General features: G+C 36.1%; 50 protein-coding genes and 1 tRNA gene (1 of these 51 running past the window's edge). 26 read left to right on the forward strand and 25 right to left on the reverse strand.

The annotated features are described in order from the left end of the window. On the reverse strand, nt 1-1,028 hold the 5' portion of the coding sequence (ychF, locus tag G530_RS0110365; protein WP_026934471.1) for a redox-regulated ATPase YchF. 67 nt of this gene lie to the left of the window's left edge; the window shows 1,028 of its 1,095 coding nt (coding positions 1-1,028); its start codon is at nt 1,026-1,028; the stop codon falls past the left edge of the window. A gap of 254 nt (nt 1,029-1,282) precedes the next feature. On the opposite strand from ychF, the gene G530_RS0110370 reads away from it, so the two are divergent. Then, nucleotides 1,283-3,952, forward strand: a complete 2,670-nt coding sequence (locus tag G530_RS0110370) for a TonB-dependent receptor (protein WP_026934472.1) — start codon at nt 1,283-1,285, stop codon at nt 3,950-3,952. Nucleotides 3,953-4,029: 77 nt separating this feature from the next. Here the strand turns inward: G530_RS0110370 and G530_RS16790 are convergent, their stop codons facing one another. Further along, nucleotides 4,030-6,189 (reverse strand): prolyl oligopeptidase family serine peptidase, encoded by a 2,160-nt coding sequence (locus G530_RS16790; RefSeq protein ID WP_035716226.1) that lies wholly within the window; start codon nt 6,187-6,189, stop codon nt 4,030-4,032. Nucleotides 6,190-6,445: 256 nt separating this feature from the next. Here G530_RS16790 and treS point away from each other — a divergent pair, with 256 nt between their 5' ends. Then, on the forward strand, nt 6,446-9,760 hold the full coding sequence (treS, locus tag G530_RS0110380; RefSeq protein WP_026934473.1) for a maltose alpha-D-glucosyltransferase: 3,315 nt from the start codon (nt 6,446-6,448) through the stop codon (nt 9,758-9,760). A gap of 2 nt (nt 9,761-9,762) precedes the next feature. Here treS and G530_RS0110385 read toward each other — a convergent pair whose 3' ends face one another. Next, nucleotides 9,763-10,959: a hypothetical protein gene (locus G530_RS0110385; RefSeq protein WP_026934474.1), complete on the reverse strand. Its 1,197-nt coding sequence runs from the start codon at nt 10,957-10,959 to the stop codon at nt 9,763-9,765. 131 nt (nt 10,960-11,090) lie between these two features. Beyond that, nucleotides 11,091-11,822, reverse strand: a complete 732-nt coding sequence (locus G530_RS0110390) for a class I SAM-dependent methyltransferase (RefSeq protein WP_026934475.1) — start codon at nt 11,820-11,822, stop codon at nt 11,091-11,093. A gap of 161 nt (nt 11,823-11,983) precedes the next feature. Here G530_RS0110390 and G530_RS0110395 point away from each other — a divergent pair, with 161 nt between their 5' ends. Continuing rightward, a complete protein-coding gene (locus G530_RS0110395) occupies nt 11,984-13,264 on the forward strand; it encodes a carboxypeptidase-like regulatory domain-containing protein (protein ID WP_026934476.1) in 1,281 nt (426 codons plus the stop codon). Between the two features lie 368 nt (nt 13,265-13,632). Here G530_RS0110395 and G530_RS0110400 read toward each other — a convergent pair whose 3' ends face one another. Then, nucleotides 13,633-13,986 (reverse strand): 4Fe-4S dicluster domain-containing protein, encoded by a 354-nt coding sequence (locus G530_RS0110400; protein ID WP_026934477.1) that lies wholly within the window; start codon nt 13,984-13,986, stop codon nt 13,633-13,635. A 141-nt stretch (nt 13,987-14,127) separates the two neighbouring features. Here G530_RS0110400 and G530_RS0110405 point away from each other — a divergent pair, with 141 nt between their 5' ends. The 7 genes from G530_RS0110405 to G530_RS0110435 all read left to right on the forward strand — a co-directional run bounded on the left by G530_RS0110405 (nt 14,128) and on the right by G530_RS0110435 (nt 20,800). Further along, nucleotides 14,128-15,186, forward strand: coding sequence for an acyl-CoA reductase (locus tag G530_RS0110405; RefSeq protein WP_026934478.1), 1,059 nt, complete (start codon nt 14,128-14,130; stop codon nt 15,184-15,186). Between the two features lie 69 nt (nt 15,187-15,255). After that, on the forward strand, nt 15,256-16,323 hold the full coding sequence (gene serC / locus G530_RS0110410) for a 3-phosphoserine/phosphohydroxythreonine transaminase (RefSeq protein WP_026934479.1): 1,068 nt from the start codon (nt 15,256-15,258) through the stop codon (nt 16,321-16,323). Between the two features lie 20 nt (nt 16,324-16,343). Next, entirely contained in the window at nt 16,344-17,306 is a 963-nt protein-coding gene (locus tag G530_RS0110415) for a D-2-hydroxyacid dehydrogenase (RefSeq protein WP_026934480.1), read from the forward strand. Between the two features lie 108 nt (nt 17,307-17,414). Continuing rightward, complete coding sequence (locus G530_RS0110420; RefSeq protein ID WP_026934481.1) at nt 17,415-17,843, forward strand: DUF6146 family protein; 429 nt, start codon at nt 17,415-17,417, stop codon at nt 17,841-17,843. Between the two features lie 29 nt (nt 17,844-17,872). Then, on the forward strand, nt 17,873-18,178 hold the full coding sequence (locus G530_RS0110425; protein ID WP_026934482.1) for a DUF6787 family protein: 306 nt from the start codon (nt 17,873-17,875) through the stop codon (nt 18,176-18,178). 2 nt (nt 18,179-18,180) lie between these two features. Continuing rightward, complete coding sequence (locus G530_RS0110430) at nt 18,181-18,498, forward strand: hypothetical protein (RefSeq protein ID WP_026934483.1); 318 nt, start codon at nt 18,181-18,183, stop codon at nt 18,496-18,498. 43 nt (nt 18,499-18,541) lie between these two features. Further along, on the forward strand, nt 18,542-20,800 hold the full coding sequence (locus G530_RS0110435; RefSeq protein WP_026934484.1) for a TonB-dependent receptor: 2,259 nt from the start codon (nt 18,542-18,544) through the stop codon (nt 20,798-20,800). 57 nt (nt 20,801-20,857) lie between these two features. Here G530_RS0110435 and G530_RS0110440 read toward each other — a convergent pair whose 3' ends face one another. From G530_RS0110440 to msrA, 3 genes are read right to left on the reverse strand one after another with little or no spacing between them, the layout of a single operon-like run. Further along, nucleotides 20,858-21,160, reverse strand: a complete 303-nt coding sequence (locus G530_RS0110440; protein WP_026934485.1) for a hypothetical protein — start codon at nt 21,158-21,160, stop codon at nt 20,858-20,860. Between the two features lie 45 nt (nt 21,161-21,205). Further along, nucleotides 21,206-21,802: a GTP cyclohydrolase I FolE gene (folE, locus tag G530_RS0110445; RefSeq protein ID WP_026934486.1), complete on the reverse strand. Its 597-nt coding sequence runs from the start codon at nt 21,800-21,802 to the stop codon at nt 21,206-21,208. A gap of 10 nt (nt 21,803-21,812) precedes the next feature. Further along, a complete protein-coding gene (gene msrA / locus G530_RS0110450; RefSeq protein ID WP_026934487.1) occupies nt 21,813-22,355 on the reverse strand; it encodes a peptide-methionine (S)-S-oxide reductase MsrA in 543 nt (180 codons plus the stop codon). A gap of 148 nt (nt 22,356-22,503) precedes the next feature. Here msrA and G530_RS0110455 point away from each other — a divergent pair, with 148 nt between their 5' ends. The 9 genes from G530_RS0110455 to G530_RS0110495 all read left to right on the forward strand — a co-directional run bounded on the left by G530_RS0110455 (nt 22,504) and on the right by G530_RS0110495 (nt 33,187). Beyond that, on the forward strand, nt 22,504-24,942 hold the full coding sequence (locus G530_RS0110455; protein WP_026934488.1) for a DUF5916 domain-containing protein: 2,439 nt from the start codon (nt 22,504-22,506) through the stop codon (nt 24,940-24,942). A gap of 51 nt (nt 24,943-24,993) precedes the next feature. Continuing rightward, nucleotides 24,994-25,653 (forward strand): ABC transporter ATP-binding protein, encoded by a 660-nt coding sequence (locus G530_RS0110460; protein ID WP_026934489.1) that lies wholly within the window; start codon nt 24,994-24,996, stop codon nt 25,651-25,653. A 20-nt stretch (nt 25,654-25,673) separates the two neighbouring features. Next, nucleotides 25,674-26,444: a TIGR02757 family protein gene (locus G530_RS0110465; RefSeq protein ID WP_026934490.1), complete on the forward strand. Its 771-nt coding sequence runs from the start codon at nt 25,674-25,676 to the stop codon at nt 26,442-26,444. 54 nt (nt 26,445-26,498) lie between these two features. After that, the gene (locus tag G530_RS0110470) at nt 26,499-27,716 is read left to right on the forward strand and encodes a sensor histidine kinase (RefSeq protein WP_026934491.1); all 1,218 of its coding nucleotides are present in this window, start codon (nt 26,499-26,501) and stop codon (nt 27,714-27,716) included. Nucleotides 27,717-27,779: 63 nt separating this feature from the next. Further along, nucleotides 27,780-28,982 carry a sensor histidine kinase gene (locus G530_RS0110475; protein ID WP_026934492.1) on the forward strand — a complete coding sequence of 401 codons (1,203 nt, stop codon included), beginning with the start codon at nt 27,780-27,782 and terminating at the stop codon, nt 28,980-28,982. A 48-nt stretch (nt 28,983-29,030) separates the two neighbouring features. Further along, nucleotides 29,031-30,950: a vWA domain-containing protein gene (locus tag G530_RS0110480; protein ID WP_026934493.1), complete on the forward strand. Its 1,920-nt coding sequence runs from the start codon at nt 29,031-29,033 to the stop codon at nt 30,948-30,950. Continuing rightward, the gene (locus G530_RS0110485) at nt 30,947-32,197 is read left to right on the forward strand and encodes a dihydroorotase (protein ID WP_026934494.1); all 1,251 of its coding nucleotides are present in this window, start codon (nt 30,947-30,949) and stop codon (nt 32,195-32,197) included. Before G530_RS0110480 ends, G530_RS0110485 begins: the two co-directional genes overlap by 4 nt. Nucleotides 32,198-32,207: 10 nt before the next feature. After that, on the forward strand, nt 32,208-32,531 hold the full coding sequence (locus G530_RS0110490) for a magnetosome magnetite crystal formation protein family (protein WP_026934495.1): 324 nt from the start codon (nt 32,208-32,210) through the stop codon (nt 32,529-32,531). Beyond that, on the forward strand, nt 32,531-33,187 hold the full coding sequence (locus G530_RS0110495) for an alpha/beta hydrolase (RefSeq protein ID WP_035716228.1): 657 nt from the start codon (nt 32,531-32,533) through the stop codon (nt 33,185-33,187). The genes G530_RS0110490 and G530_RS0110495 overlap by 1 nt, the downstream gene beginning before the upstream one ends. Here the strand turns inward: G530_RS0110495 and G530_RS0110500 are convergent. Next, nucleotides 33,184-33,681 (reverse strand): hypothetical protein, encoded by a 498-nt coding sequence (locus G530_RS0110500; RefSeq protein ID WP_026934497.1) that lies wholly within the window; start codon nt 33,679-33,681, stop codon nt 33,184-33,186. The genes G530_RS0110495 and G530_RS0110500 overlap by 4 nt on opposite strands. Nucleotide 33,682: 1 nt before the next feature. Beyond that, the gene (locus tag G530_RS0110505; RefSeq protein WP_026934498.1) at nt 33,683-34,444 is read right to left on the reverse strand and encodes an MBL fold metallo-hydrolase; all 762 of its coding nucleotides are present in this window, start codon (nt 34,442-34,444) and stop codon (nt 33,683-33,685) included. Nucleotides 34,445-34,547: 103 nt separating this feature from the next. On the opposite strand from G530_RS0110505, the gene G530_RS0110510 reads away from it, so the two are divergent. Beyond that, nucleotides 34,548-36,011, forward strand: coding sequence for a hypothetical protein (locus tag G530_RS0110510; RefSeq protein ID WP_026934499.1), 1,464 nt, complete (start codon nt 34,548-34,550; stop codon nt 36,009-36,011). 74 nt (nt 36,012-36,085) lie between these two features. On the opposite strand, the gene murA is transcribed toward G530_RS0110510, so the two are convergent. From murA to G530_RS0110525, 3 genes are all read right to left on the reverse strand, one after another. After that, a complete protein-coding gene (gene murA, locus G530_RS0110515; protein ID WP_026934500.1) occupies nt 36,086-37,399 on the reverse strand; it encodes a UDP-N-acetylglucosamine 1-carboxyvinyltransferase in 1,314 nt (437 codons plus the stop codon). Between the two features lie 15 nt (nt 37,400-37,414). Further along, nucleotides 37,415-38,056 (reverse strand): DUF4290 domain-containing protein, encoded by a 642-nt coding sequence (locus G530_RS0110520; RefSeq protein WP_026934501.1) that lies wholly within the window; start codon nt 38,054-38,056, stop codon nt 37,415-37,417. Nucleotides 38,057-38,157: 101 nt separating this feature from the next. Next, nucleotides 38,158-38,451 carry a DUF493 family protein gene (locus tag G530_RS0110525; RefSeq protein ID WP_026934502.1) on the reverse strand — a complete coding sequence of 98 codons (294 nt, stop codon included), beginning with the start codon at nt 38,449-38,451 and terminating at the stop codon, nt 38,158-38,160. Nucleotides 38,452-38,532: 81 nt separating this feature from the next. On the opposite strand from G530_RS0110525, the gene G530_RS0110530 reads away from it, so the two are divergent. The 5 genes from G530_RS0110530 to G530_RS0110550 all read left to right on the forward strand — a co-directional run bounded on the left by G530_RS0110530 (nt 38,533) and on the right by G530_RS0110550 (nt 43,056). After that, nucleotides 38,533-39,066, forward strand: coding sequence for an AAA family ATPase (locus G530_RS0110530; protein ID WP_026934503.1), 534 nt, complete (start codon nt 38,533-38,535; stop codon nt 39,064-39,066). Between the two features lie 6 nt (nt 39,067-39,072). Then, nucleotides 39,073-40,974: a RecQ family ATP-dependent DNA helicase gene (locus G530_RS0110535; protein ID WP_026934504.1), complete on the forward strand. Its 1,902-nt coding sequence runs from the start codon at nt 39,073-39,075 to the stop codon at nt 40,972-40,974. Continuing rightward, nucleotides 40,971-41,918: a methionyl-tRNA formyltransferase gene (gene fmt, locus G530_RS0110540; RefSeq protein WP_026934505.1), complete on the forward strand. Its 948-nt coding sequence runs from the start codon at nt 40,971-40,973 to the stop codon at nt 41,916-41,918. Before G530_RS0110535 ends, fmt begins: the two co-directional genes overlap by 4 nt. A gap of 185 nt (nt 41,919-42,103) precedes the next feature. Continuing rightward, the gene (locus tag G530_RS0110545) at nt 42,104-42,376 is read left to right on the forward strand and encodes an HU family DNA-binding protein (RefSeq protein WP_006990442.1); all 273 of its coding nucleotides are present in this window, start codon (nt 42,104-42,106) and stop codon (nt 42,374-42,376) included. Nucleotides 42,377-42,495: 119 nt separating this feature from the next. Next, a complete protein-coding gene (locus G530_RS0110550) occupies nt 42,496-43,056 on the forward strand; it encodes a YqgE/AlgH family protein (protein WP_026934506.1) in 561 nt (186 codons plus the stop codon). Here G530_RS0110550 and G530_RS0110555 read toward each other — a convergent pair. Together G530_RS0110555 and G530_RS0110560 are read right to left on the reverse strand one after the other, a co-directional pair. Beyond that, complete coding sequence (locus tag G530_RS0110555) at nt 43,053-43,898, reverse strand: aminotransferase class IV (RefSeq protein ID WP_026934507.1); 846 nt, start codon at nt 43,896-43,898, stop codon at nt 43,053-43,055. The genes G530_RS0110550 and G530_RS0110555 overlap by 4 nt on opposite strands. Before the next feature lie 51 nt (nt 43,899-43,949). After that, nucleotides 43,950-44,336, reverse strand: coding sequence for an START-like domain-containing protein (locus tag G530_RS0110560; RefSeq protein ID WP_026934508.1), 387 nt, complete (start codon nt 44,334-44,336; stop codon nt 43,950-43,952). Between the two features lie 190 nt (nt 44,337-44,526). Between G530_RS0110560 and G530_RS0110565 the strand changes: the two genes are divergently transcribed. Further along, nucleotides 44,527-44,600, forward strand: a tRNA-Met gene (locus G530_RS0110565). Between the two features lie 632 nt (nt 44,601-45,232). On the opposite strand, the gene G530_RS0110575 is transcribed toward G530_RS0110565, so the two are convergent. The 10 genes from G530_RS0110575 to G530_RS0110620 form a co-directional block, all read right to left on the reverse strand. Further along, on the reverse strand, nt 45,233-48,373 hold the full coding sequence (locus tag G530_RS0110575) for a type I restriction endonuclease subunit R (protein WP_026934509.1): 3,141 nt from the start codon (nt 48,371-48,373) through the stop codon (nt 45,233-45,235). Further along, nucleotides 48,370-49,713: a Fic family protein gene (locus G530_RS0110580; protein ID WP_026934510.1), complete on the reverse strand. Its 1,344-nt coding sequence runs from the start codon at nt 49,711-49,713 to the stop codon at nt 48,370-48,372. The genes G530_RS0110575 and G530_RS0110580 overlap by 4 nt, the downstream gene beginning before the upstream one ends. A 6-nt stretch (nt 49,714-49,719) precedes the next feature. Beyond that, nucleotides 49,720-50,307, reverse strand: a complete 588-nt coding sequence (locus G530_RS0110585; RefSeq protein ID WP_026934511.1) for a TIR domain-containing protein — start codon at nt 50,305-50,307, stop codon at nt 49,720-49,722. Beyond that, on the reverse strand, nt 50,308-50,799 hold the full coding sequence (locus tag G530_RS0110590; protein WP_026934512.1) for a TIR domain-containing protein: 492 nt from the start codon (nt 50,797-50,799) through the stop codon (nt 50,308-50,310). It lies immediately after the preceding gene. A 1-nt stretch (nt 50,800) separates the two neighbouring features. After that, the gene (locus G530_RS0110595) at nt 50,801-51,391 is read right to left on the reverse strand and encodes an SLOG domain-containing protein (RefSeq protein ID WP_026934513.1); all 591 of its coding nucleotides are present in this window, start codon (nt 51,389-51,391) and stop codon (nt 50,801-50,803) included. Further along, nucleotides 51,373-52,539: a toll/interleukin-1 receptor domain-containing protein gene (locus tag G530_RS0110600; protein WP_026934514.1), complete on the reverse strand. Its 1,167-nt coding sequence runs from the start codon at nt 52,537-52,539 to the stop codon at nt 51,373-51,375. The genes G530_RS0110595 and G530_RS0110600 overlap by 19 nt, the downstream gene beginning before the upstream one ends. A gap of 1 nt (nt 52,540) precedes the next feature. Further along, a complete protein-coding gene (locus G530_RS17525; RefSeq protein ID WP_240472149.1) occupies nt 52,541-53,767 on the reverse strand; it encodes a restriction endonuclease subunit S in 1,227 nt (408 codons plus the stop codon). Further along, the gene (locus G530_RS0110610; RefSeq protein ID WP_026934515.1) at nt 53,739-55,304 is read right to left on the reverse strand and encodes a type I restriction-modification system subunit M; all 1,566 of its coding nucleotides are present in this window, start codon (nt 55,302-55,304) and stop codon (nt 53,739-53,741) included. The genes G530_RS17525 and G530_RS0110610 overlap by 29 nt, the downstream gene beginning before the upstream one ends. Nucleotides 55,305-55,562: 258 nt before the next feature. Continuing rightward, nucleotides 55,563-56,501, reverse strand: coding sequence for a hypothetical protein (locus tag G530_RS0110615; protein WP_026934516.1), 939 nt, complete (start codon nt 56,499-56,501; stop codon nt 55,563-55,565). 151 nt (nt 56,502-56,652) lie between these two features. Beyond that, nucleotides 56,653-56,976 carry a hypothetical protein gene (locus G530_RS0110620; protein WP_026934517.1) on the reverse strand — a complete coding sequence of 108 codons (324 nt, stop codon included), beginning with the start codon at nt 56,974-56,976 and terminating at the stop codon, nt 56,653-56,655. Nucleotides 56,977-57,671: the final 695 nt, after the last annotated feature.

Below are 57,671 nucleotides of genomic sequence, written 5' to 3' on the forward strand. Positions count from 1 at the left end.
ATTTTACCGGCATCTTTAACTTTAGCTTCACTACCATAGCCTACGTAATCGTCATAAGCTATTACCTCAGCTCTAATAAAGCCTTTTTCAAAATCTGTATGTATCACGCCTGCTGCCTGAGGTGCAGATGCTCCTACAGGAATAGTCCAGGCTCTAACTTCTTTTACCCCGGCCGTAAAATATGTTTGAAGATCAAGCAGCTCATAGGCTCCCCTAATAAGTTTCGCAGAACCAGGTTCGTCCAGGCCAATATCCTGAAGAAACATTTGTCTTTCTTCAAAATCATCAAGCTCAGTTATATCTGCCTCAGTTCCTACGGCAAGTACTAAAACTTCAGCATTTTCATCCTTAACCGCTTCTTTCACTCTTTCAACATGAGCATTACCATCTACAGCAGCTCCTTCATCTACATTACAAACATACATCACCGGTTTGTCTGTTATAAACTGCAAGGGTACAATAAATTCCTTCCTTTCATCTTCAGAAAGATCAATCGCTCTAACCGATTTTCCTGCCTCAAGACCAGCTTTAACTTTAAGTAATGCAGATTCTTCTTTTTGCGCTTCTTTATTCCCTGTCTTTGCAGCTCTTTTTACTTTCTCCAGCTTTTTCTCTGCAGTCTCAAGATCTTTCAGCTGAAGTTCCATGTCAATAGTTTCCTTATCCCTGATAGGGTCTATAGAACCATCTACATGTACAATATTTTCATTCTCAAAACATCTTAAAACATGAAGTATAGCATCTGTTTCCCTGATATTTCCTAAAAACTGATTTCCAAGACCTTCTCCTTTACTGGCTCCTTTAACCAAACCGGCAATATCCACTATCTCTACAGTAGCTGGCATCACTCTTTCAGGGTTTACCAACTCTTCTAGTTTCAACAACCTAGGATCTGGAACGTTTACAACTCCAATATTCGGCTCTATAGTACAAAATGGGAAGTTTGCACTTTGAGCTTTAGCATTGCTCAAACAATTAAAAAGTGTTGATTTTCCAACATTTGGTAGTCCTACAATTCCAGCTTTCATATAAAGTAATTTAGATGCTTTGTTTTTGCGGCTGCAAAGATAGGTATTATCTAAGAGTATTACACAAATACTTATAGTCTTTACTGCTAACTATCCAATTCATTTTCTCCTCATTGAGATCATAGAACAAATGAGACATCATACAGATGTTAGAAATTGTTTAAAACCCATTAACAACATTAATACATATACCTCAATAAAACATTGCATTTAAGTTATATTGCTTTAAACAATTAACTAATTAATTAAACGATATGAAGAATTTACTATTTTTTATGGTATTATTTTTAACACCTATTCTATTCTTCTCACAAGAAGTTACAGGAGTGGTTACCGATAATACAGGTACTCCCTTACCAGGAGTAAACGTTTTTGAAAAAGGAACTGATAAGGGTACTTCCACAGATTTTGATGGTCGCTATACTATCGAAGTAGACTCTAATGCCTCCCTAGTTTTTAGCTTCGTTGGATTTGAAGAAAAAGAGGTTGCCGTAGACGGCAGAGCTCAAATAGATGTTTCACTTGCCGATGGAGTTTCTTTAGGAGAAGTTCAACTGGTTGGATCAAGGAGTCCTAAACGTACTTCTACAGATACTCCCGTTGCGGTTGACGTTATAGATGTAGGCGAGGTTAACACACAAACCGGTAAAATAGAAGTGAATGAAATGCTGCAATATGCCGCTCCTTCTTTCAATGCAAATAAACAATCTGGGTCTGATGGTGCAGATCATATAGATCCCGCATCTTTAAGAGGTCTTGGTCCAGATCAAACCTTAGTACTGGTAAATGGTAAACGCCGGCATCAGTCTTCTCTTATCAATATCTTCGGAACCAGAGGAAGAGGAAATACAGGTACAGATCTTAATGCGATACCTGCTTCTTCCATAAAGAGAATAGAAATATTAAGAGACGGAGCTTCCGCACAATATGGTTCAGATGCTATCGCAGGTGTTATCAATATTGTATTGAAAGATGCTGTAAATGAATTTACAGGAGGTGTTAATTATGGATTCTATAATACAAATGCCGATGGCGACTTTCCTGATGGCACACCTAATACTGATGGAAATCGACTGGATACAGATAGAGATGGAAACGCCATTAGAGATGACCAGAATTTTGACGGTGGTTCTTTAAAAGTAACAGCAAATTATGGTTTTGCAATTGCCGAAGAAGGTCATGCTAACTTTTCTGTAGAATACCTGAACAAAAATAAAACATTACGTCCGGGATTTGATTTTAGAAGAGGATTTGGTGAGGCTTCTATTGAAGGAGTGAATTTTATGGGGAACCTGGCAATTCCAATTTCAGAGAATTCAGAATTCTATGCTTTTGGAGGAAGAAATTATAGAGATACAGATGCCTTTGCCTTTACCAGAAATAATCCTACCGCAAGAAATGTAGTGAGTATTTATCCTGATGGTTTTACTCCCAGGATAACCTCTATCATTACTGATAATTCAATCGCTGCTGGTTTTAGAACTAAAACTGAAAGTGGATGGAATATTGACCTGAGTAATACATGGGGAAAGAATTTATTCCATTATTATATTAAAGGTACCGTAAATGCTTCTATAGGAGAAAACTCTCCTACTGATTTTGATGCCGGAGGTCATAATTTAAGTCAGAATGTGATCAACCTTGATTTCTCTAAATATTATGAAGATATGCTTGCCGGAGTAAACTTCGCTTTTGGAGCAGAATACAGAACTGAGAACTTTGGAATTTTTGCCGGGGAAGAAGGTTCTTACGCAACTTATGATGAAGACGGCAGACCTATTATAAATCCAGATATCCAGCAGCAGCCTATAGATCCAGTTACGGGAGATCCAAGACCTGGTGGTTCTCAAGGTTTTCCAGGTTACGGACCAGATAATGAGGTTGACCGAAGCAGATCTAACGTTTCTTTATATGCTGATGGTGAATTTGAATTTACAGATTCCTTTCTGCTGGCAGCTGCAGCGAGATTTGAAAACTACAGTGATTTTGGAAGCACTATCAATGGTAAATTAGCTGCAAGATTAAAGGCTACAGATGATATTAATATAAGAGGATCTGTTAGTACCGGCTTTAGAGCTCCTTCTCTAGCTCAGATATATTACAATCTTAAATTCACCAATTTTGTAGGTGGTGATGCCTTAGAGTCTCTTCTATCTCCAAATAACAGTCCGGTAACTGCTTCCTTCGGGATTGGGCAGCTTCAGGAGGAAACAGCCTTTAATGCCTCTTTAGGATTTACAGCTAATTTCGGGAAATTCACCGCTACAGTAGACGGTTACTTTATCAATGTCCAGGATCGTATCGTTCTAACCGGAAATTTTGATGCGCCACAAATAGATAATGTTGAGGCTGCTCAGTTCTTTGCCAATGGAGCAGACACTGAAACTATGGGGCTTGATATTGTTCTTTCACATGAACTTCAGTTAGGAGAAGGAAAACTTAAAACAAGTTTTATTGGGAATTTCAACGATATGGAAATTACCGATGTTAAAAATGGTAATCTGAACGAACAAACCTTCTTCGGAGAAAGAGACAAGTCTTTCTTACTCGCCTCCGCTCCAGACAGTAAACTTACATTGAATGTAATTTATGACCTTGAGTGGTTTGATGCCGCCCTGGGATTAACGAGATTCAGCGATGTGACGTTATTAGATTTCCAGATGTTTGAAGATGTAGCAGATTATGGCAGCCTGGACAATCAGGTAGCGGCAGCTTCAGATGTTTACGAATCTAAAATTGTAACAGATCTAAACCTGGGCTTTAAATTGAATGATGCCTTAAAGCTGAATATTGGAAGTAATAACCTTTTCAATGTCTATCCAGATCAGCAAGACGACTGGACAGAGGCCGGTGGATACTGGGATGCTGTACAGATGGGATTTGGCGGAGCATATTACTACGCTAAACTGAATATAAATTTGTAGGATTTTATAAACAATACAGAATGAAAAAAGCGGGAATGATCTCCCGCTTTTTTATGCACTAATTTTTAGTTTATATTCTAATCGATCAGATCTGCTGGCGGTTGGAATTTAGGATGATCTGCCTGCCAATAGAAAAATGAAAATATATTAGCAAATAATTCAAAGTTTTCAGCTTTTGTATCTCCAATCCCATGCCCACTATCAAAATCTGTAAGTAAAAGAATAGGATCATCTGATGCATTTGCCATTTGAGCCCGGGCTGCGAACTTGGCGGGTTCCCAGGCGATAACTCTAGGATCATTAATACCGGAAGTAACCAGCATTGCAGGATATTCAGTTCCATTTTCTACATGGTGATAAGAATCCATTTCAAGCAAACCTTTAAATTCTTCAGGATCTTTTACTGTTCCAAATTCTGGAGCATTTACAGGTCCGTTTGGTGTTTCCTCCATCCTTACCGTATTCATGGCTCCTACCATAGGGGCGACTGCAGAAAATAGATCGGGCCTTTCTGTAACTGCTCTACCTACAAGAATCCCTCCTGCACTACCTCCAAAAAATGATAGCTTTTCCGGTTTTGTATATCCTTTATCAATTAAATATTCTGCAGTGGCAATTGCGTCCTTCCAGGTATTTGGCTTATTGGTTTTTTGTCCAGCTCTATGCCAGGCATCTCCGAGTTCTCCACCTCCTCTTACGTGCGGTACCACAAAAACACCTCCATATAAAGTATGTACAAGCATTAGCGGACTAAAGAATGGACCACTGGAAATACCATAAGAACCATATCCATACATGGTAGTAGGATTATTCCCATCTAATTTTATATTCTTATTATGTATTATTGAAACTGGAACTTTTACTCCATCATGAGAACTCACCATCACCTCCTTGACCACGAGATCGTTTAGTTCAGGATATTCAGCTTCAGAAGACATTGGCTCATTTGTGAACTCATTAGTTTCAGGGTTATATTTAAACCTTTTACCCGGAGTAGTCCATCCGGTTAGAGAAACCCAAATATCACTAAAATCAGGTCCCTTTGAAGAAACAGATGCTGTACCGGCCGTTAATGGTAAATCTAACTGCTGCGGGACGTCGTCATTATTGGATTTAAAATATATTTTCGTTTCGACTCCATTCTCTTTAACGGTATAATATAGACCATCACCCGTTAAAGCATACCCGTCTAAAGTCCCATTTTTATGCTCAGGAATATATGTTTTACCATCTACAAATTTTGGTGAATCTTTTTTAGACTTCACTATTCTGAAGTTTGGAGCATCTTTAAAAGTCATATAATAAATGGCATCCTCTGTAGTAGAAAAATCACTAACCTCATCCTCTGGCGTAGTGAGTGTTTGCCAATCCCCGGAAAGATCTGCCTCATTCATATATATTTTTAAAGCTTTATTTACCGTCACCACTAAACCAAAATTCATATTCAATTCCTTGTCATTTATTAATATTGGAAACTCTTCTGGTTTAATGTTTAATTCTGAATTGGAACTGGAGAATACTTCTTTATCTTCAGATTGGGACGTACCTAATATATGTTCGTATACTTTCTGATTCATCTGCCGATCCATGTCAGAAATTTCAGAGGAGTTTAATTTCAGGTAATACAAAGAATTCTCATTAGCGGTCCAGTTTGCATATTGAACTAAATTCAATTTCTCCCCAATTCGTTTCCCGGACTGATCGAGAATTACCAACTCTCCATTTTCTGAACCATCTGGAGCTAAAATAACTGCCACTCTATTTCCCATCTTATCTGGAATAACCGAAGAAATGGTATAGATTTTATCAGATTCTGAATTATATTTTTCCGGATCTAAAAGAAGACTTTCCTTCCCATCATAGCCTTTACGAAAAAACAATTTCCCGGTTTGATCCTCAGGTCTCGTTTTTAGATAATAATACATATCATTATCGGTAATAGACAGACTGTTTATCCTGGATGCAGTTCTGCTATCCATTTCTTCGATCTTTCCAATCATTTCCTTTTTGCCTGGTATCGCATTCAGAACAGCTTCAGCATAATTAGTGTTAGATTTCATCCAGTTGATTACCTCGGGATCATCAAGATCTTCCATATAACGATAAGGATCTTCCAGATCTGTACCATGATAATTGTCGGTTACGGGCTTTGGTTTAGCTTTTTCCGGTTTGGCAATCTGCTGAGCTGTAAGAACAAGTGACGTGAACAAAAACAATAAGGACATTAGTTTTCTCATAATTCCAGAGTTTTTAAATGAATATTCTTTGAATAAAAATTGAGCAATTAGTGATTGCTCCGGCTAGGATGGGCAACTAAATATAGGCATTTTTACTGAATTTCAGCACTTTATAATTATAAGGGTGGTTTTTCAGATATAATTATAAAAATATGCACTAAGCTTTGTTTAGTATTTTTTTAACTGAAGAGGCCCTCTATTTTTTTAAATTTAAGGATAGACTAATTCCTGATTTTTAATCCCTTAATATTCTCCTATGGCTAAGAGTTCAGATTTTCAAGAAAATTACTGGTATAAAGACGCTATAATTTACGAACTCCACATAAAGGCATTTTTTGATAGCAATGGTGATGGAATTGGTGATTTTGAAGGCCTAATGCAAAAGCTCGATTATCTGGAAGACCTTGGGGTAACCGCCATTTGGCTCCTTCCTTTCTATCCTTCACCACTTAGGGATGATGGGTATGATATTGCCGATTATTATTCAATTAATCCCTCTTATGGAGATATAGACGATTTTAAATTCTTTCTGAATGAAGCGCATAGCAGAGGATTAAAAGTTATTACTGAATTGGTAATTAATCATACTTCAGATCAACACGAATGGTTTCAAAGAGCCAGGAAGGCTCCGGCAGGTTCAAAAGAGCGTGATTATTATGTTTGGAGCGACGACCCTTCTAAATATAAAGACGCCCGTATAATATTTACAGATACCGAACCTTCTAACTGGAGCTGGGATGCAGAAGCCCAGGCATATTACTGGCACAGATTCTTTTCTCATCAACCAGATCTGAACTTCGATAATCCACAGGTACAACAAGAAGTTTTTGACATCATGGATTTCTGGTGCGAAATGGGAGTGGATGGTTTTAGATTAGATGCTGTTCCTTACCTGTTTGAAAGAGAAGACACAAATTGCGAAAATCTCCCTCCAACCCATGATTTTCTAAAAAAACTACGGGCTCATGTAGACAGGAATTACGACAATAAATTATTGTTAGCTGAAGCAAATATGTGGCCTGAAGATTCAGCCGCTTATTTTGGTGATGGTGATGAGTGTCACATGAACTACCACTTTCCAATAATGCCGAGAATGTTTATGGCTGTAAAAATGGAAGACCGCTACCCTATTATCGATATTATAGATCAAACCCCTGAAATTCCTGAGAATTGTCAATGGGGAATCTTTCTTAGAAACCATGATGAACTAACTCTTGAAATGGTGACCGATGAGGAAAGAGACTATATGTATAAAGTCTACACTAAAGATCCGCAGGCAAAGATCAACGTAGGGATCAGGCATCGGTTGGCTCCCTTGCTAGAAAACAACAGGAGTAAAATTGAACTTATGAATGTGCTGTTATTCTCTTTACCCGGCACACCAATTATTTATTACGGCGATGAAATAGGAATGGGAGATAATTTCTACCTGGGAGATCGCGATGGGGTTAGAACTCCAATGCAATGGACTTCCGATAGAAATGGAGGTTTTTCCATGGCAAATCCTCAGAAGCTCTACTTACCGCTTATCATAGATCCAGAGTATAAATATGAATCTGTAAATGTAGAAACTCAGCAAATGATCTCTTCCTCTCTTTTATGGTGGATGAAAAGGATCATAGGAATGCGTAAGAAATATAAAGCTTTTGGCCGTGGCGATATCGAATTTTTATCACCTGCAAATTCCAAAGTAATAGCCTATACCAGAACGTTTGAAGATGAAAAAATACTGGTCCTGGGCAATCTGTCCCGCTTCTCTCAACCTGCAGAATTAGACCTTGAAGATTATAAAGGCTATACACCTGTGGAGGTTTTTAGTCATAACAGGTTTCCCGAAATTTCTGAAAGACCTTACCTGTTTACCTTATCACCCTATGGATACTATTGGTTCGTACTCGAAAAGGAAAGAGAGAGAGTTGAAGGAGAAAGTGAGATCCCTGTTTTGAAAATTGACAACTGGAATAATCTTTTAAAGAACAGAACCTTACAAAAGCTATCAGGACAAATTCTACCTCCATACCTTGCCCATAGAAGATGGTTTGAAAGTGCCGGGAGGACTCTCCAGGAAATAAAAATAAATGAATCTATAGAGGTAAAGATAAAAGGTCTGCCAACCAGGATTATTATTCTTGAAGTCACCTATAATGAAGGGCTTCCTGAACTTTATCAGTTACCAGTTTCATTCTCTACCGTAGAAAATGAAAATCTATTAAATGAAATTCCAAAACGTGGAATTATCGCTAAATTAAAAATCGGGAACCAGGAGGGTTATTTGTTCGATTCAGTTTACGCCGAAGATTTTAGAGATCACCTATTAGAAAGCTTCAAAGAAGCTAGAAAATCTAAGGCAGGCTCTGGAGAATTAGAATTTTCAGCAGAGACATTTATAGTAGAGAATCTTAGTAATGAAGCGAGATCTGAATTAGTGAACACAGAACATCGTCAAACTATAATAACTTATGACAATGAGATTTTCTTTAAGCTCTACAGAAAACTTGATCAAACTTTTAACCCCGATATCGAGACCATAAAATTCCTATCTAAAAAAACAGATTTCGAAAAGGTCTCCAGGTATGCCGGTGCGATGCAGTTCAACCAGAAATCAGGGAAACCTTATTTCTTTGGTATGTTTCAGCAAATAACCGAAAATCAGGGCGAAGTTTGGGAGCATGTAAAAGATTCTTTAGAACGTTATTATGAAAGGGTTCTAACCACTACCAGGAACATAGAAATAGAGAAGGCAAACCATCATATTACTGAACCTTTAGGCTATGAAGATTTTCCAGCTAATATCCAGGAAATGGCAGGAATTATACTTCCGGAAAGGATCTACCAGTTAGGAGAGTTTACTGCAGAGTTACATGATTCATTATCCCAACATTCAGCAGATAAAGATTTTGATAAGGAAGAGTCCTCCCTGCATTATCAAAGATCACTGTTTTCAGGACTTCAGACCTTAACCAGGACAAGCCTGGAAAAGCTGGAACAGATCATTAAAGATCTCCCGGAAGACACTGCTAAAGAAGCGCGAGAAATTATAGGTCTTAAGAAAGATATTTTGAATTGTTTTAAAGATATCTACGACCATAAGATCCCGGTTATGAAAATAAGGACCCATGGTGATTATCATTTAAGGCAGATCTTATGGACAGGAAGAGAATATGTCATGAACAGTTTTGAGGGTGATCCTTCAAAATCTTTCAGTGAAAGAAGAATAAGAAGATCTGCTATGCGAGATCTTGCCGCAATGATTAGGTCACTACACTATGCCGCTTACAGCAATATTCTTTCTCCGGAATATGACCAGCAACGAAAAGAAGGAAACCTAGAAGAATGGGCAGAAACCTGGCATTATTATATAAGCAGAATTTATATCAAAGGTTATTTTGATAAAGCAGGAAACAAGGACTATGTACCAAAAAAACATGAGGATTTTAAAATCCTCATGCATACTTATTTGCTGGAAAAATCTTTAACCGAACTCAATTACGAGATCGAAAACCGCCCTGAGTGGATCATAATCCCTATTCGCGGCATCAAAGCTGTACTAAATCAATATAATAAAGACTAGTTTTATTCTACAATATACATTTCGTTTGAAGCCTTTATATATTCCTGTGGATTAAAGGTTGATTCAAAACTATTTCTTACCAGATCCAGTTTTAATCTTAAATTCTTCATCTCGTCTTTAAGAAAGGGATCACTCTCATATTTATGAATAAGCTTTTCGTATTTCTCAAGATTTTCCAGTATTCTGAAAGTCAGCATTCCAAAACGGATCTTTAGGTTTTGTACGGCTAGCATCTGGTCATGATACTCTTGTTTCCAGTTTTCAGGATTGGTCTTTCGCTCCTCTACGATCTTATTTTCAGCAATTTTAGAGATATCAAGAATATATTGAGTACGTTTCTTTGCATCGGTCTCATTAGTAAATTTTTCTGTAAAGTCTTTCTTTTTAATATCCAGAATTTCTACCAGATTATCTTCCATTGCCTTGTTTTGCAACTCCTTTAATTCATTCAGGCTTTTTGTAATCGCTTCCCATTCCGTTTCAATAAGATCTTTATCGTGTGTAAATTGAGCAATTGAGGTGGTAAGTTTAAGCATCTTCATACTTTCCTCTTTTAATTCTTTATCTCTTCGGTTCAAGGAACCAATAAAATTGCTAATCCCATCGAAAAGGCTACCGGCAAACATTCCTGTGAACGGTGTTCCTTTGGCTAGGTCTCCGGTTACCTGAAGCATATGGTTAAGCGCCTCAAGACGGGCGTCATCTTCTTTCTCTTCAGCAATATACTTTTTGAATTTCCCAAACCATTCCTGGTAACCCTCATAATTCATAGGATTTCCAACTGCATCTAGAGTTGTATAGAATTCACGGGAAGTATTGAAAAGGTTTAAAGGTTTGATCTCACGCTCCATGGAAGCAAGATTCAATACGGCCGAACTATAATTATACTTATAGACACTCACGGTATTTTTATCGATCTCCTCCTGTCTTTCTTCCAGGTATTTAACTCTTTCCAGAAGTTTTTCTACTTTTTCTGAAGCAGAATTTGAATTCTTAATGCTTTCATCCAGGTTAGTGATCTTGGAATCTATCTCTTTGATCCTGAATTCGAGATTCTGGCTAAGCAAGGATCGTTCCCTGTTCAACTCTTTAAGAACCTGTTCTGTAACAGATGCATTTTGATTTTCTGTATATATCTGTGCATTTGCACTATTAAGACTGAATATTACAGCCGCAACAACGAAGATTATTTTCTTCATAATTATTTTCAATTTTAGTCATCTTGATTAACGCTTTATTATCGAGCATATTTCATGCCACCAAAATTAAATACTGCAGAAGTACAATACTGACCTGCAGCGTATTGCTAATTGTAGAATAATTAATCAGTTTATATTTTTCTCCCCATTCTGAAGATAATTGGGAATACAACCTCATTGCTTTTGCCAAAGGCCTTGCGAAGTCTGGATTCTATGATAGATACAGGATCTGCATTATTCTTGTTCTCATAATGCTTTACGGCAGACCATGTCCTTAAATAACCCAGTAAATGTTCTATACTCCATAGATACTTTTTTTCATACCCAGGTGTTGAGATCTCTTCAAAAGGAAATGGAATGGTTCTATAGTTCTCATCTAGGTGGCCTCTTTCGGGATCCCAGTAAGGACCTATTATATTATTATATAAATCATTAATCACTTCATTAGTTTCCAGGTTACTATGAAAAAGACCATAACCTAAAAGAACAATTAGTCCATTATTCTTTATACACCTATTAACTTCGGCATAAAACTTTTCGAAATCGAACCAGTGCACAGCCTGCGCACTTATGATAAGATCAAATTGAGTGGACTTGAACCCTGTTTTTTCAGCAGATTGCAGGGAATAACTAATATTCTTTTTATTGTACGCATTTTTCAACTGATTCTCGCTAATATCTGTAGCTTCAACTTTAGAGATAAATTCAGCCAGTTCATTTGCAACCTGACCATTACCCGTGCCGCAATCCCAGGCATTTTCGTAGCCGTTTAGATGATCTTTTATAAAATTATATACTTCCAATGGATATTCTGGCCTGTACTTACTGTATTCATACGATCTTGTGGAAAAATTATCCTTCAAAACATAAAAAATTTATTAGTGATTTGAAATATTAATAGAAAATCAACCATATTTATGAAATATCACTATTCATTCACTTCAATTTATAATCAATTCACATCAAATTAGCCCTGAAATTCATTATATTGTATAAGTTTATTCAAACTTAAATTATTCCTGTCATGAAACAAATAGAAAATTATTTAAATGGCAAAACTCATATTCTCGTTTTAATATTCAGCTTATTGATTGTCTCTATGGAAGCAGTTGCCTTTCAGCCATCAGACGTCAAATACGTAGAATATAGAGGAGAGGTAGTTAATGCCCGAAATAGCAGACCGATCTCTTCAGCCTATCTCGCTCTTAACAATAGTAATATTTCTACTATTACAAACGCCGACGGGGAATTTTCCTTAAAAGTTCCTGAAGATCTTACAGAAGCAACAGTGACAGTTTCTGTATTAGGATTCCAAAGCAAAACGCTTCCTCTTAGTTATTTTAAAAGTGCTAATACAACAATAGAACTGGAAGAAACCGTTGAAGAATTAACTGAAATCAGTTTATATAAGGCTACAAACCCAAACTTACTGGTTAAAGAAATGTTGGCTAAAAAAGACGAGAACTACCTTTCAGATCAAAGCATAATGACTTCCTTCTATCGTGAGACCATTAAAAAAGGATGGAGCAATGTAAGTCTTTCTGAGGCTGTTGTCAAAATCTATAAAAGTCCCTACAATTCATCTAAAAAAGATCTTGTATCTCTTTATAAAGCAAGAAAGAGCACAGATTATAACAAATTAGATACCATTGCTTTAAAGTTACGCGGAGGACCTTTTAATACCCTATATCTGGATATGATGAAATATACAGAATATGTATTAAGACCGGAGATGATAGATAGTTATAAATTCGATTTCGATGATCCTGCGAAGATCAATGACCGGTTTACTTATGTGGTAAACTTTACGGAGATTGATAAATCTGATCCCTGGTATTTTGGAAAATTATTCATAGATGCTGAAACTTCAACTCTTGTAAAGGCTGAATATAGTCTTAATGTTGATGATAAAGATGCTGCTGCAGCTATGTTCGTTAAGAAAAAACCTAATGGGTCTAAAGTATATCCTACCGAATTAACTTACCAGGTAGATTACGCACAGAATGATGGTAAGTGGCACTATGCTTATGGTAAAGCGCAAATGGACTATGTAGTTAACTGGAAAAGAAAGATCTTCAATTCAAAATATAAGATCAATAGTGAAATGGTAGTTACAGACTGGCAGGAATATGCCGGTAATGACTGGAAGAAATCTGTAGATCTCATTAATCCAAATATCGTAATGGTAGATGATGTAGCTGGATTCTCTGATTCTGAATTCTGGGGCAGCAATAATATTATTGAACCTGAAAAGTCTATTCAAAATGCAATAGACAAGATAAAACGTAAAATGGACGATAAATAGAAAATAAAAAGCCCTTGCTATTTAGCAGGGGCTTTTAAATTTGAATTAGCCATAATTCAATTAATCCAGCAATAAATGTTTTAGAGAAATTGCTGGTGTACTTTTTATAATTTTTTAAACCTGCTGGAAATCTCTTTATTAACAACATCGATTTCCTCAAGGCCTTCAAATTTATTAAAAAATTCTATTAATCTGCTAATAGATTGAGTCTCTTAGGAGTATTTAGAAAGATTTAAAATTAGATAAGCGACTAATATTCTGATTTACAGTTGATAAAGATCTAATTAGTCAGTAGTAATTCAATTTTTAGTATAAAAAAAAGATCCCGTTCTTTACAAAACGGGATCTTTTTAAAAATAAATTTATTTTTAATCTTCCTGGTGCATAAAACGCTGCTTTGCAAGTAACTCTTCCTCACTTTCCACATGCTCGTCATCTGGAACGCAACAATCTACCGGACAAACTGCCGCACATTGAGGTTCTTCATGAAACCCCTGACATTCGGTACACTTATCTGGGACTATATAATAGATCTCGTCACTAATTGGTTCCTGTGCTTCATTTGCGTCGGCTTCTTTACCATCTGGCAGTACAACATTACCTTCAAGATCGGTTCCGTCTGCATACCTCCAGTCATCTGCACCTTCATAAATTGCGGTATTAGGACATTCAGGCTCGCAAGCCCCGCAGTTTATACATTCATCGGTTATAACAATTGCCATAGCTTTTCTTTTATTTGTAAATTTAAAAACTGAACGAAAAAAGACCGGTAGCTTTTTGGAAATTTTATGGTTTTAAGCTGCGGAAACTTTAATTTCGCTGCACAAATTTAACATAGGCCACATTCATAACCAAATAAGAGGATGACAATCGACGATCATAAATCACATCTTTTAACCTTAGGTAAATTCCTAAATCAATTTAAGTTCACTGAATCAGTTCAGGATAGCGAAATACCGGGAAACGATAAATTCTTTGAAGAATTCAATGAAAAGATAGATTCTGCCATTCATTATAATGGCTGGTTTAACCGTGAGAATATTGTCTACTCCCTGCAACAATGGAGTAAAGCGCTGAGACCGCAAAATTTAAAGTTATGGCTAGGCGAATATAATCTTTCAATGACCGGTGGGAAGACAGTTGGCATCGTAATGGCAGGAAATATTCCTTTAGTTGGGTTCCATGATTTCTTATCTGTGTTGGTTTCTGGCCACAGGGTAGTGATCAAACAATCCAGTAGTGATCAGCAATTATTACCCGTAATCGCTGCATACCTAATGAATCTTGATAGCCGATATGAAGAACGTATTGAATTCACAAAAGAGAAATTAGGGGATTTTGATGCTGTTATAGCAACTGGAAGTGATAACACAGCAAGGTACTTCGAGTATTACTTTAAAGATAAGCCAAGTATTATACGTAAGAATAGAAATTCAATTGCCATTCTAACCGGTAGTGAAACGACAGAGGAGCTGGAAAAATTAAGTGAAGATATTTTTAGATATTACGGGCTGGGTTGCAGAAACGTTTCAAAATTATATGTTCCAGAAAACTATGATTTCGATAGTTTTTTTAAAGCGATATACGAATGGAACCCAATTATAAACCAGAGTAAATATGCCAACAACTATGATTATAATAAGGCAGTTTATTTGATGAGCGAATTCAAATTACTGGATAATGGCTTCCTAATGCTGAAAGAAGATAAAAGCTTTGGTTCTCCGATCGCTTCCATTTTTTATGAAACCTATAAAGATGAGAAGGAACTGGAAATTTTACTGAACGAGAATAAGGATAAGATACAATGCATAGTTCGTAAAAATGCTGAAAATCATGAAGTTAATTTTGGTCAAACTCAGAAACCACAACTTTGGGATTATGCAGATAATATAGACACTATAGAGTTTCTTTCACGACTTTAATCTTATAATTTCCCTAACAGCCATTCCCTTTAAATTTTGGCATCTTTGTTACAATCAACAATATAATTTATGAAAAAGCATAATTTTAGCGCTGGCCCATGTATACTTCCGCAAGAAGTATTTAAAGAAGCTTCACAGGCTATCTTAGATTTTAATAATTCAGGATTATCAATTTTAGAAATATCCCATAGAAGTGCAGATTTCGTTTCAGTAATGGACGAAGCTCAGTCTTTGGCACTTGAACTCTTAGATTTAAAGGATAAAGGCTATAAAGCATTATTCCTTCAGGGTGGCGCTAGCACGCAGTTTTTAATGATTGCCTATAATTTGCTTGAGAAGAAAGCCGCTTACCTGAATACAGGTACCTGGTCATCTAAAGCTATTAAGGAGGCTAAATTGTTTGGAGAGATTGTGGAAGTAGCATCTTCTAAGGATAAGAATTTTAATTATATCCCGAAGTCCTACTCTATTCCAGATGACGTTGATTATTTCCATTGTACAAGTAACAACACCATTTTTGGTACTCAAATAAAAGAATTTCCGGCTACCTCCAAACCCTTGGTTTGTGATATGAGTAGTGATATATTCTCAAGAACTTTAGATTTTTCAAAATTTGATATCATCTATGCCGGAGCTCAAAAGAATATGGGACCTGCCGGTACCACACTGGTAATAGTAAAAGAAGATATTCTAGGAAAGGTATCAAGAGAAATTCCTTCTATGATGAGCTATTCCACGCATATTTCTAAAGATAGTATGTTTAATACCCCTGCAGTTTATGCCGTATATGTTTCTATGCTTACGCTAAGATGGATAAAGGCGAAAGGAGGAATTAAGGCTATGGAAGAATTGAATAATAAAAAAGCTGACCTTTTATATAGTGAAATAGACCGAAATCCTTTATTTAAAGGTTTTGCGGCAAAAGAAGATCGTTCAGCAATGAATGCTACTTTCAACTTAACAGATGAGTCTCATAAAGAAACATTTGACAAAATGTGGAAAGACGCTGGTGTGAATGGTTTAAACGGCCACAGAAGTGTAGGAGGCTACAGAGCCTCTATGTATAATGCTCTTAGCCTTGAAAGTGTCCAGGTTGTAGTTGATTTAATGCAGGACCTGGAAAAGAAAGTTAAATAATAATATAGATCATTTAAAAAATGAAAGTATTAGCAAATGATGGTATTTCACAAAGTGGTGTAGAAACACTTAAGAATGCTGGTTTTGAAGTAATAGTTAAAAAAGTAGCTCAGGAGCAGCTTAAGGAATACCTTAATGCGAATGCCATAAGTGTACTTCTGGTAAGGAGTGCTACTAAAGTTAGAAAGGATATCATAGATAACTGTATTCATCTAAAAGTTATAGGCCGCGGTGGCGTTGGTATGGATAATATTGATGTAGACTATGCCAGGAGCAAGGGAATTTCTGTGATCAACACTCCGGCAGCTTCTTCCAGCTCTGTAGCCGAACTTGTTTTTGCCCATCTATTTGGAGGAGTTAGGAAATTACATGATTCTAATAGAAATATGCCTTTAGAAGGTGACTCCAGATTCAAGGAGCTGAAAAGATCCTATGCTGGCGGAGTTGAACTTCGAGGAAAAACTCTTGGAATTGTGGGCTTCGGAAGAATTGGTCGGGAAGTTGCAAAAATTGCTCTTGGAATTGGGATGAAAGTTATAGCCAGCGATCAGAATGTTGGTGAAGCCGAGATCACTCTGGAGTTCTATAACGACCAAAGTATTAAGATCCCTATAAAAACTGAACCTGTTGAAATGCTTATTAAGGATTCAGATTTTATAACGCTACATGTTCCCGCTCAGGATAAACCAGTAATTGGAGCTAAAGAGTTTGAAAAAATGAGAGATGGTGTGGGGATCATTAATACGGCGCGAGGTGGAGTTCTGGATGAAGAAGCATTACTTGAGGCGATAGAATCTGGAAAAGTTTCGTTTGCGGCACTGGATACTTATGAAAATGAGCCTACACCCGCGATCAAGTTACTTATGAATGAGAGTATTTCGTTGAGTCCGCATATTGGTGCTGCTACTACCGAAGCCCAGGAACGTATAGGAGTTGAACTTGCAGAACAGATCATTACGATATTAAAGAAAGAAAAAGCCTAATCTTAATTTATAGGATAATTAAGCCGGTTAATAATTTTCATCGGTTAGGTTATACTCGCTGAAAATAATCAAGGAATAATTTTTGCATTTAATTTTTAAAAACATCTAATGAAGAATATAATCTACATACTATTACTAGCCTTATTTGTGTATAGCTGCGGCTCTACCGGGGGGAAGAACTTTCCATCAGATAAGATCGCGAATTCTAAAAATGACACGGTAAGAATTGCCAATGACAGTCTGGAATATGAAATAATAGTTATAGAGCCTGGATTTAATCTTTTCATTAATTCTTATGCAAAGCCGAGAGGATATTATTCTCAGAATTACCTTGAAAATAAGAATAGATTGCTGGTTTCTGAATATAACCAACGAGTTAGACAGCCAATGACCTATAACCCTGATCTATATTTGAATGAAATCAATTATGATTCTAATATAGATTATGGATACGAGGTGAACTATTTGCTGTATAATTACTTCGTTTATTTTAGCAGGCATTACAATCAAAGATTTAGTGTACCTACAAGAATTTGATTCTTTAGTCAAATCCTTATATTTGCACCATGAAGAAATTGAAAGATCGCTGGGGCATAGATTCTAATTGGCAACTTTTTATTATTTTTCTTGTTTTTGCCATAACAGGATCAACGGCAGCTAAGCTTGCCAGTCCTTTAGTTAATTTCCTGGGAATAACTCAGGAAAGCAGTCACTGGTCTGTATATTGGTTCGCCAGGATCTTTTTAATATTTCCTATCTACCAGTTATTATTAGTATTCTTTGGTTGGATCTTCGGGCAGTTTCAATTCTTCTGGGCATTTGAAAAGAAAATGCTAAGTAGATTTGGTTTTGGTAAGGTCTTTAAAAATTAAATTTGAAAGAATTAAAGCTCATATTCTTTACCTTTTCTGCAATTTTAATATTGCTGCCTTCCGCAGTAAGTTTCTCTCATATTTTTTCAGATCATTCTCACAAACTTTGTGATAATTATGCTGAACATCATTACCACGAAAAATCTATTGACTGTGAGCTTCATCACTTTCAAAAGAATCCAGTATTAGAACTCAAATTTCCTGAATATAATTTTGATTTCATCGAGTATCAGGAAAAGCTTACTTACGATTATTACGATTTTTTAAATGATTTTGAACCTCTTCCATTCGATTTAAGAGGACCACCTTCTATCGCTTAATACCTCATAAAAAAGCGAATTAAAAATCATTTAAATTTTATCAATGCGAAATACATTGTTATTAATACTGCTATTGGCAGTAAGTTCTGTTATATATAGTCAGGAGCAATTCACTGGTACTGTTAAAGATGCTCAATCAGGTGAACCTGTATTTAGTGCGAATATTTATTTCCCTACTCTTGAGAAGGGATCAATGACAGATCCTGATGGGAATTTCAGTCTTAAAAATCTTCCCAGGGGTAAATATAAATTAGTAGTTTCTTCCATTAGTTATGCTACATTCACTACAGAAGTAAACTTGCCAGAAGAGAATCTTGAGATTCGATTAAATCCTTCTGCCATAGAAATGGAGGAAGTTATTGTATCCACTCCCTTTCATCAGTTACAAAGTGAAAATGTGATGAAAGTTGAAAGGGAAAGCCTTTCTGAACTCAATAAAAAAGGAGCTATTAATCTTTCAGATGGTATCACCCAGATTGCCGGTGTGGAAAGCCTGACTACCGGTGTAGGTATAGGTAAACCGGTTATTAGGGGATTAAGTTCTAATCGTGTACTGGTATATACCCAGGGAATCAGGCTCGAAAATCAACAATATGGAGATGAACACGGTTTAGGAATAAGTTCAAAAGGAATAGGAAGCGTAGAAGTAATAAAGGGTCCTGCTTCGCTTTTATACGGTAGCGATGCTATTGGAGGTGTTCTTTACCTGAATCCTGAAGTTTATGCCGGAAGTAATTCTACTCATGCTGAAGTAGAATCTAATTATTTCAGCAATACGAGAGGATATCAGTTTAGCGGTATGGCTAAAACCTCAGGAGAAAAGCTTAAGTTCCTGGCTAGAGGAAGTTATGCTGCCCATAGTGATTATGAGACAGGAGAAGATTCCAGAGTGACTAATACTCGTTTTAATGAAAAGGATATAAAAACGGGAATAGGCTTTCAGGACAATAAATACAAAGCAGATCTCAGGTATAATTTTAACCGAAGCGAAATTGGAATTCCTGAAGACATTGAAGTTCAGTCCACAGAAAAAGAACCACTACTACCCTATCAAAAAATAGACAACCATGTGCTGAGCCTGGACAATAGATTCTATTTTGAAAATTCGAGTATAGATTTTAAGATCGGTTATCAGTTCAATGATCGTAAGGAATTCGAAGATGAACATGCAGAAGAACACGAGGAAGACGAAACCGAAGAAGAACATGAAATTCATGAAGAAGGTGAGCCTGCTCTGGAAATGCATCTGGAAACCTTAAACTATAACTTTAAGTACAACCTACCGAAAATAGGCAATTTCGAGACTATCGTTGGGGTTCAGGGAATGTTCCAGACAAATGAAAACTTTGGTGAAGAGATATTGATCCCGGATTCTGAAACTGTTGATTTTGGGATTTTTGCTACTACGCATTATCACCTGGAAAAATGGGATTTCCAGGGAGGATTAAGATTTGATAATCGAAACCTGGAAAGCAATGCGTTTACCTCTGAAGATGGAGATGTGATCACTGCACTGGACAGATCTTTTAATAGCATTAATGGTGCTGTGGGTGCGAAATATCACATAGACCAGAAATTTATTGCGAGACTTAACCTGGCCAGTGGTTTTAGAGCCCCTAACCTTTCAGAGTTAACCTCAAATGGCGCCCATCATGGTGCAAACAGGTATGAAGTAGGAAATCCAGATCTAAAAAATGAGCAGAATTTCCAGGTAGATCTTGCCCTTGAATATAGAAATCAGCATTTTGAAGCTTTTATTAATGCTTTTAATAACTCGGTTAGTGATTATATTTTCATAAATCCAACTGGAGAAATGATCGAGAATGATCCTGTATTTGAGTATTCCCAGGAAAATGCAAATTTGTATGGTGGTGAAATAGGTTTTCACTTACATCCACATCCATTAGACTGGCTACATCTTGAAAGTAGTTTTGAAACGGTAACAGGGAAATTAGATAACAATGACTACTTACCACTGATACCGGCTAATTCCGTAACCAATACTTTCAGGGTAGAATTAGACGAAGGCGATACATTATCAGAGAAATATGCTTTTGTGAGGGTAAAGAGTGTTTTTGATAAGAATAATACCGGGAACTTTGAAACTCAAACGAACGGATACAGTTTACTGAGTGCAGGTTTTGGAGCTACTTTAGAATTAAATAAAGTAAAAGTAGATTTGGGTGTAAGTGGGACTAATCTTCTGAATAAAAGCTATATATCTCACCTTTCGAGATTAAAACCAGATGGCATCTATAATATTGGTCGTAATCTAATGGCTTCAGCAATCATAAGTCTATAAAATAAAAAGGCTGTCAGAAATTCTGACAGCCTTTTTTTCTAACTAATTAAGCAAACATTAATAGCTCTCTACTTCTATTACCTGAGCTCTTAATGGCTCCTTCTTCCATACATAAGTATAAAGATACATTAATGTAAAAGTTGGGATAATATCTGTTCCCGGCAGAATCTCCTCTAGAAATACCAGAACAGAAGCAAGCTTACCTTTTCTACCTGGATACATCTCTGTCATTTTTTTTGCTGCGTAAGGAGCCCATAATATATCAAGGAAGGGTCCTACTACTGGAATAGCCACAGTAGCCATACCAGCAAGGTCATATGCCAGACCTTTTATAAATAGTTTATTTTTTAATAATTTCATGTTTTTTGATTTTAACCTGAATAAATCAAAAAAGGTGCCAGTATTTTACCTTAGGTCAGAGCTAATCAGCTTTAAGAACTCATTACGGGTTTCGATTTCTTTAAATTGTCCACGAAATCCTGAAGTGGTTGTGGCACTATTTTGTTTTTGGACTCCTCTCATCATCATACATAAATGTACCGCTTCAATAACCACGGCCACCCCCTGGGGCTTCAGGGTCTTATTCAAACATTCTAAAATATCGTTGGTAAGCCTTTCCTGAACCTGCAATCTACGAGCAAAAACATCAACCACCCTGGGCAATTTACTCAATCCCACGATCTTACCATCAGGGATATAGGCAATATGAGCTTTTCCGAAGAATGGTAACATATGATGTTCGCATAATGAATACAATTCAATATCCTTTACCACTACCATCTCATCATAAGTTTCCTCAAAAACTGCCTTTTTTAGAATCTCTTCAGCATCCATAGAATAACCCTGGGTTAGAAATTGCATGGCTTTGGCAGCTCTTTCTGGAGTTTTAATGACCCCTTCCCTATCAGGATCTTCTCCAACACCCTTGATTATTTCATGAAAATTAGTTTGAAGTCCACACGTGGTCTCTTCATTATATTCCTCAAAAAATTTATATGACATCTTAGTTCTATTATTTCAATTTATCTGAAAAGAGCTTCTTTAGCTTCGTAATCTTTGGATCTATTATATACTGGCAATACGGTTGCTGTCTATGCTGATTATAAAAATCCTGATGTTCAGTTTCTGCTACATAAAACGCAGTTGCCTCGGTAACTTCTGTAACTATTGGGTTTTCAAACGTACCTTCTTGTTCTAATAACTTAATTACATCATAAGCAGTGATCTTTTGATCTTCATCATGATAAAAAATCCCACTTCTATATTGTGTCCCAACGTCATTTTGCTGACGGTTGAGCGTGGTAGGATCGTGAGTTGCGAAAAAAACCAGTAGTAATTCTTCAAATTTAATTATTTCAGGATCATATTTGATTTCTATAGCTTCAGCATGTCCAGTCCTACCCGTGATAATTTCGCGGTACGCCGGGTTTTTTATGTTGCCTCCAGTAAAACCAGATACAACCTCTTCTACCCCTTCCAATCTTTGAAAAACTGCCTCAGTACACCAAAAACATCCTCCAGCTAACGTGGCCTTTTTCAAACTTTCATTTTCCATATAAAACGATTCTCATATTTTGTTTATCAAATTTAATTTTTAAATAAACAAAACAAAGCCTGTTTAACTTGATTTTATAGAAATACTTTGTCTGTTATCAATAACAGTAATACATTTGAGTTCCTTTATTTTGAACAATCATCAATCAATGCCCCGTAGAAATATAATATTCTCAGTTCTTTTATTTTCAAGCTTCTTTATCTTTTCACAATCCAACCCAGCTGCAAGAAGAGTTTATAATACGCAGAAAGTAGAAAATCCTCCTAAAATTGATGGCCTCCTTAATGATGAGGTTTGGAAAATAGTCGAATCCCAGGGAGAATTTTTAATGGTTGAACCGGGCGATGGAGATCCCATTTCAGCTTCCCACGAGACGCAGGTAAAAGTTCTTTATGATGACGAAGCAATATATATTGCAGGTATACTTCTGGAAGAATATCCTGAGAAAATAATGAAACAACTCACTCAGAGAGACAATCTTAACCAATCTGAGTTTTTCCTGGTAGACTTAAATACGTACGATGACGGAGAGAATCAAACCCGGTTTATTGTTACCTCGGCAGGCACACAGGCAGATGCTAGAATGACGGGCAATAATGAAGATTATGGATATAATGTAGTTTGGGAATCTGAGGTTTCACAAGATAATAATGGCTGGTATGTAGAAATGAAAATTCCATATTCAGCTCTTAGATTTCCTGAAAAGCCGGAGCAACTATGGGGGCTTCAATTTGCCAGGGAGATCACTCATTTAAACTCAACGTACGTCTGGAATTATGTAAATAAGTCGGTTGGCGAAATGTCACAGTATACTGGCTTGCTTAAAGGTGTAAAAAATATAGATCCCCCGGTGAGATTGAGTTTATATCCATATACCTCTGTGGCATCAGACCATTTTGATAATAATTCAGATTTTAATTTCAGTGCAGGACTGGATCTTAAATACGGAATCAACGATTCTTTTACTTTAGACATGACCCTTGTTCCAGATTTTGGACAAACGGCATATGATGAAGTAGAATTGAACCTTGGCCCTTTTGAACAAATTTTTGGTGAGAACAGAGCCTTTTTTACTGAAGGCACAGAGTTATTTAACAAAGGTGATCTTTTTTATTCCCGGAGAGTTGGTAGTACTCCCATAGGCTTTAACGATGTCCAGTCTGAACTCCTCGAAAATGAAGAAGTATTAGAAAACCCTGATAGAACGGACCTGCTGAATGCACTTAAAGTATCAGGTCGAACAGATCGAGGTCTTGGGATTGGTTTTTTTAATGCTATTACAAATGAGGAAGTTGCCATAATAAAAGATACAATTACCGGCAGTTTGAGAGAAAGAATCACAGAACCTGTAGCAAATTATAATATCCTTGTTTTAGACCAGCGTTTTAATAAGAACTCTTCTATAACCCTCGTGAACACTAATGTTACCAGAGATGGTCATTATAGGGACGGGAATGTTTCTGCCTTTCTATTTGATGTCTATAACAAATCTAACTCCTTTAATTTCGCAGGGGAAGCAAAGATGAGTAACGTCAATCTTCCCATGCAAAATGAAACCGGCTTTGCATCTAATTTTTCTATTGAACGAACCAAAGGTGAATTTAGATATAATATCGGGCATGAATTTGCGAACGAAACTTATGACATCAATGATCTTGGGATAAGTTTCATTAATAATTATAATAATTTTTCTGGTGGAGTATCATACCAGATCTTCGAACCGAAGGGAAATTATAATACATATCAGTTTAATCTCTATGGCCAACATCTACGTAGATATAAACCAGATCTAACCGTTAATACCGGTATTGGTGGAGATTTTTTTGCCATGACCAGAAAAAGGTTTGCCTTTGGCGGGAACCTAGGGTATAATACAGAATTTCGGGATTTTTTCGAACCTAGAGTTGAAAACACCTTTATCACTTATAAACCATTTAGTGATATGAGCTTCTTTGTTTCTTCAGATTATAGAAAACAATTTGCTTATGATGTAAGAATAAGTTTTGAGGAATATTTTAATACTTCTCATAACAATTTTAATATCAGGCTGTCTCCAAGATTTAGATTCAATGACCGGTTCAATATGGTTTATGAATTTCAATATGGCAATCAAAATGACAGGCCCAGCTATGTTACTCAATTAGACAATAAGGTAATCTTTGGGATTAGAGATCAGAAAAAATTTGAAAATGCCATAAATGCTAATTATAACTTCAATACTAAACAAGGACTTAATTTAAGTTTCCGTCATTTCTGGTCTACTGCCAGATTTGCTGAAGGTGGGTTTTCTACACTTGAGGATGAAGGTAATTTACGTAGTTTTGATTATCAAATCAACGATGAGAATAATCCAGATGCGAATTTTAATATCTGGAACCTGGATCTAAGTTATAGATGGCAATTTGCACCAGGTAGCGAAGCTGTTCTGTTATATCGTAACGCCATTTTTAATGAAGACAAGCTCAGTTACCTGGATTTCTCTGATAGCCTGGATAACCTTTTCGCACGGCCTGCACGAAATAATATCAGCCTTCGCATAGTTTATTTTATAGATTATAATAACCTTAAAAACTTATTCCGCGGCTAAACTTGGGGAATCTACCTAATTTGGCTATTTTCGGAGCACTTATTTTTCCAGATGATAATAGCTAAGAACATTCATAAATATTACGGAGACCTGCATGTATTAAAATCTGTAGATCTACATATCAAGAAGAGTGAGATCGTTTCTATTGTTGGTGCTTCCGGTGCTGGTAAAACGACTTTATTACAGATCTTAGGAACTCTGGATAAGCCAACTAAAAAGAAAAATTCTCAATTAGAAATAAACAAAACCAATATCTACGGGCTAAAGTCTAGAGACTTATCAAAATTCAGAAATAAACATATTGGTTTTATTTTTCAATTTCATCAATTGCTACCTGAATTCACTGCTCTGGAAAATATATGTATCCCGGCTTTTATCCATAAAACTCCAAGAAAAGAGGCTGAAAAAAGAGCGATGGAACTATTAAATTTTCTTGGTCTGGAAAATCGTGCTTCACATAAACCGGGAGAACTTAGTGGCGGTGAACAACAAAGAATTGCTGTAGCAAGAAGTTTGATCAATAATCCCGCAGTTATTTTTGCCGATGAACCTTCAGGAAACCTGGATAGCGAATCTGCAGAAAATTTACATAAGCTATTCTTTAGATTACGGGATGAATTTGATCAAACCTTTGTGATCGTCACCCATAATGAAGAACTGGCAGATATGGCCGATAGAAAACTCACCATGGTAGATGGTGAAATAGTTTAATTTGAAAATCTATTAATTCTTTGAATAAAAAAGAACTTAAAACTTTTCTTGATTATAAGGTAATTCAGTACAATACCCCTCAATTCATTGAAACAGATCCTATAAAGATCCCGCATTTATTTCAGAAAAAGGAAGATATTGAAATTGCAGGTTTTCTAACCGCAACTATTGCCTGGGGAAATCGAAAAAGCATTCTGAAAAATTCAGGAAAATTGATGAACCTTATGGATATGAGTCCGTATGATTTTGTAATGCATCACGATGAAAACGATCTTTCAAGTTTAAATGGGTTTGTTCACCGTACCTTTAACTCTGATGATCTTAGCTTTTTCATTAAGTCATTAAAGAATATATATACTAATCATAACGGACTGGAAAATATATTCTCACTCAATGCTACTGAAGAAAGTCTGCAGCCAGCAATTCATAAATTCAAATCGATATTTTTTGAATTACCCCATCAAAAAAGGACCGAGAAACATGTTAGTGACCCTTTAAAGAATTCTGCAGCAAAGCGAATAAATATGTTTCTAAGATGGATGGTTAGAAATGATGACACCGGGGTTGATTTTGGAGTTTGGGAAAGTCTTTCTGCTGCCCAGTTATCCTGTCCTTTAGATGTACATTCTGGAAATGTGGCAAGGAAATTGGGTCTTTTGAAAAGAAAAATGAACGACGCCAAAGCTCTGAAAGAGCTGGATAACAATCTTAGAAGTATGGATAGAACAGATCCTGTAAAGTATGATTTTGCATTATTCGGCCTGGGAGTATTCGAAAAAGGAAATTTCTAAAAGTTGGCAGTCTTATTTATTTTAGTTTTTTTAACTTGAAAAAAAATTTAGTGCATGATAAGCCCCGCAATACCAGAGAATGAGCTTGATAGGCTGGAGTCTCTCCACCAATTGAACATTCTCGATTCTTTACCAGAAGAAGCCTACGATACCATTACTGAATTAGCCAGCTATATCTGCGATACACCTATTGCTGTTATAAATATTATAGATTCCGAACGTAACTGGTTTAAATCTGCTTTTGGTACCGATCTTGCTGGATCTTCGCGAGATGTTTCTTTCTGCGGGCATACCATTCTGGAGCCCACGGTGCTTCTGGAAGTCCCTAATGCCTCGAAAGATGCAAGATTCAAGGATAATCCTTTTGTAACTAGTGAAACACCTATTAATTATTATGCCGGTGTGTCCTTATTAGATTACAAGGGTTTACCGATGGGAACTCTATGTGTATACGATTCTAACGAGCATCAGTTGAATGAAAAACAAAAAACGGCTCTAAAGGCTCTTGGAAAACAAGTGGAAATTCTCCTGGAGACAAGAAGAAAGAATAATGTACTTGAAAACCTAAAAAGAGAATTAGACGATAATAATAAAATCCTTAGAGAATTTGCCAGTACCGTATCTCACGATCTAAAGATGCCACTGGCAAATATGATCCTTACTGCAGATATATTAAAAGTAAAATATTCTGGCAGTATGGATGAAGAAGGACTTAATTATATTAATTATCTCAAACAATCTGGACTTACTTTAAGTGATTATATCAATGGTTTGTTGGACCATTATGCCAATAATAAAGCTGATATAGGTAAAGTAGAAGAATTCTTCCTGAATGATATGCTGGAAGATATCATAGATCTTCTACAAATTGCAGAGAATTGTGAGATTAATTTACCTGATAATAATTTAAAGATTGTTGGTAATACGGCTGCAATAGGGCAAATATTCATGAACCTTTTAAGCAACAGTTTAAAGTATAATAATCAGGAAAGAATCATAATAGAAATTGATTGTACTGAAAATAGGGATTTTTTCAATTTTTCCATTAGCGATAACGGAATTGGTATCCCTGAAGGGAAGCAGTCCGGTATTTTTGATCTTTTCACCACCGTTGCAGAAAAAGACAGACGTGGCAAAAAAGGTCATGGAATAGGTCTTTCAACGGTGAAGAATATTGTTGAAAGCCTTGGTGGCAGTATAAATCTTACTTCGAAAGAACATGAAGGAACATGCTTTGAATTTAGCATCAAGCGTTATAATAAGTTAGATTAGGTTAATTTTAGATAAAAGTTATTTATTTTTAAATAACTTTAGTTCAATATTTTACCGGGGAGAATGCAAGAAAACCTAATTCCCTTCAATGAAAAACTTCGCAGGACAGCATTGAAGGAATATAATATTTTGAATACGGGGCCAGACGAAGATTATGATAATCTTACGTTTCTTGCTGCCTCTATTTCTAATTCTCCGGTTGCTAAGATTAGCATAATCGATAACAATCGAATCTGGAATAAATCGGTTTACGGAGCAGAAATCGAGGAGATTGATAGAAAAAATTCGTTCTGCGATAATACAATCCAAAGTGATTCTTCTATTCATATTTTAAAAAGGAGCATTAATCCAGATCTATTTGACGCCGCAGAAGGTATCTATGATAGAGAATTCTCCTTCTATGCAGGAATACCGCTGCACAATCCGCAGGGACATGTAATTGCAGTTTTTTGTGTACTGGACACCGAGGAAAAAGATCTAAGCGAGCATCAAAAGAAGGGTTTAAAGGCTTTGGCTCGCCAAACCATGAATTTATTGGAATTCAGGAAACAAAAAATTAAATTATTTGAGGTACAAAGCAAGCTCAAGGAAAAGTACCAGGAATTGGAACGTTTTGCCAGTATTGTATCTCATGACTTAAAATCTCCTCTGGCCAATATTATATCGCTAAGTGAACTATTAAAAGATGAAAATGAAGGGAAATTTGATAAGGATACGCAACAATATCTTGAATATCTTGTTGAGTCCTCCTACTCTCTTCGTAATTACATTGATGGTATCTTAAGTTTTTACAGGAGTGATCATGTAATGGAAAAGGATTATACCAATGTAGATCTGCAAAAACTTCTGAAAGGTATTGCAGATCTTTATCAGGTAGCAGACGATATCATAATTACCTATCCTGAAGATATCCTGCTTCACAATGTCAATAAAGCTGCACTCACTCAGGTTTTTATGAATCTTATAAGCAATGCCTTAAAATATAACGATAAGCCCTTAAGAAAAGTTCATATTGAATTCAACGAGAATGAGGAATTCTACTTTTTTGAGATCAAAGACAATGGGAATGGGATTCCTAAAGAAAAATTTGAAGAGATATTTAACCTTTTCACAACCCTTGATACGGCAGACCGTGATGGTGGACTTGGTAGCGGCATAGGCCTGGCTACTGTTAAAAAATTAATTGAATCTATGGGAGGTTCTATTTCTATTGATTCTGAAGTCGGCAAAGGCAGCAATTTCAAATTTCGCATTAAAAGGTTTTAACGCTTATTCATATTCATTTTCTATATTTGAGAAACCTTATTCCTGAATATGCATTTTGAACAGCCGGAATTACTGTATGCCTTAATCTTGCTCGTAATTCCGCTGATCGTTCATTTATTCAGATTAAGAAAATTTCAAAAGGAAGATTTTACCAATGTAAAATTCCTGAAAAAGGTCATACAGGAAACCCGTAAGAGCTCTCGCTTAAAGAAATTCTTAATTCTTATCACCAGGCTTCTATTATTAACCTGTTTGATACTGGCCTTTGCCAAACCATTTATACCGGCAAGTGAAAAAGCTCTTGCAGCCTCCCAGACTCTTATATATCTGGATAATTCATTCAGTATGCAAAGTGGCGACGAGCAATCTACAATTTTTAATAAGGCTGTAAATTCATTACTGGAATATTTAGATGATGAAAATAAATATTCGCTTTTCACGAATTCAGATGAATACTTTGACCGTGGTTTACCAGATCTTAAAGACGAACTACAAAATTTTGATTTTGTTGAGGATCAAATAAGTTATAGAGAGATCAAACTAAAAGCTGAAAATTACTTTAAGAAGTATCCCTTAGCTGAAAAAGACCTGGTGATCATTTCAGATTTTCAAACTCATATTAACATTCCTTCAGAAGCAACCAGTGAAAATATCAATTATCATCTTATTCAGCCCAATCTTCATGAGATCAATAATGCCAGCCTGGATTCGGCCTATATTAATGAAATCACACCAGAAAGCCTAACCTTAAACATTGTTGCATCTTCAAATAGAAATTTGGAGGAACCAATTAGCATTTCAGTTTATGATGGCAAAACCTTATTAGGCAGAAACACGATACAACTGGGAGATGAAAAATCTGAAGAAATTACTTTCAGACTTCAGAATACATTAATCGCAAAAGGAAGAATAGAAATAGAAGATTCAGGATTAAAATACGACAACACTTTATTTTTCAATATCAACGAAAATCCAGGTATAAAGGTTGTTATAATCTCTGCATTAGAAGTAGATTTTTTAACCCGGATTTATAACGAACCAGAATTTGAAACCAGAATTTTCACTCCCAATCAAATAGATTATAATCAGTTAAATTCAGCAAACCTTATCGTTTTAAATGAAGTAGACCAACTCCCACCCTCTCTAATCAATAATCTTGGGACGGCAAATGATAATGGTGCTACAGTAATATTAATTCCGCCTGTCGACGCACAGGAGTACGGGCAAATTTTAAACAGTTTCGGTTTTTCAGATTTCACTCAAAAGGTGGATGCCGAAAGATTGATCACTAGTATCTCTTTTGATCATCCACTACTGGAGAATGTTTTTGAAGATCGTATTGATAATTTTGAATATCCAAAGGTTTTAAGCTCGCAAAATCATTCTTCCTCCAATGCTATTCTGAGTTATCAGGACAACAGACCATTTCTGGCTGAGTCTAATTCAGTATATCTTTTTACTGCCGCGCTGAATAATGAAAATTCCAATTTCAGGAATTCACCTTTGATAGTGCCTGTATTTTACCAGATAGGCCTGAAGGCATTCAAAAAAAATCAATTGTACTATTCAACTAATAAGGAGAGTGAAATTGATGTTCCTGTAGATCTAGGTAAAGACCAGGTTGTACATCTTGTGAATTATGAAACAGATATCATTCCGCAGCAACAAAATTACAGCAGCCGTATAGAAATAAGCACTGGAAATATTGATTTGGAGGCAGGTAATTATGAGGTTTCAAATAATAATCAGGTCGTAGGGAATTTAAGCTTTAATTACTCCCGTAAAGAAAGTCAACTTACATATACAGACATTTCAGACCTGGAAGATGTAAATATTTATAATTCTGTAGAGGAATATTTTTCCAAATCAAATGCAGCTACCCAAATCACTACACTTTGGAAATGGTTTGTTATTTTTGCCTTAATATTTTTAGCAATCGAAATGCTACTTATAAAATTCCTTAAATGAAGCTACTTTTAAAATCGGTTACTATTCTGGATGAAAAATCATCTCACCACAATAAGAAACTTGATATTTTCATTGAAAACGGAACCATAAAACGGATTGGTGAAAACCTGAATGAAAATGCAGATAGAGAGATAAAAGTTTCCAACCTTCATGTATCCAGAGGTTGGTTTGATAGTAGTGTAAGTTTCGGGGAACCGGGATTTGAAGACCGGGAAACAATTGCAAATGGACTGGATACAGCTGGAAAATCTGGCTTTTCTTCAGTAGGTTTAAATCCATATACTAATCCTGTTTTAGATCATAGTGGTAGTATTGCTGCGGTTAAAGCAAAAGCTGCGCATCACCCTGTTAGTTTATACCCTATTGGGGCTTTAACCAGAAAAAGTGAGGGTGTAGATCTAGCCGAATTGCTGGACATGAAAGAAGCTGGTGCAGTTGGTTTTGGTGACTATAAATTACCACTTCGTAATCCAAACCTATTGAAGATCGCACTACAATATGCTCAAAACTTTGATGCCCTTATTCAAAGTTATCCCCAGGAAAACAGGATTGCTGGTAAAGGTATGGTGAACGAACATGAAAATAGTACCTCACTGGGCCTGAAAGGAATTCCGAATCTGGCAGAGGAACTTCAGATCACCCGGGATCTTTATTTACTTGAATATACAGGGGGAAAACTACATATCCCTACGATCTCAACAGAGAAATCGGTTAGGCTTATTAAAGATGCCAAGAAAAAGGGACTTGACGTAAGTTGCAGCGTGGCCATACATAACCTGATTCTGAATGATGAGGAATTAAAAGCTTTTGACGCTAATTCAAAAGTGCTTCCTCCGTTAAGGACAAAAAAGGATTCTAAAGCACTTATAAAAGGTCTTAAAGATGGTATTATAGATATGGTCACCAGTGATCATAATCCTATAGATGTGGAGCATAAAAAAGTAGAATTCGACAATGCTTTATACGGAACTATTGGCCTGGAAACTGCTTTCGGTGCCCTGTGTACCATTTTTGATACCTCAGAAGCTATCAAATATCTAACTGCCGGAAAAGAACGGTTTAATATCGTAGAATATGAAATTAAAGAAAGTGCGCAGGTTGACCTAAGTTTATTTATACCTGGATCGCCTTTTAATTTCAATGAAAAAGATATTCTATCCTCTTCAAAAAATAGTATTTTTCTCAATAAAGAAATAAAAGGGAAAGCCTTTGGAGTGATCACTCAAAAAGGAATAATTAGTTTTTAAATTATTTAGCATGGAAACTACCGGACAGGGAAAAACAACCGCTGTTGTTGCTTATATAACCATCATAGGCACTATCATTGCATATTTTATGAACCTGGAACCTAAAGACAGGTTAGCCAGTTTTCATATTAGACAGGCCTTTGGCCTGCACATACTTTTATACCTAATAGGGGCCTTATTGGGAATGTTTAATGAATTTTATATCATCTGGGCTTTTTATATATTTTATTTTGTGCTCTGGGGATATGGTCTTATCATGGCAATTAAAGGAGAAGAACGAGAGGTGCCAATTTTAGGGCCTTTATTTCAAAAATGGTTTAGTACAATTTCATAATGACACAAGAATTTTCTTTACAACATATAATTAGAGAACCTAAAATAAAATCGGACAACGCTCCGGTTTTAATAATGCTACACGGTTATGGTAGTGATGAAAATGATCTGTTTTCATTTGCCAGTGAATTACCAGAAGAACTTTTTATCATTTCAGTGAAAGCTCCGTATAAAATGCAACCTTATGGAAATGCATGGTATGCTATTCATTGGGATAATAATGATGGTAAGTTTAGTGATGATCTACAAGCCATTAAATCTCGTGAAACTATCAAAGATTTTATTGGTGAGGTGATTAAGAATTATCCGGTAGATCCTGAAAATATCAATCTTCTAGGCTTTAGCCAAGGAAGCATTTTAAGTTATGCTGTAGCACTCTCCTACCCTGAAATCATCAATAACGTAGTAGCTTTAAGTGGTTATGTAAATCAGGGAATTCTAAAAGATGGATTTGAAAACAACGATTTCTCTAATCTAGATTTCTATTGTTCCCACGGAAGCGTAGACCAGGTAATTCCTGTAGATTGGGCCAGAAAAACCAAACCTTTTCTTGATAACTTAAATATTAAGAATGCCTATTCAGAATTTCCTGTGGGACATGGTGTTGCTCCTCAGAATTTCTTCGAATTGAAGGAATGGTTAAAAAACCGGATCTAGTTTAGCGGGTAAAGAAATGATTTTTCAGGATAGAAATTAATCTCGCCATTTTCAGCGACTTCATAACCAAGAAAAACTTCACCCCAATAAGTGCCATCGGTAAAGTCTGCAATGATCCACTTATGGTTTAATACTTTGATCTTATTGATTCGCATATTCCCTTCCATCCCCGCTTGAGGAACCAAAGGATTATCTTCATCGGCAGAATTTTTGCTTATGATAGCATCTTCGATCTTTAAAATCAGATCCTTTGTGTCGATATCTTTCTTTTCAAAATAGGTGATCGCATCTTCATTATTCTCAAGATTAAAATAATCTTCCGTTCCTACGACATCTTCAGTATTAATTTGATCTGCTTCAGCTTCATTTAGTTTATTTTGCAGATAGTCTATCTTTTCCTGTTTAGAATCTAAAATTCTCTTATCGTTCACGTAAATGAATACAATAAATAAAAGGGAAAAGATAAACAGGTACATTAGGATCTTATTGCGCATTCTATACTTCTATTTTTAGATTATCATATGCTAAATAAACATTCTCTGGAAGGTCTTTTTCCACTTCTTCATGGAATCCCAGCATATGGCTTATATGGGTAAAATATGTCTTTTTTGGCTTGACTTTCTCAACGAACTCAAGAGCTTCTTCCAGGTTAAAATGTGAATGATGCGGTTCTATTCGAAGAGCACTCACTACGAGGACTTTCAGATCTCGAAGTTTTTCTACCTCTTTATCTTCTATAGATTTAAGATCTGTTAGATAGGCAAAGTCCTCTGTTCTAAATCCAAAAACCTGCAGTCTATTATGCCAGAATTCAATTGGCGTTACAGTAAGGCCATGAAAATTGAAAGGTTTATTCTCAATCACATTCTCCTTAACGCCAGGGGCTCCGGGATATTTATTTTCCGTAGTAAATATGTAATCAAACCTTCTTTTGAGAGCTTTTAAAACCCTTTCATGGGCATATACAGGAATATCACCCTGCCTGAAAAAGAAGGGCCTAATATCGTCCAGACCTGCGGTATGATCATTATGTTCATGGGTATAGAATATCGCATCCAGTTTCCTGACATTATTGGCTAACATTTGCTGCCTGAAATCTGGCCCGCAATCTATAAGAATATTATAATTATTCCAGGAAATAAGAACTGATACCCGCAAACGCTTATCTTTTGGATTATCGCTTAGACATACCGGATGATCACTTCCTATAATTGGTATTCCCTGAGATGTTCCTGTTCCTAAAAATGTTACTTCCAAAAGGTGATATTTTTCACACAAAAGTAAATATATTTTTTTGTATGCCTACCGCTTTTAGTACTTTTGAAGTACACAAAGAAATTGTTTACTTAAAAGAGAAACTATGCCAATTACTATTATGGGCGATAAGGAATTTGAAAATATTCCTTCAATAAATAGTAAAGCCCTTCGCATCAATTTAAACGAGAACATCTACGGGACGTTTTCTGAGATTGGTGCAGGTCAGGAAACAGTGAGGAACTTTTTCCGGGCTGGAGGTGCTTCAGGTACTATTGCAAAAGCCATGAGTGCCTACGACAAAGACTTTAGTGACGCGATCTATGGAGTTGAGAATGACCGCCGATATGTCACTGAAGCAAGATTAAAAAAAATGCTGGGTCACGAAACCAAGCTAATTGAAGAAAGAATCTCTCGCGAAAAACATCCTAATAAATTATTTTTCACTTACGCTAATACCGTTGCAACCATCGACTTTGCCAAGAAATACAAAGGTCACGGATGGGTAGGTATTAGATACCAGGTTGAACCTGGTGAAGATTATAACGAAATTCTCCTACATGTTCGTTTTCATGAAAATGATGCTAGGCACCAGCAGAATACCTTAGGAATTTTAGGAGTAAATCTTATTTATGGAGCATATTACAAATATGACAACCCAAAGAAACTTCTAAGATATTTATATGATCATATAGACAAAGACCAGATTGAGATTGATACTATCAATTTCTCGGGTCCAAGATTTGAGAAGGTAGATAACCGTTTAATGAGTCTTCAGTTAGTGAAAAACGGAATGACTGAAGCGGTAATGTTCGGTCCTGATGGGAATAATGTTTTACCCGCAAAAATTCTTTACAAGAAGAACATCCTTGCCCTTAGAGGTAGTTTTAGACCTGTAACCAAGGTGAACATGGATATGTATGAGAAGTCCAAGGATATGTTCTTTAATGAGACTAAGGTAAATCGTGAGAATACAGAGATTATTTTTGAGATCACCTTATCTAACCTTCGTGCTGAAGGTGAGATCGATGAAAGAGACTTTATGGATAGAGCAGAGCTGCTTTGTTCCCTGGGTCAAACCGTAATGATCTCGAATTTCCAGGAATATTACCGTGTAGTAGAATACTTCTCTCGATATTCAAAACAGCGAATGGGGCTTACCATGGGTGTACAAAACCTGGTAGATGTATTCGATGAGAAATATTACCGTCATTTAAGTGGTGGCATCCTCGAGGCATTTGGTAAATTATTCTTCAAAGATCTTAAAGTATACTTATATCCTCTAAAAGATCCTGAAACCGGAGAAATTACAACCAGTGAAAATGTGAAAGTTCATCCACGTATGAAGGAGCTATATAAGTTCTTCAAGTACAACGGAAGAGTTGAAGACATAGAAAAGTACAATCCAGAGATTATGGATATTTACTCACGCGAGGTCCTTAAGATGATTAGTGAAGGTCAAGCCGGTTGGGAAGAAATGCTTCCTGAAAAAACCACTAAAATGATCAAGGATAAGAACCTATTCCATTATAAGGAGCTTAAACAAAAGGCGAAGACTGAAGAAGTTTAATCCTGAATTATATAAATAAAAAAAGCTGTTCAATTGAACAGCTTTTTTTATTTATAATATTTCGTAATATCGGGTTAATCGAGTCTGGTAATCTTTGCTCCAATCCCCTGTAATCTTTCTACAATATGCTCGTAACCTCTATCTATTTGTTCAATGTTATGAATCGTAGATGTTCCTTTAGCTGAGAGCGCAGCAATTAGAAGAGAAATACCTGCTCTAATATCTGGAGAAGTCATTGTTGTCGCCTTTAATTGCGAAGTGAAATCATGACCAATAACAGTAGCTCTATGCGGGTCACAAAGTATGATCTTGGCTCCCATATCAATAAGTTTATCCACAAAGAACAAACGGCTTTCAAACATTTTTTGGTGAATAAGTACACTTCCTCTGGCCTGAGTGGCTATCACAAGAATAATACTCAAAAGGTCTGGCGTAAATCCTGGCCAGGGAGCATCACTAATATTCATTATAGATCCATCAATAAAACTCTGTACCTCGTATCCATCTGTATGTGCAGGAATATGAATATCGTCACCCTTCTGCTCTACTGTAATACCAAGTTTTCTAAAGGTAGTAGGGATAATCCCTAACATCTCCCAGTTCACATTTTTTATAGTGATCTCACTTTTAGTCATGGCAGCCAAACCTATCCATGAACCAATTTCGATCATATCCGGGAGTACTCTATGCTCACAGCCACCAAGTTTTTCAACTCCTTCAATGGTCAATAAATTTGAACCTACACCGCTTATATTTGCTCCCATCGAATTCAGCATCTTGCAAAGTTGCTGTAAATAGGGTTCACAAGCAGCGTTATATACGGTCGTAGTTCCTTCAGCCAGAACTGCAGCCATAACAATATTAGCTGTACCGGTAACCGATGCCTCTTCCAGAAGCATAAAATCACCTTTTAGACCATTTGGAGCTTCTACTCCATAAAATCTTTCTTCTTTATTATACCTGAAATCGGCTCCCAGTTTCATGAAGCCTTCAAAATGTGTATCGAGTCTTCTTCTTCCAATTTTATCTCCTCCTGGCTTAGGAATAAATCCTTTCCCGAATCTTCCAAGCATAGGACCAACGATCATAATAGAACCTCTCAATCCTCCGCCATCAATTTTAAATTGCTCGCTATTGAGATAATCCATATTTAGATCATCACTTTGAAAAGTGTAACTACCTTTACCGATCTTTTCAATTTTGACGCCTAGATTGCGCAAAAGATTGATCAGTTTATTTACGTCGACTATATCTGGAATGTTATGTATCGTAACTTTTTCTTCAGTTAGCAATACCGCACATAATATTTGCAGTGCCTCGTTTTTCGCTCCCTGGGGCTGAATATCCCCGCTTAAACGATGACCACCTTCAATTTGAAAAGTTCCCATTAAAAGATGTTAAGTTTAGTGGCGTTTACGACCTCCTTTGCGGCCAGTCTTTTTTGTGTTTTTGGAGTATTTCTTCTTACTACCTCCGCTTCTAATAAGCTCTGATGCCTGACTTAAGTCTTCATCAATATTCTTTGGATTGATCTTACCGTTACTAAGTTCAGTTAGATGCTTTAAGATCACTTCATCATCTACAGAGTCTCTGTTCCAGTTAAGGTAAGATTTCTTCATATGATTAGCGATGGTAAGAACAAGAGCCTCTTTAAGGTCGCCCTCTTCATAATCCTTAGCAGCATCGATCATTCTCTTGATGTTGTTACCGTAGAATCTATATTTAGGATTATTTTCCGGATACTGAAGCATTTCTGGTCTTTCAGCCAGCATTTCTCTGGTAGGCTTAGGAAACGGTGATTCTACCTCAAGTTTAAAATCACTTATGATGAATAACTGATCCCAAAGTTTATGTTGAAAATCTGGCACGTCACGCAGATGTGGATTCATATTACCCATTACGGCGATAATAGATTTAGCCACCTTATTTCTTTCCTCATCATCTTCAATACTCACGGTATGTTCTACCATTTTCTGAAGATGTCGGCCATATTCGGGAATTATCAGTTTACTCCTTTCAGAGTTATATTCTAATGCGTTTGTCAAAATTGAAGTTTAATTAGGTAATTATTGAAGTTATACTCCTGCCTGCAAAATACTAAATATTACTAAAGATGCACAACAAAAAAGATTCTTTTATATAGTGCTTACAGAGATATAACTCCCTCTACTTTATCTGCAACCTCTTTATATTTCTCAATCACATGATCTGGATTCTTCATCCTAACATTAATAGAAACGCTAGTATATTTTCCTTTTTTAGATTGCTTCTTTTCGATCACCGCACCCATATTATTAAAGATTTCCTCAACCAGGTTAGTTTTATCTCCTTTTGTAGGGACGATGAATTTATATAAATACTCAGACGGCCACATAGCCGTATCCTGAAGTTGCTTTTTTAACTTGGCGTAAAACTCTTCTGGACTTTTAGATTCACTCATAATTTTCCTCCTTCGTTTTGATGCAAAGATACAAGAATGATAGCATTTTTATAATCAAATTCATTTGTCGAAATTTGCCGGGTGAAAAATAGAAAAATTGTAATCACCGGTGGCCCGGGAACCGGAAAATCGTCTATCATAAATAGACTGGAAGAAAAAGGAGAAAAGTGCCTGCATGAAATATCCCGGCAGGTTACACTGGAGGCAAAAGAACAAGGTATAGACCAATTGTTTCTTGAGCAACCATTGCTTTTCAGTGAAAAATTACTGGAAGGCAGGCTAGATCAATTTCTTGAAGCAATGGAATTTAATTCAGATCATATCTTTCTTGATCGCGGACTTCCAGATGTGGTGGCTTATATGGATTATTTTGACACTAAATATCCAGAAATCTTTAATAAAATCTGTCAGAATAATCGATACGATCTTATTTTAATACTTCCTCCCTGGAAAGAAATATACACCAGTGATAATGAACGTTATGAGAGTTACGAAGAAGCCTTAAAAATTTCGTCTTATCTTTATTCAACCTATAAAAGGTACGGATACAACCCAATTGAAGTTCCAAAACTCAGTGTGGAAGAACGTACTAGCTTTATTTTGGATAAGATCTAATCGAATTTGAAAGAGGAGGCTTTAAAAATATTAGAGAAATACTGGGGGTTCCGGGAGTTCAGACCACAGCAACTTGAGGTCATTGAATCTATCCTTGATGGGAAAGATACCTTAACCCTCTTCCCTACTGGCGGCGGAAAATCTATTTGCTTTCAGGTACCTGCACTTATAAAAGAAGGTATCTGTATTGTAGTTTCCCCATTGATATCATTGATGGAGGACCAGGTAAATGCTTTACAACAAAAAAATATCAAAGCCATGGCGATCACAGGAGGTATTTCTTATACTGATCTGGATCGAAACCTCGATAATTGTATTTTCGGAAACTTCAAATTCCTATATCTTTCTCCGGAAAGACTTCAGCAGGAAATCGTAAGGGAACGTCTGAAGCAAATGAACATCAATCTCATTGCGGTAGATGAAGCACATTGTATCTCTCAATGGGGCCATGATTTCAGACCCGCTTACAGGAACATTTCAGAATTACGTGAACTATTACCCGAAGTAAATATTGCTGCATTTACCGCAACAGCTACCAAAGACGTGGTAAAAGATATTTGTGAGCAACTTAAATTTGAAGATCCCGATATTCATCAAAAGTCATTCGAAAGAACGAATCTCCAGTATGAGGTCATTAAAACTGAAGATAAATATTTTCGTCTCACTCAAATACTTCGTGATGATTCAGCGATAATATATGTACGCAGCAGAAATGCCACTCAGGAGATCTCTCAATTCATAAATAAGCAAGGTATAACCGCTGCAGCTTATCACGGCGGACTTAAAAAAGAAGAAAAGTCTAAGAAATTTGAACAATGGCTTACCAATAAAATTAGCGTAATGGTTGCCACCACAGCCTTTGGTATGGGTATAGATAAACCAGACGTAAGAACGGTTATACATATCGACCTACCTGAGAGTATGGAGAGTTATTTCCAGGAAGCTGGTAGAGCCGGTAGAGATGGCAAGCCTTCGAGAGCTATTATACTCACCAATTCAGGGGATATTCCAGTTTTAAAGAACCAGTTTTTAAATAACCTGGCCTCTGTAGAAGACGTAAAGCTATTATACAGAAAGTTGAATGCTTACTTTAGAATCGCATTTGGAGAAGGAGAGAATACAGAACACGATTTCAATTTTGCCAGTTTTTGTCATCAATACCAATTCAATTCACATAAAGCTTTCAATGCACTGCAATTGCTGGATGGATGTAGCATTTTGAGATTATCCCAGAATTACCAGAAAAGAACCGAGATCCAAATCTTATTGTCGGGCAATCATTTAGATAATTACCTTGATGAAAATCCTAGGTATGCTCATCTATTAAGATCTATCCTTAGAAACTATGGAGGTGTTTTTGAGAATCTTATCTCCTTTAATCTAGCCTCTGTATGTGACAAGGCTAATCTTTCAGAAAGGGAGAGCATAAAGATATTTGAAGAATTAAATGATAAGGAGATCATTGAATTCAATCTTTCTAAACATGATGCCAGTATTACATTTCTGGTTCCACGTGAAGACGATTCTACCATTAATCCTGTAGCATCCTTTATTAAGGAATACAATAAAACAAAAAGGGATAAAATCGAAGCTGTCCTTGAATTTGTACAGAATGACAATATTTGCAAGCAGATTCAACTACTTAAATATTTTGGAGAGAAAGATCCACCTGCATGCGGTAAGTGTTCTGTCTGCCTTAAAGAAAAGAAGGAATTAACCAGAGATGACATGAACGAAATCTACTTGAAAATCTTAAGACTACTTAAAAAAGGACCACAGGATTCGAGAGAAATTATCACAAACCTGGATTATTCTGAAACTGCTATTTTAAAAGTAATAAGTTTGCTCTGCGAAAAAGGAATTCTTGATAGAACCCCTAATAATAAGTATAAAATTATAAATAAATGAAAGACCTGAGAGTAGTATTCATGGGTACTCCAGAATTTGCCGTAAAAAGCCTGGAGGCGATCACTGATGCTGGTTTTAATGTTGTAGGTGTGATCACCGCTCCAGACAGACCTGCCGGGAGAGGTAGGAAATTAAGAGAAAGTGCTGTAAAGACATATGCTGTATCTAAAGGTTTAAAGGTTTTACAACCAACAAATCTCAAAGCGGAAGATTTTCAGAAAGAACTAAAAGAATTAAACCCCAATATACAGGTAGTTGTCGCATTTAGAATGCTACCTAAATCTGTTTGGGACCTGCCCGAATACGGAACATTTAATTTACACGCCTCCCTTCTACCCCAATACCGGGGAGCAGCACCAATTAACTGGGCAATTATTAATGGAGATAAAAAAACCGGTGTTTCTACTTTCTTTTTAGATGAGAAGATAGATACCGGCGCAATGATACTCCAGGAAGAAACTAATATAGATGAATCAGAGAATGTAGAATCGGTCCATGACAGATTAATGAATATTGGTTCTAAACTGGTAGTAAAAACTCTTTACGCTATTGCCAAAGAAGAAATCGAACCAAAACCGCAGCTAGAATCCAGCACATTAAAAGAAGCACCTAAGCTAAACAGGGATAATACTAAAATAGACTGGAATAAACCTGTAGATCAAATATATAATCTAATTAGGGGTCTCAACCCATATCCGGCAGCGTGGTGTTACCTGGAGAATTCTACAGATGAAGTACAGGTAAAGATCTATGATATAGAAAGGATCATGCAGGAACATCACTTACCTAATGGTACTGTAACAATTAAGGATAACCAGATAAAAGTAGCTGCAACTAACGGATTCATTTTAATTAAGGAAATTCAATTACCAGGAAAGAGAAAAATGCTATCTAAAGCGCTTTTAAATGGTTTTAATTTTGCGCCAGAGGCAAAAATGCGCTAAAGCCTTATTAACACTGAATCGGTTGCATTTTAATAAAAAACAATTATCTTTATTAACAAAACAACCAAGTTATTAACAAATACGGGCTTTTCCCTTGTCATTACTTGCGTGAACAAGAAATCCGTATAAATTTGTATACCAGTTTAACAGAATGTTTAACCAACAATTAATTTAAAATTCAAATTATGAACAAAACAGATTTAATCGACGCAATGGCTGAAAACGCTGGAATTTCTAAGGCAGCAGCAAAAAAAGCATTAGAGTCTTTCCTTGAGAACGTTGAGAAGTCTCTTAAAAAAGGAGATAGAGTATCATTAGTAGGATTCGGATCATGGTCTGTATCTAAAAGAGCTGCTCGTGAAGGAAGAAACCCACAAACCGGAAAAACTATTAAGATTGCTGCTAAAAACGTAGTGAAATTTAAAGCCGGAGCTGATTTACAAAAAGCTGTAAACTAATAATTTGCATTAGTAAATTTTTAGAAGCCTCCCATTGGGAGGCTTTTTTATTCAAAAATTTTCTTATTGTATTGCATTATTTATAGGAAATAATTAGTTTAGTTAAAAAGACTGCTACAATGATCGCGTTAAAACCAACCAAAGGCCATCTTTTAGTCGCAGAACCATCTATTATAGGAGATGTGTCTTTTAATCGTTCTGTGGTTCTTCTTGCTGACCATTCCGATAATGGATCGGTTGGATTTATCCTGAATAAAATTCTCGATTTCACACTTAAAGATCTAATCCCTGAAGTAAAGGGTGATTTTAAGGTATACAACGGGGGGCCTGTAGAACAGGACAATCTATACTTTATTCATAAGATACCAGACCTTATTCCAGACAGTATAGAAATTGCACATGGAATTTACTGGGGAGGTAACTTTGAAGTAGTTATGGAGTTGATCGCAAAAGAGCTTATAGATGATAAGCAGATCAAGTTCTTTTTAGGCTATTCTGGTTGGGATGCCAATCAACTTGATGATGAGCTAAATTCTCACTCCTGGGTGATCACTGTAAATGAAGACAACAAAGATTTGCTTGAAAAACCCTACAATTCTTTCTGGAAAGATAAAATGTTAGAATTAGGTGGCGAATATATGCTTTGGTCTAATTCCCCTGAAAATCCTACCTATAATTAACCAAGTCTAGCTTTTACATTAAGTTTGCTTAACAGATCCTTTGAAACTTTATTTTCAAAATTCTTCTTACGGTATTTACTAACCGGCTGAATTCCCTGGGCAACATTCGTAATAAATAACTCATCTGCTTTTTGAAGCTCAAAAGGAGATATAGAAGTTTCTTCAAGAGTGTATTCCTCAGTTTTCTTCAGAATATTGATCAGCTGTTTCCTGATAATACCATTTAAAGCTCCATCAGCAATTGGTGGCGTTTTAATAGTATTTCCTTTAACCAAAAAGATATTCCCATTCAACGCTTCCACTACACTCTTCTTTTCATTTAAAAGCAGGCAATTGTCATAATCATTTTCCCTGGCATAAATGCTACCAAGAACATTAACTGCTCGGTTATTTGATTTTATAGTAGAAAGCAGGCCACTATTCACGTAATGATCTTTGAATAATTCTATTTCGTAAGGATTATCATTAAAAAGATAAAAGGAATTTTCCATAGCCTCGGTAGTGATCACATAACCAATCTCCCTTGTAGCAGGGGTATAATAACCACCCTGTAACCTGTATACAGCGAACCTAATACGTGCTGCCGAAGAATTAAGATCATTCGCTTCAATTATATCCTTGATTTCTTTTTCAAGAAATTCAGGAGAAAAGCTGGAAGGAATCTCCATTCTCATAATTCGCATGGAAGCCATTAATCTGAAATAATGATCTTCCCAGAACATTATTTTCCCATTAATTACACGAACAGTTTCAAATACCGAATCACCATAAGCAAAACCTCGATTAAGCACCGATAATTTTGCATTTTCCTCGTTAACTATATTTCCGTCTAAATTGATCATAAAAAAACCCCGTTTAAAAACGGGGCAAAGTTACTATTTATAATAAGAAATCTAGGCTGATCCTAGAATCTGTTTAAGTTCTGAAATCATATTATCCCAAAGCATCTTACCTTCCTCTATTTCGTCATCTTCAGCAAAATCAGTAATCATAAGGGAAACATCTTTGGTAATATCATCTACCTGAATACGTAATTCGAAAAAATAAGGAGTGTCTTCATCATCTATCCATTTAAATTTAATACGCTCATCACTTTTTTTACTCATAAGCTTTGCCTTTTCTTCACTACCTTCCCATATAAAAGTAAAAAATTCCCCTCGGGAATTTACGTTATCGGCATACCACTCACTTAAACCTGAAGGTGTTGAAATATATTGGTATAGTAATGAAGGAGAAGCTTGGATTGGAAACTCCATTTCGTACTTTATCTTTTCTTCCATTCTTGATTAATTAGTTTCGGGCAATATAGATATTAATTAGAAAGATAAAAAGAAATCAAAATAAATATTTTAGAAAATAAAGTTTGCGCCAATACAAATTGTTTTTATATTTGCACCCGCATTAAGGAAATCCTGCGAAGCCTTTTATGACAAGGCATTTAACAGGATTCGTAAAGTGTAAAAATCCTATGGCGAGGTAGCTCAGTTGGTTAGAGCGTCGGATTCATAACCCGGAGGTCCCGAGTTCAAATCTCGGTCTCGCTACAAGTAAAATCAAGGCTTCACAGAAATGTGAAGCTTTTTGTTTTTATACCTAGTACAGAATAAGTACAGAATCTCATTTTTTTTAATAAATAAATAAGAGCCATATAGAAAATCTCCGTTTGATATCAATTGAAACGGAATTTTATATTTATTCCGAAAATTAACTCTAGAAAGTAACCATTAATTTTCCATCGTTAATAAGATTCAATATTTTAGTAATTAAGATCCAATCTTGAATCACTGCCCATTACTTCCCTGGAATAGCTCAGCATGCCTGAAACCTGATAGCTATGAAATACATCCTCTTCCCTATCGTAAAAAGTTCTCATATATATCCCTTAGAGATGCAGCTGTAAAAAATTCCTAAAAGTAAAGCAGTGAAGAAATGCGAAACGTTAGATTCTTGAAATGAAGAAATCACAAAAAAAAAATCAGGGTGCAAACATAGCCTATAACAATAAATTACACCCATTAATTAGAGTGAAAGAGCTTTTTAAAGAAAGGTGAATTACAAGTAATTAGAGCTATTATTTAAGGTTATTAGGAAATTGTTTAAAAGGAGTCATAATCATCCGAAGGAATACTATTCCAGGTACTTCTTAGCCTCAAGACTATAAAGCATAGTAACTCATTTACACCGCTCTATTTTTCTTAAAATTCTCCGCTTGTTCAAATATTTCTTCATAAACTTCATCCCGTTCCACCGGCGGATAACCGTGTTCATCGAGTAATAAAATTAGCCCCACTTTTAAGGCAGATTTAATGTCGTTCCTTTTGCTCCAGTCCGGGAATTTCGCCTGTTCATCCACTAAATCTTTTATAGCTTTTGAAAGCTCGATGAGCTTATGTTCGGGATATTGAAAATCATACTTTACACAGAGCTCTCTTAAAATATCATAGAAAGCTTTTTCTTCAAAATCAATTCCTAACTTTTCCCCGGCCGAAAACTCCTTTTGTACCTGCCAGATTAGGTCTGTGAGCTGCTCTGCCATCTCTTCGTAGACCTCTCCGCGTAATACATCTCCTTTTCTCTCATTGTATCGGGAGACGAGGCCTTCCATCTTTTTAGAAAAATCTACTCCTTTTACCTTGTTCACTTTTTTAATCTCTCCAATCGCCCTGGCCAGTAATTGCTGTAAAAGTTTGATTTTAGTATTGGGCAATTTGATCTTATCGATTTTCGCCAAATAATCCTCATCAAATATGTCCTGCTGACTGTTGGTCTGATCGCCCATTTTAAAGATCTCCTCCACGCCTTCACTTGCCAATGCAATTTTGATCATCTCTCTTACTTTGGCGTTCATCTGGGCGGTATCCGGTGCATTTCCCCTGGTGAGCTTAAAGACTATAGACTTTACAGCTAAGTAAAAATGAGTATAATCACGTTCTTCCTGTGTTAACTTTTCACTCCCCGCACAAATATCATAGGCCGCTTTCAGGCGTTTCACTAAATCCATAAAGCGTGTTTCCAGCTCCTTAGTTTGCTGTACGTATTCAACGGCCTGGTTAAGATTGTTTAACTGGCTTAAAGGATCTCCATGGAAATAATCGGTACTATCGAATTTGTGAAAAATCCTGGCCAGTAAATCCAGGTGGTCCCTAACTATCTTCAGGGACTTTTCAATATCCTCAAAATTCTGACGCTCACCCTTATTGTATTTGGCAAGAGCTAAGTTCATTTGTTTCTTAATACCAATATAATCTACTACCAGTCCTTTGTTTTTGCCCTGGAACTTCCGGTTTACCCGAGAAATCGTCTGGATAAGGTTATGCTGCTGGATGGGCTTATCGATATAGATACTATCCAGAAACGGCACATCAAAACCTGTGAGCCACATATCTACGACAATGGCAATTTTAAAATTCGATTTCTCATTTTTAAATTGACGGTCCAGCTCTTTCCGGTACTCTTTTGTTCCTAAAAGATCATACATTTCTTTTGGATCGTCTTTTCCTCTTGTCATGATCATCTTTATCCGCTCAATAGGCTTGAGTTGCTTCCTGTCTTTTTCAGTTAAATCGGCACCTTCTTCTGCCTTTCTAATCTTTGCCCATTCCGGTCTTGATTCGATGATGTTCTTATAAAGCTCGTAAGCTATTTCACGATTGCTACAAACGAAAATTGCTTTTCCTTTTACGGTAGCACCTTCCTCCAGCCTTTTTTCATAATGATTGACAAAATCATCTGCTATGGCCTGTAAACGATCCGGATCACTCAAAATGGCATTAATGTTAGCCGACTGCTTTTTACTCTCTTCTACCTGGTACTCATTCGCACCTTCTTCCTCAGCTACCCGGTAATATTCCTCAATTTTCTTTAATTCTCTGTTTTCAAGGGCCACTTTCGCTGCCCTTCCTTCATATACAATACGTACTGTAATTTCATCTATTACAGATTCTGTCATTGTATATTCATCTACTACCTTCCCAAATACATCTAAAGTAGCATCGATTGGCGTCCCGGTAAAACCTACAAAAGTAGCGTTAGGCAAAGAATCGTGAAGGTACTTAGCAAAGCCAAAAGTTTTCTGCACCCCTTTTTCTGTGATTTTTATTTTCTGGTCAAGATTGGTCTGGCTCCGGTGAGCTTCATCAGATATACAAATTACATTGCTTCTATTCGTAAGTAACTCGGTATCTTCTGTAAACTTATGTATAGTGGTAAGGAACACGCCTCCACTTTCCCTTCCTCTAATCCGTTTGCGTAAGTCTGCACGGCTTTCTGCACTTACGATAGCATCATCCCCAATAAAGGCTTTGGCATTGGTAAATTGCCCTGCAAGCTGATCATCCAAATCGGTTCGATCTGTAATCAAAATAATGGTGGGGCTTTCAAAATGATCACTTTTCATTAAAAGCCGGGTTAGGAAAAGCATTGTAAAACTTTTTCCGGAACCGGTTGCTCCAAAGTAAGTGCCTCCTTTTCCGTTTCCGTTAGGTTTTTGGACTTTCTGAATATTTTCAAATAGAGCCCTGGCCGCATAATACTGGGGATAGCGGCACACGATCTTTTCGTCTTTCTTGGAACTGTCCGGTAAATAAATAAAGTTTTTAATAATGTCCCGAACGCGATCTTGCTGAAGCATTCCCTGGATAAGGGTGAACATACTATCAATACCGTCAACCTCTTTTGCCAATCCTGCGATCCTGCGCCAGGCATAAAAGAATTCATAAGGCGCAAAAAATGAACCTGCTTTGGTATTTACACCATCACTAATGACACAAAATGCATTGTACTTAAAAAGTTCAGGTATGTCCCTTTGGTAACGTACTGTTAATTGAATATAGGCGTCATAAATGGTGGTATTTTCCTGAATCGCCGTTTTGAATTCGAAAACAACTACCGGAATTCCATTAATATAAAGAATCCCGTCAGGAATACGTTTTTGGGTTCCGGTAATTTCCAGTTGATTAACGAACTTATAAGTATTTTGGTTGTCTTCTGAATAATCAATTAAATAGATCCAGATATCTTTTTGGGAACGGTCTTCCCGCTTTAGCGAAAAACCATCAGAAAGCATTTGCATAAACTCCTTGTTGCTTTCATAGAGGTCTGATGCCGGAAGAGTTTTAAGTCTAAGGATAATGGAATCTATTTCATTTTTAGTAATCCCGTTTTTCCGGTACCTTGTCAATAGAAATTCCCAAAGATCACTTTCAATGAGCACTTCATCTTCCTTTCGTGAGATAGTGCCTCCTATTTGGTGCTTATAACCTTCCTGTTCCAGCTGGTTGGCAAAAACACTTTCCAGTTGTGCTTCGGTAAATTTCATTCCTGTCTGGCTTTTCTTCCCTTCTCAGTTAACCTATACTTCTGTTTACTGCTTTTGGGTTTGTCTGGTATTGTTAATTCTACCAAACCCTCTTCTAAAGCGGGGTTTAAGTAATTGATTCTAAAATTTTTTCTGTCCACAAGACCTAATGATTTTTGTAATTCGGTTCTACTTTCTTCGCCCTTAAAAACATTAAGAAGATCCCGTACTTGGGGGGTGACTTGCGGGGTAACTTGGGGGGTGACTTGCGGGGTCTCCCTATAAACATCATCTGCGGCAGGAAATATCATCCTGAGGAAATTATCAGAAAAACGGAAACATTCTTTGCTGTACGATTCCAGTATTCTGGGAATTCCCGAACCTAATTGCTCTACCAGGTCCAGATCTTTATAAATACGCATCAGCTCCTTGTTCCGGGGAATTGAAAAGCCTTCAAAAAACTCATTTTTACTTAAGCCATCAGGTAAAGAACCTGCGGAAGTTATTTCGATGCGATCATTAAATATCTCAAATTTTGGTGCTATTTCTCGGGTATAGTCATTATGTACAAAGGCATTTATAATTGCTTCCCTAAGTGCAATGGCATTCCATAGACGATGTTCCTTTCGTTCTTTCTGAGTTATTTGTGTGATGGTGCGGTTTTCCAGGCTTATTTTATCCAGTACACTCTTAGTAGCTTTCACAAGGGAACAATAACCGTATTCGTTGCTTTCCATTAAATCTACTCGCGTGTCACCCTTATATTTTGCGACCTTTACGGAAAGGTTATTTTCATCGGCCAGCAAATAAGCGGCGTAATTCAAATCACCATCGGTGGTTGTAAGCTCTAAATTCTTCCTGAACTGTTTATTAAGGGGTTTTTGTTTTTCCTGGTAATAAATATGAAGCTGCTCAAAGTTTAGATCCTGGCGATGAGCTTTTATTTTCCCTATGGAATTCCGGGTACGAGAAGCAAAAAGTTCTTCAATTAGTTTTTGGGACATGGGTTCTGCAGCAGAACCCAGGCGTATAAAACAGCCTTTTTCACTCATCCCGTATTTTTTGAGATGGTATGGTTTCTCGGAACCGCTGGCCACAATAATCTTTAAAATTTCTTTCCCATCCCTTTCTTCACTTACAATATCAAAAAGCCCAAGGGCTGAAGGACGAATATTATTCTTTAACCGATCTTTTATTTTTAGCTGGTCGCTATCAGCATCCTGAACACCTACTATGGTACCTTCTTTATCAATGCCTATATAAATTATGCCGCCTTCACGGTAGTTTAAAAAAGCTACCACTTCCTTCTCCAGCCCTTCGGAAAGTTCACGTTTATATTCTATACGGTTGGTTTCGGGCATATTTTTTTAATTAGAAAGCCAATTATCAAGCTTAGTATATGAGCGGACCTCACCAATCTCAATTGGAGAAACAACATAATAACCTTCGTCAAAATAACCACCAATTTTTCTTTCAACAGTAAATCTTCTAATGAACTCTATCGTAGGATATATTTGAAGGTATTCATTACCTGTATAGCCTTTATAATCTTCTTTCACTGGCATTAAAGCTATGTGATTTATATACTTATGCGTATCTCCAATGCCTAGTTCCCAATTACACCATTTGGAGTTAATAGCACCTTCAGTGGCCAAGAATATAAATTTTCTATTCTCCTTTATCTTACTTTTTATTCTTGAAGCTGTTTTACCAGAAGTATTTTTAGGCATATCACCATCAAGCCAGTCCACATAAATATTCACATTCATTCTTTTCAAGAATTGGATAGCAGCATCTAACTCAGTTCTTTCATTATGTTTATGAGATAAAAAGATTGTAACTTTTCCTACTCTACTTTCGTTACTAAATTCGTTTAAGCTTCCATTCAAACCTTTAGAAAAGGTTCGCGTCTCATTTCTGAAGCCTAATAGTTGGGACTTATCTATTATGCTCATCTAATTATTTTTTCTAATTTCTATAGCCTCTTCAATCCAGTTTTCAATGTTTTCTCTTATGTGATTGTACACTTTTTGGCTATCTGTATAAGGTGGATTGTAACATTTGATAACGGAAGAAAATTTCTTGCTGCCAAAATCAAAATAATCAAAGGGATTATCTCCTTTATTAGATTTTTCCCCATTTCCGTTTTTTAGATTATGAATATGAATCCCAACAATACCTTTTTTTTCAGACCAGGCTCTTTCAATTTCATAATTGATCCATTTTCTATTTGCAGTATTTTCCCCTACTAATACTATGACACAGGATTTACCTGTCATATTATCATTTATCCATTTCTTAATCGCAGCATCTCCTCCATTGGTTACTGTTTCCCATTTATTAGGAGTGGCAACCGAATTACCTTCTATTTTCCCTATACTTCGAACTGTCGAGGCTCTCCAATTATCTGGTTTGTAATGAAAACTTGTAAATACATTTCTTGCCATTTTATTTGTTTTTAATTAATAAATCTTGAAAGAGTGACATGTAAGCATAATCCTCTAAAAACCTTTCATTTTTTTCAAAATCAAAATTATCATAAACCATTTTAGATCCCGCACCAGTACTGCCTAAAGGGATTACCTTTGCATTCGGATGGAACTCTCTGAACATTTTATACTCTATTTCAATTCCTTCCATTCCACCTATAAAAACACCAGCATAAAAATCATTAGTTCCAATCATTAATTCACGCATCAAACCTAAGCTAATTTCTCTGTCATCGTTAGCCGGAGTTAAGCGCACATTTTCAAACTTGTTATTATCTTCAGGAAAAAAATTTTCAAAAAACCTAGATTGATAGAGTAATACGTGATCTTGGATTGTCAAATTCATTTTCTGTAGAACATAATTAATTAAGGGTGTAATGGAGGGATGCCCACCCCAAATTAATCTATAGTGCGGTAAAATAGTAGTGGCCAAAGCAATAACCGAATCTCGTATTGCTATAACATCGGCTGAATCTATATATTTTGGATCTCGCTCTGGTAGTGGTATGCTTGCTGATAGGAAAATATTTTTTAATTTTTTTGAAACCATTTGTCGAAATTTTGCTTTTTAAGTGTTTTGATTTTTAAATAATTGTTCAACCAGTCCAAATGTTTTAACCATTTTTCTCGAATCCTAATATCATCAAAAATTAAGTAAACGCTTTCCACTTCATATTCACTAATCTCTTTTGCCAATTCTTCCGACATATTACAATCTAAAGACTGTGGTATCCCGATAGTTGGAATAAAAATTCTTCTTTTTTTATTCCCCAATTCCTCTGTTATAATTCTTTCAGGCTGTAGGTTAATTTTTTTTCCATATTTCAAAGCAATATTTGAAAATTCAGTTATTAAATTATCTTGCCTGGAAGCTAAATTTCGGGCTCTAACGGATTCTGCACTACTTACTATTTCATTAACAATATCTTCTTGTAATTTAGAGGCATCCTTGTTTTTATATAAATTATCAATAAAGTCCGAATCTTTTAAGTATTTGGGAAATGAGACGTGTGCAGCGCTGTCAATTTTATTGTTTGGCCAAATCAACTGAACAATTCCAATCTGTTTGGCATTAGCCTCTGCTAGCTCCTCTTTACACCACTTACTTGTTAAGAATTTTGGGGTATTTAGCAAAACAATGACGTCACAATCGGTCATACGATGCCATAATTCCTCTTGAAAAGGCTCTCCTTGTTTGATGGAATGTGTATCTAGAAAAACATCAAAATTATTTTTTTCCATAGCCTCATATAATTGGATTGCAACAGAAGAGGATTCATCTCTTTTATAACTAATAAACACCTTGCGTGTATGTCTTAGTTTTCCGAAAGATTCTAAAGCCAAGTTCGTTATTTTACTGTCTTTAGTTTCATCGTAAAGCTGTCCATTTTGATTTTCTAAAATTTTCGGAATTTCTGCACTAAAAGAATCGTAATAAATCGGCAAGATTAATGTTGCATCTTTTAGTAACTTATCTATAATTTCAATATTTTTAAAATCACGATTTTTATCTCCAAAATAAATGGCAAACGCAGGTTGATTAGCTTTATATTCTTTAGTAAAATTATTTTCATCAATTAAAATAAAAGAATCTTTCAATTGCTTCAATTCAATTAATTTTTCGAAAAAAAGATCTACTATCCTATCTGATAATTTTCCTGTTGTGCCCAGAATGATTAGTTGGTATTTGTATATCATATTAATGGTTCACTATTTCTTCTTCACTTTCTACTCTCGCCATCCTGGAAAAAAGAAGGGTTTGGAATTTTATTAATTTTTTATTTGCTTTTGCTTTCGTCTCAACTAATGAAAATAATGTATTGGTCATTTTATGGAATTTAAGAATTACCTCATTTGGAGGTACTATTGATGGAAAATCTAAGAGAGTTTGTCTATCCCAGTTAGGAAATGTTGAGCCGGTAGTATATGTCAGTAATTTATCCAAATTTGATTTAAAGAGTTCATCAATAAACCGTTGAGATTTTAATCCCTTAAAACTACAAACGCCGCGTCCTAAACAATATACATCATCGCTTTTTACGTATCTACCCGTAGTACTCCCCCTAACACAAACAATTAAATCTCCTTTTTCACATAACTTAGTTGGAGCCGAAGTCCATTTTGTTTTCTCTGTGAAAAACTCTCCGAACTCGACCGGACCGTTTATAAGAGGAGTTCCAACACCTTCTTGATTGTAAGTATTTCCTTTAGGAGATTGACCCATTTTGATTTTTATATGATTTTCAAAAGAGCCACTTAACCACCCCTCTGGAATCTCCTTATCCAATTCATCATTATAAACCATTTTTCCTCCAGAAGATTTATATGGCTTTTCTTCTTCATTAGGAAACTCAAAATCAACAAACCAATGCCTATAAAGCGCTTGCGCAGTTTCTTCCAGTTTTTTGTTGAGTTGCTGATTTAGTGCGATGCGATTTTTTATTACATTATATTCCCTTACAATTTCCCGCTGTTGTTCGATGGATGGAACGGGAAGTTCAAAAGCTAAAAAATCCTCCCATTCCAGGCTTCCTCTTACACCCCCAACAGCGTGAAAAGTCGCTTGCCTGTCAAATTCTGAGCGTGTAAACCACATCATCAAATATTGAGGTGATAAAACTTCGGTATCTATAATTTCAAATACTGGATAAGCCTGGGAAATAATAGCTTCTTCAATATCTTCAAGTAATGCCACTGGCATTTTACCATCTCTCCTCACCTGCATAATACTACAAGCAAACTGATTTTTACGAATGATCTTATAGTTGCGCATATTTGTTCCAACCGTATTTGCCACAGAAGGAATGAATTCTTTTGATATACTTAAGCCTAAAAGCGTAGAGACTTTTAACTCTTTATTACGTTCATCAACTAGTCGTATGTAATCTCCGATAGGCTTATAGTTTGATCGCATAGCCCAGCTCATTAAAAACGTCTAACAATTCCTTTTTAGATTGCTCTTCCTGTTGTAGTAAATCGGACAGGTCGCTTTGTAAACCCGCCATTTTGGAATCAAAATCAATATTTTCATCCCGGTTTACAAATTCAATATACTTACTGGGCACCAATGAAAAATCCTTTTTTTTAATATCTTCTTTGGTGGCACTGTAACAATATTCCGGGATATCTTTATAATCGGTGTTTTCCTGTTGCCAATCGTGGTAGGTTTTGGCAATATCCTGAATATGCTTTGGACTAAACTGAATAAATTTTTTCTCAAATGGTTCCCCAATCTGGCGTAAATCCAGAAACAAAACCTCCTCCTCCCTATCCCGGTAATGGCGTTCCTGATCACCAATAGAACGTGAATGTGCGGTTTTATTCCTATTCAGGATCCAAACGGTTACACTTATGTTAGTGGTATAAAACATATTTTGTGGTAAAATCACTATAGCTTCCACCAGGTTGTTTTCCACCAATTTTCTCCTAATTTTATATTCTTCGCCACCCCCGGAAAGAGCTCCATTTGCCAGAATAAACCCGGCAACCCCATCATCTGAAAGTTTGGAAACCATATTTAGAATCCAGCCGTAGTTTGCGTTGCTTTTTGGAGGGACTTCATAACCCTGCCATCGAGGATCATCAATTAATTCCTGCGGCCCACGCCAGTCCTTTTGATTAAAGGGCGGGTTAGCCATAATATAATCTGCTTTCAGATCTTTATGCTGATCGTTGCTAAAGGTATCGGCCGCTTTTTCACCCAGATTAGCAGATATCCCCCGAATGGCAAGGTTCATTTTTGCCATTTTGTAAGTAGTATTGGTGTACTCCTGTCCGTAAATTGAAATTTCCCGTTTGCTCCCGTGGTGGCTTTCGATAAACTTGATAGACTGCACGAACATTCCACCTGAACCACAGGCCGGGTCATAAATTATCCCTTTATAGGGTTCTATCATTTCAGCAATAAGGTTTACAATACTCTTTGGCGTATAGAATTCTCCCTTTCCTTTTCCTTCCGCCAACGCGAATTTGGACAAAAAGTATTCATATACACGCCCCACAATATCCTGGGATTTGTCTTTTTGAGTATCTATTTTATTAATGGTGTCTAAAAGAGAGGCTAATTTACTTTTGTCCAGTCCTAAGCGGGAAAAATAATTGTCCGGCAATGCACCCTTTAGAGATGGGTTGTTCTTTTCGATCTGGTTTAACGCGGTATCAATCTTTAGTGCAATATCGTCTTGCTTCGCATTTTTAATAAGATAGTTCCATCGGGAAGTCTCTGCTAAGAAAAAGACGTTCTTCATATTATAGAAGTCTTTCATCTCAAGATACTTTTCTTTGCCTTCGGCAACAAGTTCCTCACGGCGCACTTCAAATTTATCACTGGCAAATTTCAGGAAGATAAGCCCGAGCACCACATGTTTGTATTCTGAAGGTTCGATGGAGCCACGTAATTTATTCGCAGCATCCCACAGGCTTTCTTCAATAGATTTTTCTTTGGTAGTTTTCTTTTTTGCCATTATTAAGATTCGGGTATGTAGTAAATAATTTATGCTTCCGAGGTAGGGTAGAGTAGCTGGAGCAATTTAGTAAAAATCTTTCTAATGTTAAAGGATTCTAAAGATTGGGCATTTGAATCTCTGAAAGGTTGCAGTTGGCTATTGTGCGGAATATAGCACGCTGAGTTGTCGGCTTGTTTTTTTGTTGTTTGTTTTATAAATTATTCGTTTTCATGGAATACCCCATATTAGCCCCTTTAATCGCCGTTAGACACAGTCTTACCAAATACTTTTAATTTCAATTTTATTTAATTTTTCTTGAAGAGCTTTCGCTTCTTTATTATTACTATTCTCTTCAAGAAACTGATTAACCGAGTTGAGCATCATTTCCTTTAATTTTGACATTTCAGCATGTTTTAGTTGTTCTTCAATTTCATCATCAGCGTTATAAATCGTAAAAGAGCTGTTTTCTAATTCATCTAACCATTCTCTAAAAGTTTCTTTTTTCATTTTTTCGAAGAATGAATTAGTTGATTTTATTAGATATTTTGAAAGTTCATAACCGAGTTCAATGCCTTGACCTCCATCCCTTTTTTTAAATGAATCTATTAAGCTTGGTAGTTTTTGTTCCCCAATTCTAGCTTCTAAATTATCCAAAATTTGAGGTCCGATTTGAATTACCCAATCGTGAATTTTCTTGTCAACTTCTTGACCGTGAGATGCTCGATTAAGGAATGGTAAAATGTCTATTATAGCTGAAGATTCTATATAGGTGAGTACTCCATTTGTGGAGAGTTCTCTAGTCAATTGATTAATACCCTTATTTTTTATAGAAATCGAATTATGTTCGGCTAAATCTTTTAGTCGGGATTCAATTTCCATTCTCAAACCGGACAACGCCAAGTTTGAGTCTAAATCAACTACATTTAAAAAAGAATATTTATAATGTTCTTTGGAAGTTTCTACTGAATCATCTTGTTTTATCCACCCTGCACCTATTAATTTCTCAGTAGCATTTTCTAATTGATGATATTCAAATTTTAATCCTCCAGGCAATTCAAAGGACTTAAAAAGTGGTGCTAACCAAGGAACAATAATTATGACAACTAAAATTACTGTTATTCCGTCAATTTTAAGTCCTGGCCATAGTAAATGAGATACGATAAAAATTAAGCCTATTATTGATATTGTAATTTGAATAATTCTTTTTTCTATCATACTATCTTTTAGATTGTGCCTAATCTTGTTATATCCTCAGCAAGATAACTATTACATCCAAAAATTATTTAGATTAGACGCATAACTAGTTTCAGAAAAGATGAAAAAGTATAAATAATCAAATCAGAAAAGAATGCCAACATTAATTTTTCTATTTTGCTTTAAGATTATTTAACTGCTTGGCAAGTTGCCGTAAATTGGAGGTTCCAATAGATTCATAGACTTCTGCAAAGTTCTTAATTGTAAATCCCATAGCTTCCACTATTAGAATTAAAGTAGCTGTACTAGGATTGGTCTTTGCATTGAGAATATTGGTAACTGTAGCTTTTCTTAAGACTGCAAACGAAGCTATTTTTCCTTGACTTGTAGCAATATCTTTTGTTTGATTTTCAGAGTAAGATTTTGCTTGGTTTAGAAGAATGTTTAGAGTTATTGCAGTCTTAAACTTAATATGGTTTACTAACTCTTTTTCCATCAATGCAAGTAAATGAGTATAAAATAAATTATCGGTACGCTTTGACGTACCGATAATTTATTTTATATTTGATTGTTTTTATTAAATTTGCGAAACTTCTTAAAGTAAAAATATTAGAAGCATTCGCTTTGAATCTCGCGTCAGAAAACTGGTAATTTTCAAATAAACCACGAGAGGATAAGTAAGGATGCTCACGACCCGGGCGTGAGTTTGCTGCTTATTGTGGTTTTAAGGTATACCAGTACCTCTGATGCAATAAGATGAGCTCTCACGCCTTTTTTGTATTTAGGTGTTTCCTGCTCTACTTATTTTTTAAAGCATTTGTTTCTTCACTGAAAAGACGTCGCTATAATTAATCCTACATTTTAAAAAAAGGTCAAAGCGGCCGGCATTCCCGACGGAGTGTTTTTATCAAGCTTGTTTACGGGAACGAGGTAAAATCCGCTAATAATCCCGTGGGATACTGTAAACAGTTTATTCTATTACAGTAGTTGGGTGGGCAAAAGCCAATTCTCATGTAGAGATGGTTTTGGGAACGGTGATTTTTTGCTCCAATTTAATAGTTTGTTTAGCCAATAAAAAAATGCATATGGAAAAAAGAAAAGTGAACACTCGTTTTGACGGGTAAAAGCAAAAAAGCCTTCCCTTGAGATTGCAGTCGTCCAGGGAAGGCCTAAGCTTTAATAAAACAAATG

The organism is Christiangramia echinicola DSM 19838, assembly GCF_000423065.1.
Taxonomy (GTDB): domain Bacteria; phylum Bacteroidota; class Bacteroidia; order Flavobacteriales; family Flavobacteriaceae; genus Christiangramia; species Christiangramia echinicola.

Bases quoted from the DNA above. Each gene is read 5' to 3' on its own strand.
- fmt (WP_026934505.1), top strand. From the start codon at position 40,971: ATGAAAGACCTGAGAGTAGTATTCATGGGTACTCCAGAATTTGCCGTA.
- G530_RS0110415 (WP_026934480.1), top strand. From the start codon at position 16,344: ATGAAAGTATTAGCAAATGATGGTATTTCACAAAGTGGTGTAGAAACA.
- G530_RS0110545 (WP_006990442.1), top strand. From the start codon at position 42,104: ATGAACAAAACAGATTTAATCGACGCAATGGCTGAAAACGCTGGAATT.
- G530_RS0110480 (WP_026934493.1), top strand. From the start codon at position 29,031: ATGCATTTTGAACAGCCGGAATTACTGTATGCCTTAATCTTGCTCGTA.
- G530_RS0110490 (WP_026934495.1), top strand. From the start codon at position 32,208: ATGGAAACTACCGGACAGGGAAAAACAACCGCTGTTGTTGCTTATATA.
- G530_RS0110590 (WP_026934512.1), bottom strand. From the start codon at position 50,799: ATGGCAAGAAATGTATTTACAAGTTTTCATTACAAACCAGATAATTGG.
- G530_RS0110395 (WP_026934476.1), top strand. From the start codon at position 11,984: ATGAAACAAATAGAAAATTATTTAAATGGCAAAACTCATATTCTCGTT.
- G530_RS0110620 (WP_026934517.1), bottom strand. From the start codon at position 56,976: ATGGAAAAAGAGTTAGTAAACCATATTAAGTTTAAGACTGCAATAACT.
- G530_RS0110510 (WP_026934499.1), top strand. From the start codon at position 34,548: ATGCCAATTACTATTATGGGCGATAAGGAATTTGAAAATATTCCTTCA.
- G530_RS0110425 (WP_026934482.1), top strand. From the start codon at position 17,873: ATGAAGAAATTGAAAGATCGCTGGGGCATAGATTCTAATTGGCAACTT.
- G530_RS0110470 (WP_026934491.1), top strand. From the start codon at position 26,499: ATGATAAGCCCCGCAATACCAGAGAATGAGCTTGATAGGCTGGAGTCT.
- G530_RS0110385 (WP_026934474.1), bottom strand. From the start codon at position 10,959: ATGAAGAAAATAATCTTCGTTGTTGCGGCTGTAATATTCAGTCTTAAT.
- G530_RS0110485 (WP_026934494.1), top strand. From the start codon at position 30,947: ATGAAGCTACTTTTAAAATCGGTTACTATTCTGGATGAAAAATCATCT.
- folE (WP_026934486.1), bottom strand. From the start codon at position 21,802: ATGTCATATAAATTTTTTGAGGAATATAATGAAGAGACCACGTGTGGA.
- G530_RS0110580 (WP_026934510.1), bottom strand. From the start codon at position 49,713: ATGCCCGAAACCAACCGTATAGAATATAAACGTGAACTTTCCGAAGGG.
- G530_RS0110460 (WP_026934489.1), top strand. From the start codon at position 24,994: ATGATAATAGCTAAGAACATTCATAAATATTACGGAGACCTGCATGTA.
- G530_RS0110575 (WP_026934509.1), bottom strand. From the start codon at position 48,373: ATGAAATTTACCGAAGCACAACTGGAAAGTGTTTTTGCCAACCAGCTG.
- G530_RS16790 (WP_035716226.1), bottom strand. From the start codon at position 6,189: ATGAGAAAACTAATGTCCTTATTGTTTTTGTTCACGTCACTTGTTCTT.
- G530_RS0110560 (WP_026934508.1), bottom strand. From the start codon at position 44,336: ATGGAAGAAAAGATAAAGTACGAAATGGAGTTTCCAATCCAAGCTTCT.
- G530_RS0110405 (WP_026934478.1), top strand. From the start codon at position 14,128: ATGACAATCGACGATCATAAATCACATCTTTTAACCTTAGGTAAATTC.
- G530_RS0110615 (WP_026934516.1), bottom strand. From the start codon at position 56,501: ATGATAGAAAAAAGAATTATTCAAATTACAATATCAATAATAGGCTTA.
- G530_RS0110555 (WP_026934507.1), bottom strand. From the start codon at position 43,898: ATGATCAATTTAGACGGAAATATAGTTAACGAGGAAAATGCAAAATTA.
- G530_RS0110420 (WP_026934481.1), top strand. From the start codon at position 17,415: ATGAAGAATATAATCTACATACTATTACTAGCCTTATTTGTGTATAGC.
- G530_RS0110595 (WP_026934513.1), bottom strand. From the start codon at position 51,391: ATGGTTTCAAAAAAATTAAAAAATATTTTCCTATCAGCAAGCATACCA.
- G530_RS0110370 (WP_026934472.1), top strand. From the start codon at position 1,283: ATGAAGAATTTACTATTTTTTATGGTATTATTTTTAACACCTATTCTA.
- murA (WP_026934500.1), bottom strand. From the start codon at position 37,399: ATGGGAACTTTTCAAATTGAAGGTGGTCATCGTTTAAGCGGGGATATT.
- G530_RS0110400 (WP_026934477.1), bottom strand. From the start codon at position 13,986: ATGGCAATTGTTATAACCGATGAATGTATAAACTGCGGGGCTTGCGAG.
- G530_RS0110585 (WP_026934511.1), bottom strand. From the start codon at position 50,307: ATGAGCATAATAGATAAGTCCCAACTATTAGGCTTCAGAAATGAGACG.
- G530_RS0110440 (WP_026934485.1), bottom strand. From the start codon at position 21,160: ATGAAATTATTAAAAAATAAACTATTTATAAAAGGTCTGGCATATGAC.
- G530_RS0110455 (WP_026934488.1), top strand. From the start codon at position 22,504: ATGCCCCGTAGAAATATAATATTCTCAGTTCTTTTATTTTCAAGCTTC.
- G530_RS0110435 (WP_026934484.1), top strand. From the start codon at position 18,542: ATGCGAAATACATTGTTATTAATACTGCTATTGGCAGTAAGTTCTGTT.
- G530_RS0110495 (WP_035716228.1), top strand. From the start codon at position 32,531: ATGACACAAGAATTTTCTTTACAACATATAATTAGAGAACCTAAAATA.
- serC (WP_026934479.1), top strand. From the start codon at position 15,256: ATGAAAAAGCATAATTTTAGCGCTGGCCCATGTATACTTCCGCAAGAA.
- G530_RS0110550 (WP_026934506.1), top strand. From the start codon at position 42,496: ATGATCGCGTTAAAACCAACCAAAGGCCATCTTTTAGTCGCAGAACCA.
- G530_RS0110475 (WP_026934492.1), top strand. From the start codon at position 27,780: ATGCAAGAAAACCTAATTCCCTTCAATGAAAAACTTCGCAGGACAGCA.
- G530_RS0110610 (WP_026934515.1), bottom strand. From the start codon at position 55,304: ATGGCAAAAAAGAAAACTACCAAAGAAAAATCTATTGAAGAAAGCCTG.
- G530_RS0110525 (WP_026934502.1), bottom strand. From the start codon at position 38,451: ATGAGTGAATCTAAAAGTCCAGAAGAGTTTTACGCCAAGTTAAAAAAG.
- G530_RS0110500 (WP_026934497.1), bottom strand. From the start codon at position 33,681: ATGCGCAATAAGATCCTAATGTACCTGTTTATCTTTTCCCTTTTATTT.
- G530_RS17525 (WP_240472149.1), bottom strand. From the start codon at position 53,767: ATGAGCTGGGCTATGCGATCAAACTATAAGCCTATCGGAGATTACATA.
- G530_RS0110600 (WP_026934514.1), bottom strand. From the start codon at position 52,539: ATGATATACAAATACCAACTAATCATTCTGGGCACAACAGGAAAATTA.
- msrA (WP_026934487.1), bottom strand. From the start codon at position 22,355: ATGGAAAATGAAAGTTTGAAAAAGGCCACGTTAGCTGGAGGATGTTTT.
- treS (WP_026934473.1), top strand. From the start codon at position 6,446: ATGGCTAAGAGTTCAGATTTTCAAGAAAATTACTGGTATAAAGACGCT.